General features: G+C 69.9%; 53 protein-coding genes and 1 riboswitch (1 of these 54 cut by a window edge). Of the genes, 34 read left to right on the top strand and 19 right to left on the bottom strand.

All coding sequences use genetic code 11. The features are described from left to right. Nucleotides 1-142: 142 nt before the first annotated feature. Entirely contained in the window at nucleotides 143-634 is a 492-nt protein-coding gene (locus HOV77_RS18470; protein WP_290863659.1) for a GNAT family N-acetyltransferase, read from the top strand. Between the two features lie 6 nt (nucleotides 635-640). On the opposite strand, the gene HOV77_RS18475 is transcribed toward HOV77_RS18470, so the two are convergent. Beyond that, nucleotides 641-1,084 (bottom strand): VOC family protein, encoded by a 444-nt coding sequence (locus HOV77_RS18475; RefSeq protein ID WP_290863660.1) that lies wholly within the window; start codon nucleotides 1,082-1,084, stop codon nucleotides 641-643. Nucleotides 1,085-1,142: 58 nt separating this feature from the next. Here HOV77_RS18475 and HOV77_RS18480 point away from each other — a divergent pair, with 58 nt between their 5' ends. Genes HOV77_RS18480 through HOV77_RS18500 form a run of 5 tightly spaced genes read left to right on the top strand, consistent with a single transcriptional unit; the run spans nucleotide 1,143 to nucleotide 3,410 of the window. Then, nucleotides 1,143-1,703 carry an alpha/beta hydrolase gene (locus HOV77_RS18480; RefSeq protein ID WP_290863661.1) on the top strand — a complete coding sequence of 187 codons (561 nt, stop codon included), beginning with the start codon at nucleotides 1,143-1,145 and terminating at the stop codon, nucleotides 1,701-1,703. A gap of 43 nt (nucleotides 1,704-1,746) precedes the next feature. Next, nucleotides 1,747-2,277: a YcxB family protein gene (locus tag HOV77_RS18485; protein ID WP_290863662.1), complete on the top strand. Its 531-nt coding sequence runs from the start codon at nucleotides 1,747-1,749 to the stop codon at nucleotides 2,275-2,277. Between the two features lie 34 nt (nucleotides 2,278-2,311). Next, on the top strand, nucleotides 2,312-2,473 hold the full coding sequence (gene rpmG / locus HOV77_RS18490; protein ID WP_253750676.1) for a 50S ribosomal protein L33: 162 nt from the start codon (nucleotides 2,312-2,314) through the stop codon (nucleotides 2,471-2,473). A gap of 23 nt (nucleotides 2,474-2,496) precedes the next feature. After that, nucleotides 2,497-3,000: a GNAT family N-acetyltransferase gene (locus tag HOV77_RS18495; protein ID WP_290863663.1), complete on the top strand. Its 504-nt coding sequence runs from the start codon at nucleotides 2,497-2,499 to the stop codon at nucleotides 2,998-3,000. Next, on the top strand, nucleotides 2,997-3,410 hold the full coding sequence (locus tag HOV77_RS18500) for a DUF2809 domain-containing protein (RefSeq protein ID WP_290863664.1): 414 nt from the start codon (nucleotides 2,997-2,999) through the stop codon (nucleotides 3,408-3,410). Before HOV77_RS18495 ends, HOV77_RS18500 begins: the two co-directional genes overlap by 4 nt. On the opposite strand, the gene HOV77_RS18505 is transcribed toward HOV77_RS18500, so the two are convergent. Next, nucleotides 3,349-4,359: a hydroxyacid dehydrogenase gene (locus HOV77_RS18505; protein WP_290863665.1), complete on the bottom strand. Its 1,011-nt coding sequence runs from the start codon at nucleotides 4,357-4,359 to the stop codon at nucleotides 3,349-3,351. The two genes, HOV77_RS18500 and HOV77_RS18505, sit on opposite strands and share 62 nt — an antisense overlap. Before the next feature lie 173 nt (nucleotides 4,360-4,532). Between HOV77_RS18505 and HOV77_RS18510 the strand changes: the two genes are divergently transcribed. From HOV77_RS18510 to HOV77_RS18525, 4 genes are all read left to right on the top strand, one after another. Continuing rightward, nucleotides 4,533-5,525, top strand: coding sequence for an ABC transporter permease subunit (locus HOV77_RS18510; protein ID WP_290863666.1), 993 nt, complete (start codon nucleotides 4,533-4,535; stop codon nucleotides 5,523-5,525). Next, nucleotides 5,522-6,430 carry a carbohydrate ABC transporter permease gene (locus tag HOV77_RS18515; protein ID WP_290863667.1) on the top strand — a complete coding sequence of 303 codons (909 nt, stop codon included), beginning with the start codon at nucleotides 5,522-5,524 and terminating at the stop codon, nucleotides 6,428-6,430. The genes HOV77_RS18510 and HOV77_RS18515 overlap by 4 nt, the downstream gene beginning before the upstream one ends. Nucleotides 6,431-6,479: 49 nt before the next feature. After that, nucleotides 6,480-8,147: an extracellular solute-binding protein gene (locus HOV77_RS18520; RefSeq protein ID WP_290863668.1), complete on the top strand. Its 1,668-nt coding sequence runs from the start codon at nucleotides 6,480-6,482 to the stop codon at nucleotides 8,145-8,147. 66 nt (nucleotides 8,148-8,213) lie between these two features. Next, complete coding sequence (locus HOV77_RS18525) at nucleotides 8,214-9,404, top strand: alpha-L-fucosidase (RefSeq protein WP_290863669.1); 1,191 nt, start codon at nucleotides 8,214-8,216, stop codon at nucleotides 9,402-9,404. Nucleotides 9,405-9,453: 49 nt separating this feature from the next. Here HOV77_RS18525 and HOV77_RS18530 read toward each other — a convergent pair whose 3' ends face one another. Then, the gene (locus HOV77_RS18530) at nucleotides 9,454-10,500 is read right to left on the bottom strand and encodes a LacI family DNA-binding transcriptional regulator (protein ID WP_290863670.1); all 1,047 of its coding nucleotides are present in this window, start codon (nucleotides 10,498-10,500) and stop codon (nucleotides 9,454-9,456) included. Nucleotides 10,501-10,596: 96 nt separating this feature from the next. On the opposite strand from HOV77_RS18530, the gene HOV77_RS18535 reads away from it, so the two are divergent. The 14 genes from HOV77_RS18535 to HOV77_RS18600 all read left to right on the top strand — a co-directional run bounded on the left by HOV77_RS18535 (nucleotide 10,597) and on the right by HOV77_RS18600 (nucleotide 24,795). Then, nucleotides 10,597-12,369 (top strand): DUF2264 domain-containing protein, encoded by a 1,773-nt coding sequence (locus HOV77_RS18535; RefSeq protein ID WP_290863671.1) that lies wholly within the window; start codon nucleotides 10,597-10,599, stop codon nucleotides 12,367-12,369. A 274-nt stretch (nucleotides 12,370-12,643) separates the two neighbouring features. Beyond that, nucleotides 12,644-14,620, top strand: coding sequence for a carbohydrate binding domain-containing protein (locus HOV77_RS18540; protein ID WP_290863672.1), 1,977 nt, complete (start codon nucleotides 12,644-12,646; stop codon nucleotides 14,618-14,620). Between the two features lie 113 nt (nucleotides 14,621-14,733). After that, nucleotides 14,734-15,336 carry a CDP-alcohol phosphatidyltransferase family protein gene (locus HOV77_RS18545; RefSeq protein ID WP_290863673.1) on the top strand — a complete coding sequence of 201 codons (603 nt, stop codon included), beginning with the start codon at nucleotides 14,734-14,736 and terminating at the stop codon, nucleotides 15,334-15,336. Continuing rightward, nucleotides 15,333-16,244, top strand: coding sequence for a DUF881 domain-containing protein (locus HOV77_RS18550; protein WP_290863674.1), 912 nt, complete (start codon nucleotides 15,333-15,335; stop codon nucleotides 16,242-16,244). Before HOV77_RS18545 ends, HOV77_RS18550 begins: the two co-directional genes overlap by 4 nt. Beyond that, on the top strand, nucleotides 16,241-16,573 hold the full coding sequence (locus HOV77_RS18555; protein ID WP_290863675.1) for a small basic family protein: 333 nt from the start codon (nucleotides 16,241-16,243) through the stop codon (nucleotides 16,571-16,573). The genes HOV77_RS18550 and HOV77_RS18555 overlap by 4 nt, the downstream gene beginning before the upstream one ends. An 8-nt stretch (nucleotides 16,574-16,581) precedes the next feature. Further along, on the top strand, nucleotides 16,582-17,583 hold the full coding sequence (locus HOV77_RS18560) for a DUF881 domain-containing protein (RefSeq protein ID WP_290863676.1): 1,002 nt from the start codon (nucleotides 16,582-16,584) through the stop codon (nucleotides 17,581-17,583). A gap of 42 nt (nucleotides 17,584-17,625) precedes the next feature. Then, a complete protein-coding gene (gene gcvH, locus HOV77_RS18565) occupies nucleotides 17,626-18,003 on the top strand; it encodes a glycine cleavage system protein GcvH (RefSeq protein WP_290863753.1) in 378 nt (125 codons plus the stop codon). A gap of 168 nt (nucleotides 18,004-18,171) precedes the next feature. Continuing rightward, nucleotides 18,172-18,612: an FHA domain-containing protein gene (locus HOV77_RS18570; protein ID WP_253750632.1), complete on the top strand. Its 441-nt coding sequence runs from the start codon at nucleotides 18,172-18,174 to the stop codon at nucleotides 18,610-18,612. A 77-nt stretch (nucleotides 18,613-18,689) separates the two neighbouring features. Next, nucleotides 18,690-19,409, top strand: coding sequence for a MerR family transcriptional regulator (locus HOV77_RS18575; RefSeq protein ID WP_290863754.1), 720 nt, complete (start codon nucleotides 18,690-18,692; stop codon nucleotides 19,407-19,409). 108 nt (nucleotides 19,410-19,517) lie between these two features. Next, on the top strand, nucleotides 19,518-19,985 hold the full coding sequence (locus HOV77_RS18580; RefSeq protein ID WP_290863677.1) for a bifunctional nuclease family protein: 468 nt from the start codon (nucleotides 19,518-19,520) through the stop codon (nucleotides 19,983-19,985). Nucleotides 19,986-20,184: 199 nt separating this feature from the next. Next, a complete protein-coding gene (locus HOV77_RS18585) occupies nucleotides 20,185-20,760 on the top strand; it encodes a MerR family transcriptional regulator (protein WP_290863678.1) in 576 nt (191 codons plus the stop codon). A 319-nt stretch (nucleotides 20,761-21,079) separates the two neighbouring features. Continuing rightward, nucleotides 21,080-22,681, top strand: coding sequence for a peptide-N4-asparagine amidase (locus HOV77_RS18590; RefSeq protein ID WP_290863679.1), 1,602 nt, complete (start codon nucleotides 21,080-21,082; stop codon nucleotides 22,679-22,681). Nucleotides 22,682-22,773: 92 nt separating this feature from the next. After that, nucleotides 22,774-24,075: a mannosyltransferase family protein gene (locus HOV77_RS18595; RefSeq protein WP_290863680.1), complete on the top strand. Its 1,302-nt coding sequence runs from the start codon at nucleotides 22,774-22,776 to the stop codon at nucleotides 24,073-24,075. A gap of 57 nt (nucleotides 24,076-24,132) precedes the next feature. Beyond that, a complete protein-coding gene (locus tag HOV77_RS18600; RefSeq protein WP_290863755.1) occupies nucleotides 24,133-24,795 on the top strand; it encodes an ElyC/SanA/YdcF family protein in 663 nt (220 codons plus the stop codon). Between the two features lie 107 nt (nucleotides 24,796-24,902). Here HOV77_RS18600 and mgrA read toward each other — a convergent pair whose 3' ends face one another. Next, complete coding sequence (mgrA, locus tag HOV77_RS18605) at nucleotides 24,903-25,901, bottom strand: L-glyceraldehyde 3-phosphate reductase (RefSeq protein ID WP_290863681.1); 999 nt, start codon at nucleotides 25,899-25,901, stop codon at nucleotides 24,903-24,905. Nucleotides 25,902-25,977: 76 nt separating this feature from the next. On the opposite strand from mgrA, the gene HOV77_RS18610 reads away from it, so the two are divergent. Together HOV77_RS18610 and gcvP are read left to right on the top strand one after the other, a co-directional pair. Continuing rightward, nucleotides 25,978-26,496, top strand: coding sequence for a YcxB family protein (locus HOV77_RS18610; protein WP_290863682.1), 519 nt, complete (start codon nucleotides 25,978-25,980; stop codon nucleotides 26,494-26,496). 70 nt (nucleotides 26,497-26,566) lie between these two features. Then, a riboswitch (glycine riboswitch) is annotated at nucleotides 26,567-26,674 on the top strand. Nucleotides 26,675-26,749: 75 nt separating this feature from the next. Further along, nucleotides 26,750-29,551: an aminomethyl-transferring glycine dehydrogenase gene (gcvP, locus tag HOV77_RS18615; RefSeq protein ID WP_290863683.1), complete on the top strand. Its 2,802-nt coding sequence runs from the start codon at nucleotides 26,750-26,752 to the stop codon at nucleotides 29,549-29,551. Nucleotides 29,552-29,745: 194 nt separating this feature from the next. On the opposite strand, the gene HOV77_RS18620 is transcribed toward gcvP, so the two are convergent. Beyond that, on the bottom strand, nucleotides 29,746-29,943 hold the full coding sequence (locus tag HOV77_RS18620; RefSeq protein WP_290863684.1) for a DUF5999 family protein: 198 nt from the start codon (nucleotides 29,941-29,943) through the stop codon (nucleotides 29,746-29,748). A 213-nt stretch (nucleotides 29,944-30,156) separates the two neighbouring features. Here HOV77_RS18620 and HOV77_RS18625 point away from each other — a divergent pair, with 213 nt between their 5' ends. Then, nucleotides 30,157-31,371, top strand: coding sequence for a chorismate-binding protein (locus HOV77_RS18625; protein WP_290863685.1), 1,215 nt, complete (start codon nucleotides 30,157-30,159; stop codon nucleotides 31,369-31,371). Nucleotides 31,372-31,434: 63 nt separating this feature from the next. Here HOV77_RS18625 and HOV77_RS18630 read toward each other — a convergent pair whose 3' ends face one another. From HOV77_RS18630 to HOV77_RS18650, 5 genes are all read right to left on the bottom strand, one after another. Continuing rightward, on the bottom strand, nucleotides 31,435-33,216 hold the full coding sequence (locus HOV77_RS18630) for a substrate-binding and VWA domain-containing protein (protein ID WP_290863686.1): 1,782 nt from the start codon (nucleotides 33,214-33,216) through the stop codon (nucleotides 31,435-31,437). 150 nt (nucleotides 33,217-33,366) lie between these two features. Then, complete coding sequence (locus HOV77_RS18635; RefSeq protein WP_290863687.1) at nucleotides 33,367-34,533, bottom strand: type III PLP-dependent enzyme; 1,167 nt, start codon at nucleotides 34,531-34,533, stop codon at nucleotides 33,367-33,369. Then, entirely contained in the window at nucleotides 34,520-35,935 is a 1,416-nt protein-coding gene (locus tag HOV77_RS18640) for an IucA/IucC family protein (RefSeq protein WP_290863688.1), read from the bottom strand. Before HOV77_RS18640 ends, HOV77_RS18635 begins: the two co-directional genes overlap by 14 nt. After that, complete coding sequence (locus HOV77_RS18645; protein ID WP_290863689.1) at nucleotides 35,935-37,518, bottom strand: IucA/IucC family protein; 1,584 nt, start codon at nucleotides 37,516-37,518, stop codon at nucleotides 35,935-35,937. The genes HOV77_RS18640 and HOV77_RS18645 overlap by 1 nt, the downstream gene beginning before the upstream one ends. A 267-nt stretch (nucleotides 37,519-37,785) precedes the next feature. Continuing rightward, on the bottom strand, nucleotides 37,786-38,523 hold the full coding sequence (locus tag HOV77_RS18650; RefSeq protein WP_290863756.1) for a TSUP family transporter: 738 nt from the start codon (nucleotides 38,521-38,523) through the stop codon (nucleotides 37,786-37,788). 112 nt (nucleotides 38,524-38,635) lie between these two features. On the opposite strand from HOV77_RS18650, the gene HOV77_RS18655 reads away from it, so the two are divergent. After that, nucleotides 38,636-39,418: a hypothetical protein gene (locus HOV77_RS18655; RefSeq protein WP_290863690.1), complete on the top strand. Its 783-nt coding sequence runs from the start codon at nucleotides 38,636-38,638 to the stop codon at nucleotides 39,416-39,418. A 164-nt stretch (nucleotides 39,419-39,582) separates the two neighbouring features. Here HOV77_RS18655 and HOV77_RS18660 read toward each other — a convergent pair whose 3' ends face one another. The 5 genes from HOV77_RS18660 to HOV77_RS18680 all read right to left on the bottom strand — a co-directional run bounded on the left by HOV77_RS18660 (nucleotide 39,583) and on the right by HOV77_RS18680 (nucleotide 44,354). Continuing rightward, a complete protein-coding gene (locus HOV77_RS18660; RefSeq protein WP_290863691.1) occupies nucleotides 39,583-40,779 on the bottom strand; it encodes a sporulation protein in 1,197 nt (398 codons plus the stop codon). A gap of 62 nt (nucleotides 40,780-40,841) precedes the next feature. Next, the gene (locus tag HOV77_RS18665; RefSeq protein WP_290863692.1) at nucleotides 40,842-41,369 is read right to left on the bottom strand and encodes a DUF6886 family protein; all 528 of its coding nucleotides are present in this window, start codon (nucleotides 41,367-41,369) and stop codon (nucleotides 40,842-40,844) included. 28 nt (nucleotides 41,370-41,397) lie between these two features. Continuing rightward, nucleotides 41,398-42,204, bottom strand: coding sequence for a methyltransferase domain-containing protein (locus HOV77_RS18670; protein WP_290863693.1), 807 nt, complete (start codon nucleotides 42,202-42,204; stop codon nucleotides 41,398-41,400). Nucleotides 42,205-42,213: 9 nt separating this feature from the next. Next, the gene (locus tag HOV77_RS18675; protein ID WP_290863757.1) at nucleotides 42,214-42,840 is read right to left on the bottom strand and encodes a thymidine kinase; all 627 of its coding nucleotides are present in this window, start codon (nucleotides 42,838-42,840) and stop codon (nucleotides 42,214-42,216) included. 140 nt (nucleotides 42,841-42,980) lie between these two features. Then, nucleotides 42,981-44,354, bottom strand: coding sequence for an MFS transporter (locus HOV77_RS18680; RefSeq protein WP_290863758.1), 1,374 nt, complete (start codon nucleotides 44,352-44,354; stop codon nucleotides 42,981-42,983). Nucleotides 44,355-44,686: 332 nt separating this feature from the next. Here HOV77_RS18680 and HOV77_RS18685 point away from each other — a divergent pair, with 332 nt between their 5' ends. Then, entirely contained in the window at nucleotides 44,687-44,923 is a 237-nt protein-coding gene (locus tag HOV77_RS18685) for a hypothetical protein (RefSeq protein ID WP_290863694.1), read from the top strand. Here the strand turns inward: HOV77_RS18685 and HOV77_RS18690 are convergent. Next, on the bottom strand, nucleotides 44,849-45,718 hold the full coding sequence (locus HOV77_RS18690; RefSeq protein WP_290863695.1) for a lysophospholipid acyltransferase family protein: 870 nt from the start codon (nucleotides 45,716-45,718) through the stop codon (nucleotides 44,849-44,851). The genes HOV77_RS18685 and HOV77_RS18690 overlap by 75 nt on opposite strands. 531 nt (nucleotides 45,719-46,249) lie before the next feature. Between HOV77_RS18690 and HOV77_RS18695 the strand changes: the two genes are divergently transcribed. The 3 genes from HOV77_RS18695 to HOV77_RS18705 all read left to right on the top strand — a co-directional run bounded on the left by HOV77_RS18695 (nucleotide 46,250) and on the right by HOV77_RS18705 (nucleotide 49,826). Next, nucleotides 46,250-47,680, top strand: coding sequence for a cytochrome ubiquinol oxidase subunit I (locus HOV77_RS18695; RefSeq protein ID WP_290863696.1), 1,431 nt, complete (start codon nucleotides 46,250-46,252; stop codon nucleotides 47,678-47,680). A 25-nt stretch (nucleotides 47,681-47,705) separates the two neighbouring features. After that, complete coding sequence (cydB, locus tag HOV77_RS18700; RefSeq protein WP_290863697.1) at nucleotides 47,706-48,773, top strand: cytochrome d ubiquinol oxidase subunit II; 1,068 nt, start codon at nucleotides 47,706-47,708, stop codon at nucleotides 48,771-48,773. A gap of 150 nt (nucleotides 48,774-48,923) precedes the next feature. Further along, nucleotides 48,924-49,826, top strand: coding sequence for a homogentisate phytyltransferase (locus HOV77_RS18705; protein ID WP_290863698.1), 903 nt, complete (start codon nucleotides 48,924-48,926; stop codon nucleotides 49,824-49,826). Nucleotides 49,827-49,833: 7 nt separating this feature from the next. Here the strand turns inward: HOV77_RS18705 and HOV77_RS18710 are convergent, their stop codons facing one another. Together HOV77_RS18710 and HOV77_RS18715 are read right to left on the bottom strand one after the other, a co-directional pair. Beyond that, a complete protein-coding gene (locus HOV77_RS18710; protein WP_290863699.1) occupies nucleotides 49,834-50,550 on the bottom strand; it encodes a hypothetical protein in 717 nt (238 codons plus the stop codon). Nucleotides 50,551-50,753: 203 nt separating this feature from the next. Next, nucleotides 50,754-52,583, bottom strand: a complete 1,830-nt coding sequence (locus tag HOV77_RS18715; RefSeq protein ID WP_290863700.1) for a beta-galactosidase family protein — start codon at nucleotides 52,581-52,583, stop codon at nucleotides 50,754-50,756. 103 nt (nucleotides 52,584-52,686) lie between these two features. Here HOV77_RS18715 and HOV77_RS18720 point away from each other — a divergent pair, with 103 nt between their 5' ends. Next, nucleotides 52,687-53,403 carry a hypothetical protein gene (locus HOV77_RS18720; RefSeq protein ID WP_290863701.1) on the top strand — a complete coding sequence of 239 codons (717 nt, stop codon included), beginning with the start codon at nucleotides 52,687-52,689 and terminating at the stop codon, nucleotides 53,401-53,403. Nucleotides 53,404-53,470: 67 nt separating this feature from the next. On the opposite strand, the gene HOV77_RS18725 is transcribed toward HOV77_RS18720, so the two are convergent. After that, nucleotides 53,471-54,412, bottom strand: a complete 942-nt coding sequence (locus HOV77_RS18725) for a BadF/BadG/BcrA/BcrD ATPase family protein (protein ID WP_290863702.1) — start codon at nucleotides 54,410-54,412, stop codon at nucleotides 53,471-53,473. A gap of 177 nt (nucleotides 54,413-54,589) precedes the next feature. Between HOV77_RS18725 and ngcE the strand changes: the two genes are divergently transcribed. Continuing rightward, nucleotides 54,590-55,909: the 5' portion of an N-acetylglucosamine/diacetylchitobiose ABC transporter substrate-binding protein gene (gene ngcE, locus HOV77_RS18730; RefSeq protein WP_290863703.1), read on the top strand. The gene runs 108 nt beyond the window's last position; 1,320 of the gene's 1,428 nt are visible here — the first part of the coding sequence; its start codon is at nucleotides 54,590-54,592; its stop codon lies beyond the right edge, outside the window.

Here is a 55,909-nt window from a genome sequence, read left to right on the forward strand (position 1 = left end):
CGCGGCGCACCGCCCCGCGGCGCACAGCCCGCGCCGCGCCGGGTTAGCCGCGCTGGTGGTACGCCACGCACCTCACGGCGGCGGGGAAAGGTGCGTGGCGTACCACCGGTGCGGAAGGAGCCGCCGGGGCTATCGTTCGGGCGTGGACGTCGTCGTGATTCCCCGGAACGAAGAGCACGTGGCAGCCTGCGTCGAGGCGCTCCGGGAGGTCCACGAGGCGGACGCGTACCCGATCCGGTGGCCCGCCGATCCGGTCGCCTGGCTCAGCCCGGCCGATGCACTGGAGATCCGGGTCGCAGTCCATAATGGACGCGTAGTCGGCCACGCCGTCCTACGCGGGACCAACCCACCCGCGGCGGTACAAGCCCAGATGAAGGGCGAGCCGGCGATGCTGAGCCGCCTGTTCACCACCCCGTCCGTACGCGGAACGGGCGTAGCGCGGCGGCTGGTCGACGAGGTCACAGCGTGGTCCGCTGAGCGTGCGTACCACTTGTTTCTCGACGTCGCGGACAACGCGCCGGGCGCACGGCGTTTCTACGAGCGGCTCGGCTGGCAGCACGTGCTCACGGAGCGCGCCGACTGGCTGGACGCGGACGGCCGGCCGGCGTTGGTCCACTACTACGTCGCGGGCTGAACGGAGTCAGGCGACGCAGAACTCGTTGCCTTCCGGGTCGGCCATCGTGACTCCATAGTGGCCCACGGTGTCTCCGTCGTGTCGATAAAGGACAGTCGCGCCGAGGTCGACGAGCTGCGCCACCTTGGCGTCCACGCGGGGACGACGCTCCGTCACGGGCACCGAACGGCCGCCGCCGACCATCACGTCGAGATGCAGGCGGTTCTTGATGGTCTTCTTCTCGGGGACGATCTGGAACCAGATCGACGGCCCGTTTCCGGCCGGGTCTTCGATCCGATCGACGCAGGGGCCGTCGCCCAGCTCCTCGGCCGGCACTCCGACGCTCAGGTAGTAGTCCCGCCAGGTGGCGTGCCCAGGTGGCGGGTCCTGCGGGCGGTAGTCCAAGGCGGCCGCCCAGAACGGCACCAGGTTGTCCGGTTCGGCACAGTCGATGGTGAGCTGAAATCCCATGACCAAGATCCTGCCAAGGGGGACCGACAATTCTCCCGCAACGGCGTACGTTGGCGCGATGGATCGAATCGCTGTTGTGTTTCCCGGCGGACAATTCGGCCCGTACACGGCGTTGCTGACCTTCGCGGCGGAGGCCGCCGAGCTGCGCGGTGCACGGATCCTTCCGCATATGTGGACCCGGCCTGACGAGCCGCCGACGCTGGCCCTCGACGAGCGGATGGCCTGGGTGACCGGCGAGGCGAATCCCGTGCTCGACCGGATCGCCACTGAGTCGCCCGGCGCAACGCCGCTGGTCATCGCCAAGTCGCTCGGGACCTGCGTCATCAGGGAGGCCGCCGAACGAGGGCTGCCCGGAGTCTGGCTGACGCCCTTGTTCAATCAACCCGAGGTCGTCGCCGAGTTCCGCCGGGCCAAGGCACCGATGTTGCTGATCGGTGGCACCGCCGACCACAGCTGGAACGGTGAGCTCGCGCGCGAGCTGAGCCCGCATGTGCTCGAGATCCCCGACGCCGATCACGGCCTGTTCGTGCCGGGTCGGTTGGCGGCGTCGGCCGAGGTGCTGGGACGGGTCGCCACTGCGGTGGAGGACTTCCTCGACACCGTGATCTGGCCGTCCTAGCCGCATGATCGGGGAACGTGACACGACCAGTACGCTCAGCCCCGTGACCCCGACCGAGACACGCATCCGCGTGGAGTTCACCGTGCCGCCGAACCGCGCCGAGCAGCGGCGTGCGTACAAAATCGTCCATCGTGTTTTGTTCCGGATCTTCTTCTGGTTCGCGATCGGTCTGGCGGCCCTGGCTTTCGCGGATGTCGTGCTCGCTGTCACGTTGCTGCACCGGATTCCGATCGTCGACCTGGCGCTCTTGCTCGTGCTGGCACTCTGGGCCGTGACGTTTCCGCGGCGCTGCGGATCGCGGAGGCTGCGGGCCGCGCCGCGCTATTTCGCCAACCCCGTGACCTTCGAGATCAGCGAGGTCGAGGCGGGCGAGACGTCCGCGGTCGGCCATCTCTCGGTCCGGTGGGCGGCCGTCACGTCCGTCGTGGAGACGTCCGAATTCTGGGTCTTGTACGCCGACCGCACTGCCCGTCTTGTGTTACCCCGTCGGCACCTCACCGCCACCGACGAGGCGACCGTGCGGGAGTTCATGGTCGGGCGCGGGCTGGTGCCGGAACAAACCTCCGAGGCGTGACGTTGTCAGGGGTCGAACGAGCTAGGAGAGTGACATGGCAGTCGACACCCGCCCGATCGTGAAGCTGCGCTCCACGGCCGGAACCGGATATACGTACGTCACGCGGAAGAACCGCCGCAACGACCCCGATCGCCTGGTCGTCCGCAAGTACGACCCGATCGCCAAGCAGCACGTCGAGTTCCGCGAGGAGCGCTGAACCCGTCCGGCTAGGCTGGCCGGATGATCGAGATCAAGACCGGCCGTCTGCTGCTGCGCAGCTGGCGTGACGCCGACCTCGACCCGTGGGCCGAGATGAACGCAGACCCCGAGGTCCGCGCGCATCTCGGCCCTTTGCTGTCGCGGGAGCAGGCCGCGGCCTCGATTCGCTACTTCCAGGAGGGCATCGACCGCGACGGGTTCGGCTTCTGGGCCGTGGAGGTCCTGGAGACCGGCGAGTTCGTCGGGATGTGTGGTCTGGACGCGGTCGACGAAGAGGCGCCGGTCGACGGGGTCGAGATCGGCTGGCGGCTCGCCCGCTCGGCCTGGGGTCACGGGTACGCCACCGAGGCCGCACGGGCGGTGCTGGACTACGGCTTCGACCGGCTCGGCCTTGCCGAAATCCTGTCGATCACCGCCGTCGGCAATGTGCGTTCGCAGGCCGTCATGCGGCGGCTGGGCATGTCTGCGTACACGGAGTTCGACGACGACGGCGTCCGGCAGGTCGTGTTCCGGAAGTCCCCGTGACGCGTACGCGGGCGGCCGTCGCCGGCGTCGTGGTGTTGCTGCTTGGGCTCGGCGTACGCGCCTTCACCGCCGGTGCGTTCGCCAAGTACGCCGGAGTGGCGCTGTACGCGGTCCTCGTCTACTTCCTCGTGTTGGTCGTCGCCCCTCGGGTACGCCCACTGACGGCCGCCGTCGTCGCGCTCGGCTTCTGCTGGGCGGTCGAGTTCTTCCAGCTCACGCCGATCCCGGCCGAGCTGTCGGACCGGAGCACGGTCGCGCGGCTGGTGCTGGGCAGCACCTTCAACGCCCCTGACCTCCTCTGGTACGCCGTCGGCATCGGGCTCGCCGCCCTCCTCCACCGGAGCGTGGTCAGGCGAGGCGGGGGAGGTCTTCGAGGCGTACCTCGCCAAGGAGGGGCTGCCCGCTCGTGAACCGCTCGACCTCGGCCGTCGCGTACGCGCCGAAGCGGCGTACCTCGCTGCCCTGAACTCCGCCGAGATGCGGCGTGATCAGCACGTTCGGCAGCTCGAACAGCGGATGGCCGGCCGGAAGCGGTTCGGGGTCGGTGACGTCGAGGATGGCGTCGAGCCGGCCCGCGCGGCATTCGGCTAGCAGTGCCCCGGTGTCGATGAGCGCGCCCCGGGCGGTGTTGACCACCAATGCGCCGTCCCGCAGGAGTTTCAGCCGGTCGGCGTTGATCAGATGACGCGTCTCCGGCAGCGCCGGGGCGTGGATCGTCAGCACGTCGCTGCGGCGGCACATGTCGTCGAGGTCGGTGAGCTGCGCGCCCAGTTCGGCGGCGTCGGCCTTGTCGAGGTACGGATCGGAGACCAGCACCGCGTGCCCGGCGGTCACGAGCCGCCGGATGACGCGGCGGCCGATGCGGGACGCCCCGACGACGCCGACCGTACGCCCGTCGGCCCCGACGCGCTCACCGAACGCGGGCACTCCGCCGCCCGCGGCGTACCGGCGGGCCAGCGGGATCACCCGCTTGAGGCCGAGCGCGATCGCGGCAGCGGTGAAGTCGGCGACCGGATCGGCGTTGGCGTCGGCGGCCGACGAGACGAGGATGCCGCGCCGCCACACTTCTTCGGTGACGTGGTGCCGGATCGACCCGGCCGCGTGGACGACCGCCCGCAGCCGGGGCAGCCGGTCGAGGGACTGCTCGTCCAGCCGGAACGCGTCCCAGGACGTGATCAGCACCGTCACCTCGCCGAGCCGGTCGTCGTCCGGGCCGAGCACCGCCGGGCCGTCGCCGGGTTCAGCCGCAGACACCAGGTCCAGCCGGTCGGCCAGCCGCGTGAGCAGGTCGGGGGTGAACGCCGCCGGGAGCACGTCGGGGCGCATCGAGAAGGCGCCGACCGGGCGGGGGAGAGTCATCGTGAGCTGCTCCTTGCGCATTCGACAGAAACCGCTTTCTGTACGAGCGGCACTGTAATGGCCGTGGTCACACCAGGTCAATGGCGGCTAAGCGCGAACCGAAGATGCGATCTCTTGACGTCGGGCTAGTAACCGGTTTATGTTCTCGGTCACTTGCCGAGGAGGGAGGGGCCATGACGGCCAGCACGATCGCCCGGAATACCGCGGCGGCCGGTGGTGACGGCGCAGGTAAGAAGCCGCCACGGGTGCCGCGCGATCGTACGTCACTATGGCGCAAACTGGTACGTGACCGGTTACTGTGGCTGTGCCTCCTGCCCGGTCTGGCGTACTTCCTGATCTTCCACCTGGGCGCCGCGTTCGGGATGGTCATCGCCTTCACCGACTACTGGCCGGGCATCTCGGTCGCCCAGTCGAACCTCGTCGGCGTCGAGACCTTCCAGAAGATGTTCGGCGACCCCGACTTCTGGCACGCGGTCGTGAACACCGTGGAGATCTCGCTGCTTCAGCTGGTCTTCTACTTCCCGGTGCCGCTGGGCCTGGCGCTGCTGCTGCACAGCCTGACGAGCACCACCATCAAGCGACTTGTGCAGAACGTGGTCTACCTGCCGCACTTCATCTCGTGGGTCATCGTCGTGGCGCTGTTCCAGCAGATCCTGGGCGGCGCGGGCGTGGTCAACGGGTTCCTCGCCGACCACGGTCTGCACACGGTCGACATCATCGGCAATCCCGACGCCTTCAAGCCATTGCTCATCGCCCAGGTCATCTGGAAGGACTCGGGCTGGGGCACGATTATCTTCCTGGCGGCGCTGGCCCAGGTCGACGACACCCTCTACGAGGCGTCCGCGATGGACGGGGCCGGACCCTGGCGGCGCTTCTGGCATGTGACGCTGCCCGGCATCCGGTCGGTCATCGTGCTGCTGCTCGTCCTGCGGCTCGGCGAGGTGCTCTCCGTCGGGTTCGAACAGCTCCTTCTGCAACGGGACGCGGTCGGGCCAGGTGCCGGCGAGATCATCGACACCTACGTCTTCTACAAGAGCCTCGGCGGCGGAGGCGACTTCCCGCTGGCCGCCGCGGCCGGCATCTTCAAGGGCGTCATCGGCGCGATCCTCGTGTACGCCGCCAACAAGGTCGCCCACCGCCTCGGCGAGCAGGGGGTCTACCGATGAGCAGCGCTGCGCTGGGCAAGCGGGCGGGCCGGCCCGCCTGGCAGGAGCCGGCCAAGCCGGTGACGAAGGCGGCCAAGGGCGTCGCCCTGGCGTTCATCTGCCTGCTCGTCCTGGTGCCCTTCCTCGTGGTCATCTCGACCAGCCTGGCCAGCCCGGACGAGGTCGTCGCCAACGGCGGCTGGGTGCTGTGGCCGGAGCATCCGACGCTGGACGCGTACCGGGACATCTTCCGGGGCGGTCAGGTCACCAAGGCCATCGGCGTCAGCATCGGCGTGACTCTGGTGGGCACCCTCGCCAGTCTCGTCGCCACCACCCTGCTGGCGTACGCGTTGAGCCGCCCGCAGCTGGTCGGCGGGCGGAAGATCCTGCTCGGCATCCTGTTCACCTTCCTCTTCCCGCCCGGCATGATCCCGGCGTACCTCGTGGTGAAGCAGCTCGGCCTGCTGGACAACTACGCGGCCCTGATCGCGCCCGTGATGATCAATGTGTTCAACCTGGTGATCGTCCGGGGCTTCATCCAGGGCCTGCCGGAAGAGCTGTTCGAGGCCGCCCGGCTCGACGGCGCCGGCGAATGGCAGGTGCTCTGGCGCGTCGTGCTGCCGCTGTCCAAGGCAGTGCTGGCCGTCATCGGCCTGTTCTACGCGGTGAGCTACTGGAACGCCTGGTTCCACGCCTCGATCTATATGTCGGACTCGAAGTTCCCGATCCAGCAGGTGCTGCGGATGTACGTGATCCAGGGCGCTCAGCTGGCCGACCCGTCGGCCGCCGACGCGGCCGCCGTCTCCGCACCCCAGACGGTCCGGATGGCCGTCGTGATCATCGCGGTCATCCCGATCATCCTCGTCTACCCGTTAGTGCAGCGCTTCTTCGTCCGCGGCGTGCTGACCGGGGCCATCAAGAGCTGATCCTCCTCCCCACCCGCTCATTCTCACTGTCGAGAAAGGATCCACCTTCATGTCTTCAGAGCTCTCCCGCCGCTCTGTGTTCCGGGCGATCGGCCTGGGCGCCACGGCCGTCGCGGTGCCCTCGCTGATCAGCGCCTGCGGTGACGGCAGTGGCGGTGGCGGCGTCGGCAACGCCGGCACCGAGCAGGCGGCGTGGCCGACCTATACGGCCGCCAAGGTGCCCGCGCCCGATCTGCCGGGCGACGGCAACGACGTGCAGAACGGCTACACGAAGTACCCGTCCCAGGTCGGCACGGCGACCAACGGCAAGCCCGGCGACGGCAGCGTGGTGAAGGCGGTCGTCATCACCTACGGCACCCCGCCCGGTCCCAAGGAGACCAACAAGTTCCTGCAGGCGGTCAACGAGGCGCTCGGCATCGACCTGCAGCTGACCGTCGTCCCGGACGCCGACTACCAGGCGAAGATGGCGACTCTGATGGCCGGGGACGACCTGCCCGACATCATGAACATCGGCGGCGGCTACATCCTGCCACGCGAGGCGGACTTCGTCGCCAGCAAGTGCGCCGACCTGTCGGAGTATCTGTCCGGTGACGCCGTCAAGGCGTACCCGAACCTGGCGAACATCCCCACCCGGGCCTGGAAGGACATGGGCCGGGTCAAGGGCCGGATCATGGGCGTACCGGTCGAGCGGCCCGCGCCGGGCAACATCTTCTTCGCCAACCGGGAGATGTGGAAGGGCGTCGGCGTCGACGACAAGGCGTTCAGCGCCGGCGGCTGGACCAGCACCGACCTGCTGACCGCCGCCAAGGCGCTCACCAAGGACAAGAAGTACGCCCTCGGCGCGAGCAAGAGCGGCAACTTCGGCCTGGGCGTGCACGCTCCCGCCTGGGGCGCGCCGAACCTGTGGAAGAACGACGGCGGCACCTTCTCGTCGTACTTCACGACGCCGGAGTTCAAGCAGGCCGTGGCGTTCATGCGGGACCTGTTCGCGGCGGGCGTGTACTACCCGGACGCGCTGACCGTGTCGCAGGTGGACGCGAAGACCCACTTCGCCGGGCAGATCACCGGCAGCCTCACCGACGGCTTCGGTGCGTACTCGCAGATGGTCACCTCGGCCAAGGGCGCTTACACCGTCGCCCCGGCACTCCCGTACGCCGGTGGCAGCGCGGGCGGCAAGATCTTCGCCGCCCGGAGCGTCTTCGGGTACACCGTGCTGAAGAAGGCCGCCCCCGAGCGCATCAAGCTCCTCCTGCGGGTGCTCGACTTCCTCGCCGCCCCGTTCGGCACCAAGGAGTACGAGCTGGTCCACTACGGCGTCGAGGGCACGCACTTCACCCGGGACGCCGCGGGCAACCCGGTGCAGACCGACCTCTGGAAGGGCGGGGAGAACAAGACCAACCTGCCCATCACCTACCTCTGCGACGCGCCGCAGGTGCTCTTCTACCCCGGGGTCTCGCCCGAGGCGATCGCCCTGATGCACTCATTCGAGCAGAAGACCGCCCCGAACCTGGTGCGGAACCCGGCGTACGGCCTGGTCTCGGACACCGCCAGCAAGAGCGAGGCGGCGATCCGCAAGACGATCACCGACGTGCTGAATTCGGTGGTCATGGGCCGGGCGTCGCTCGACGACTGGGATGCGGCCGTCAAGCGGTACAAGGCCGACGGCGGCGACAAGATCGGCGAGGAGTACGGCAAGGAATACGCGGCCTCGAAGTAAATAAGGACGCGGTAATCGGGCGGCGCTGGAACATTCCAGCGCCGCCCTCATCGTGAGGAGGATCGGATGCGGCCGACTCCGCAGCAGCTCGCCTGGCAAGAGGCGGGATTCGGGCTGTTCTTCCACTTCGGGATCAACACTTTTCACGGGGTGGAATGGGGCGACGGAACCGCCGATCCGGCGACCTTCGCGCCGGACGATCTCGACGTTGGACAGTGGATCGCCGTGGCCAAGCAGGCGGGCGCGCGGTACGTGGTGCTCACCGCCAAACATCACGACGGCTTCTGCCTCTGGCCGACCGCCACCACGGCGTACTCGGTGAAGAACGCGACCTGGCGCGACGGCCGGGGTGACGTGGTCGCGGAGCTGGCCGACGCGTGCCGGAACGCGGGCCTGGGGTTGGGGCTCTACCTGTCGCCGTGGGACCGCAATGCGGCGTGCTACAGCGACCCGAGCGCCTATGACGACTTCTATGTAGCGCAACTGACCGAGCTGTGCACGAATTACGGGCCGCTGTTCGAGATCTGGTTCGACGGCGCGGGATCCGAGGGCCGCAGTTACGACTGGACGCGGATCATGGCCGTGATCCGCGAGCACCAGCCCGACGCGATGGTCTTCAACCTGGGCGAGCCGACCATCCGCTGGGTCGGCAATGAGGACGGCCTCGCCACCGAGCCCGTCCGCTATTCGGTGTCCACAACCGACGTCTCAATGTTCACCACTGCGGTGTCCACGTTGGATGGCGAACGCTATCTGCCGCCGGAATGCGACGTCCCGATCCGCGCCGACTGGTTCTGGCAGCCGTCATCGCGACTCAAGACGCGCGACGAGCTGCTGGAGATCTTCTACCGGTCGATGGGTCTCGGTGCCGGGCTGCTGCTCAACCTCGCGCCGATGCCGACCGGCCGGCTCGATCCGGCCGACGTCGAGCGGCTGCTCGAGGTCACCGGCGAGCTGCGGCGCCGCTTCGCCCGCCCGGTCCCCGCCACGCTGTCCGCGATTCCCGGCGGCGTCCGAGCGACGTTCTCCGGGCCCGTGCGCCTCGACCACCTCGAACTGCGCGAGGAGCTGCAAGCCGGTCAATTCATCGACGGGTACGCCGTGGTGGCGGACGGGATCGAGATCGCCCGTGGCTCATCGGTCGGGATTCGCCGGTGGCATGCCGTTTCGCCGGTCGTCGCCACCTCGCTGGACATCCTGGTCGCCTCGGGCTCCCTCGCGGCGGTCACCGCTTTCCAAGCTGCAGATCACGGATAACCATGCTTACCGGGCCGGTTTTGGCCTGCGTAACCGTGATCCGCAGGGATCAGGCGAGGGGGGCGGTGGCGACCGAGTCGCGGACGACGATGTGCGTACCGAGCATGACGTGCTGGCGGCCGGAACCGTTGCTCTGCAACGCCATCTTGACCGCCGTGCGGCCGAGTTCCTCGTGCGGCAGGTGCACGGTCGTCAGCGGCGGGTTGAGGTCGCCGGCCAGCGGGACGTCGTCGAAGCCGATGATGCTGACGTCCTCCGGTACGCGCTTGCCGCGGTCGCGCAGGGCGGCGATCGCCCCGGCGGCTGTGTTGTCGTTGCCCGCGAAGACGCCGGTGAACTCGATACCCCGGTCGAGCAGCTCGGCGGTCCGTTCGTAGCCGCCGTCGCGGCCCATGTCGCCGTGGCTGATCAACGCGGGGTCGACCGGGATCTTGTACGCCGTCAGCGCGTTGCGGTAACCCACCACGCGCTGGTCGCTGGTGGTGAAGCCGTCCGGCCCGGCGAGCATGACGATGCGCCGGTGACCGGCCGAGAGCAGGTGCGACGTTGCGGCGTACGCCCCGCCGACGTTGTCGTACTCGACGCTGATCGCGGGGATGTCCGGGCCCAGCGACGGACGGGCGCAGGTCACCAGCTTCGATCCCGCGTCGGCCAGGCCGATCGCGTACCGCTTCATCCGCTCGCGGTACTCCTCGTTCTCCACGACGCCACCGACGAGGATGACTGCGTCGGCGTGCTGCTCCCGCATCAGCTTGATGATCTCCAGCTCGCGGTCGGCGTCGCCGTGCGTCGTGCAGACCAGGCACAGCCGCCCGTGCTCGGCCGCCTCCGCTTCCACGCCGGCCGCGATGTGCGCGTAGAACGGCGTGACCGTCTCCTTCATCAGGATCGCCACGACCTTGGAGGTTGCGCCGGACAGCGCGCGCGCGTGCGCGTTGACCACGTAGTCGAGGTCGCGGACGGCCCGCTGGATGCGGGCGCGGGTCGCGGTGGAGACGGGGTAGTCGCCGGAGAGCGCCCGGGAGACCGTCGCGACCGAGACGCCGGCCGCGCGGGCCACGTCGCGGATGGTGGGGCGCTTGGACGGCTGGCTCACGGGTCTCCGATCTGGTCCGCCGGGGGCGGCGCGCTTGCGATCTTGGATTGGGAAAACTGTTGTGGAAGCGGTTACTGCGATCGTATTCTGCCAGCCATGCCCTCGTTGCACCAGATCCACGGCGCTGTTTCTGCCCATCGAGAAGGCTGGTTGTCGGCCCTGCTCGCGGTCGTCTCACCCGCCACGCGTACCGCCGCGCTCGGCCCCGACCGGCAACCGGTCCACGCCACCAACCACGACTCCGGCGCGACCTGGTTCGAGCTGGTCGCGCGCCCGCTCTGGGGACTCGCGGCGGCGGCCGCCGGCGGTCTTCGGGCCGACGCCCAATGGCACGAGCTGCGCGGCTCGCTGACCGCCGCCGTCGACCCCGCTCATCCCTGGTACATCGGCCCGCCGCCGGACCTGGATCAGCGCATCGTCGAGTCCGCCGCGGTCGGGTACGCCCTCGCCGTCGCACCCCACGAACTGTGGGACCCGCTGACCGGACCGCAACGGGATCATCTCCGGGACTGGCTGTCGGCGGCGGCGAACGCGACCCCGGTCGACAACAACTGGCACTTCTTCCCGGTGCTGGCCGCCACCGGGTTGCGGTCGGTCGGCGTACAAGTGGATGAAGCGCGAGTGACCGCGCACCTGGACCGGCTGGAGGAGTTCGCGCTCACCGAGGGCTGGTACGCCGACGGGCCGGGACTGCCCGGACGGACCGCGCCCCGGGACTACTACGTGCCGTTCGGCTTCCACTTCTACGGCTTGCTGCTGGCCTCCCTGGGGGCGGTCGACCCGGCGCGGGCCGAGCGGTTCCGCTCGCGGGCGGTCGAATTCGCGCAGCAGTTCCAGCACTGGTTCGCCGACGACGGCGCGGCGTTGCCGTTCGGACGCAGCCTCGGCTACCGCTTCGCGCAGGGGTCGTTCTGGTCGGTGCTGGCCGCCGCCGACGTGCCCGCGCTGCCGTGGGATCGCGTACGCGGACTGGCCGGGCGCCACCTCGACTGGTGGTGGCAGCAGCCGGCCGCCGCCGAGGACGGCGGACTGACCGTCGGGTACGCCTACCCCAACACCGGCGTCGTCGAGCAGTACCTCGCCGGGGGATCGCCGTACTGGGGCACCAAGTTCTTCTCCGCTCTCGCGGCCGCGGCCGACCATCCCTTCTGGACTGCTGAACCTGCGGCCCCTGCGCGCGCCTCGGTTTCGGTGCAGGCTGCGCCGACCATGGTGCTGGCTGCGCCGACCATGGTGCTGGCGAAGGACGCCGCTGGGGATGTCGTCGCACTCAACGGCCAGCACGCGCCGCTGTGGAACGCGCGTGGGGGAGCGGCCAAGTACGCGAAGTTCGCGTACTCGACGCTGGCGGGCACCAGCGTTCCGACGGGAGGCGCCGACCTGGAGAACTCCGCGTTCGACTCGGCGCTCGGGTTGTCCGACGACGGTGTGCATTGGCGTACGCGGTCCACCGGGGAGTCCTCACTGGACGGTGCCACCATCGTGATCCGGTGGGAACCGTACGCCGACGTGACGGTCGAGTCCCGGCTGTGGTTCGACGAGGGTGTCCAGATCCGGGAACACCGCATCGTCACCGGCCGGCCGCTGTACGTCGCCGAGGGCGGGTTCTGCGTACCGGTCTCGTCGGCTCCTTCGTCCTCGGCCTCGTCCGGAGCCTTGGCTGGGGCCGGGTCCGCGGCTGCCTCCGGCGGCGGGATCGACAGCTCGATCTCGTCGGACGATCCCGGCCGGGTGGGGGAGATCGTGCACCCGATGCCCGGGTCGCACCTCTACTTCCCGCGTACGGCGTTGCCGACGCTGCGGTCGGAGCTCGCTCCGGGTACGCACGTGCTGCGCTGCCGGGTGCGGGTGTCTCGCGTTTCGTCCTGAGTTCCCTGCGCGGTGGGGTGCCCCGCTCGCGTTATCCGGGGTAACGCTGCTATTTCGGCGCGGATAGCCGCGTTATCCCGGGATATCGCGCGGCAGCGGTGCGCCGATCGCACGCGGCCGCGGTGCCGCTCGCGCGCGGCTGCGGTGCCGATCCCGGTGCCGATCGCGCGCGGTGCCTCAAACACACAGCGGCCGCCCCGCATAGTTTCCGGTAACGAAGGAAACGGTTGTTACCGTATTGACCGAGCACGCCGCGGCGTGAGAAATATCTCTCATGAAACCGATTACCGTCCCCCTGTATCTCGGTGTCATCACCCTCCTCACCACGGCGGCCACGATGTCGGCGGTGACCGTCGCAGCAGTCCCGGCCCAGGCAGCGGCCGCGGCGTATCACGTGAACTGCGCGGCGAGCGCCCCCGGCGACGGCTCGGCGGCCAGCCCGTGGAACACGGTGGCCGCCGCGAATGCGCACGCGTACAGCCCAGGCGATCGGATCTACTTCGCCCGGGGAACCACTTGCGTCGGCCAGTTCAAGCCGACGGGCTCCGGCACGGCGGGCGCGCCGATCGTCGCGGCGGCGGAGGGGACCGGCGCCCGGCCGGTCATCGCCGGACAAGGCACGGTGTACGCCGCGGTGCATCTCTACAACGTGGAGTACTGGGAGGTCCACGACCTCGAGGTGACCAACGACAACGCGACGGCGGCCGAGCGTAACGGCCTGCTCGTCGAGCTGGAGAACTTCGGCGTCGGCCACCATTATCTGATCGACGACGTGTACGTGCATCACGTCGCGGGCGACCAGGCGGCCGCCAAGCGCTCCAACGGCATCCAGTTGCGTGTGACCGGTACGGCGACGCCGACGCGGTTCGACGACGCAGTGGTGCAGAACTCCGAGGTCAACCACGTCGACCGGGAAGGACTGACCACGGCGTCGGAGCAGAACTGCCGCACGATCTACGGCTGCACCGGTACGCAGAACTGGCTCGCCAGCACCGGGGTGGTGTTCCGCAACAATGTCGTGCATGACACCGGCGGCGACGGCATCGTGATGCGCGTCGCGGACCACGCGGTGGTCGAGGGCAACGAGGTGTACGACATCGCGCTGCGCAACACCGGGAACAACGCCGGACTGTGGACGATCAACTCCGACTACACGCTGATCCAGCACAACGAGGTCTACCGGGTGAACCGGTACGCCGGGACCAACGACGGGATGGCGTTCGACTCCGACTTCGGCAACCGGGGAGTCGTCTTCCAGTACAACTTCAGCCACGACAACGAGGGCGGCTTCATGCTGTTCTGCGGGGCCTGCGGCGGCAGCGCGAACACGGCCGGGACGATCGTGCGGCACAACATCTCCGTCAACGACGGCTCCCGTCTCCTGTACGCGGTCGGCGAGCAGGCGGCGCAGATCTACAACAACACCTTCTACCTGCCGTCGGGCTCGACGACGAGCGTCATCGAGGACACCAGCGGCACGACGACGGTGCGCTGGCAGAACAACGTCTTCTACAACCTCGGCAGTGGTGCGTACGCCGGCTCCGGGTATGTCGCGGCCGACCACACCTGGCGGGCCAACGTCTTCTACGGCAGTCATCCGGCGAGTGAGCCGGCCGACCCGTACAAGTCGACGGCGAATCCGTTGCTGGCGAACCCGGGTGGTTCGACTCCGGCGGACTACCAGCTGACCGCTGGTTCTCCGGCGTTGCGGTTCGGTCAGGTCACCACCGGCGCGGGCGGGCAGGACTACTTCGGGAACTCCGCGCCGCTGGCGTGCCGTCCGGACGCCGGAGCGCATCAGCGGTCCACCTTCACCGACTCCGGTTGCCTCGGCACGACGAAGACGGCCAACGGCGGGTTCGAGACCGGGACGTTGTCGGGCTGGCCCACTGCGACGTCCGGGCGTACTTGGGCGGATTCGTCGAGCGTCCACTCCGGGGCGTACGCCGGAAAGCTAGGTCCCTACGCCGCCTCGCTGGAGCAGACGGTGACGCTGTCGCCGAACACCACCTATGTCCTGTCCGGCTGGGGCCGGGTGGACAAGGCCGACACGCAGCTCGTCGTGGGCGTGAAGAACTACGGAGGTGCCGAGATTCGCGTGCCGGCGTTCGCCACAGGTGAATGGCGGGCCGGTTCGGTCACCTTCACCACCGGGACGTCGAACACCTCCGCCGTCGTCTTCTGTTACGCCCGCAGCGGCACCGGCTACGGCTGGTGCGACGACGTACGCGTGATCGCCCAGCCGAGCTGACCGGCGGCAATCGGGGGCAAACCGCCCGGACCGGCACGCCCCGGAGTGGGACTGCGATGATCCACTCCGGGGCGGATATAGTGGCTCGGCGGCGGACGGGCTAGGGGGGCGAGATGACGCAGGCGGATCCCCGGTCGAGGATCCTGACCATCCCCAACGCGATCAGCTTTCTGCGGCTGCTCGGCGTTCCGTTGTTCCTTTACCTCTTCCTGGGCCCGCACGCGTGGGGCTGGGCGGTGGCGGTCCTCGCGATCGGCGGGACGACCGACTGGATCGACGGTTACCTGGCCCGGCGGCTCGGGCAGGTGAGCCGCCTCGGCGAGCTCATGGACCCGGTCGCCGACCGGCTCTACATCCTCGCCACGATCGTCGCGCTGACGGTCGAAGACGTGGTGCCGTGGGCGTTCACCATCGCACTGCTGGCCCGGGAGGCCGTGCTGAGCGTGGTGGTCCTGATCCTGCGCCGCTACGGCGTGCCGCCGCTGCCGGTCCATTACGTCGGCAAGACGGCGACTTTCATCCTGCTCTTCGCCTTCCCGGTGCTGCTGCTCGCGGCCACCACCGACGGCGCGGTCTCGTCGGTCTCGCACGCGGCCGGGTGGGCGCTGGCCTGGTGGGGGCTCGTCCTCTACTGGGTCGCCGGCGGCCTTTACATCCTGCAGGCTCGATCGGTGATACGCGCAAAGCAGCCGGCTGCGGCCGGAGGCTCAGCATGACCACCGGCTCGGCGTCCGGTCCGGCGTCTGCGCCGGACGCCGGCGAGCAGGCAGCCCAAGCGCGCCGCCGTTACAGCACGGATCTGCTGGACTCCCTGTTCCGGGAATCCGTCGACGCCAGCCGGGTCGCCTATGAGGCGTCGAAGCGGCGGGGACCGGCTGCGAAGTTGGCATACAAGGTGCTGGGTGCCGTGACCGCGCTGGCCCTCGGCTTCCTCCTCGCCGTGGCGTACCAGAAGGTCGTCGAAGAACAACCCCAGCGCCAGACGGCGCGCGACGGCCTGATCGCCGACATCCACACGCGGCAGGACCGCATCGACGCGCTGACCGGACGCGAGGAGCTGTTGCGCGGCCAGGTGAACAGCCTGCAGGCGGCCTTGCTCAACGACAGCACGCTGCAACGGCTGCGGACCTACGAGGCGGCGACCGGGCTGCGGCGGGTGACCGGCGATGGCGTCACGATCACGCTGGGCGACGGCCAGGCGAAGGCCGACCCGGTGACCGGGCAGACCGACAAGACCGCCCGCGTCCTGTTCGTGGACCTGCGCAACGTGGTGAACGAGCTGTTCACCGACGGGGCGGAGGCGATCGCGATCAACGGCCAGCGGCTGACCTCGACCTCGACCATCCGCTCGGCGGGCGAGGCGATCCTGGTGGACTTCAAGCCGCTGGTCGGGCCCTACAAGATCACCGCCATCGGGCCGGGCTCGATGGCCACTAAGTTCTCCGAGTCGGCCACCGCCGACCTGTTCCGCAAGCTCGTGGACAGCAAGGGGATGTCGTTCTCGGTCAAGCGCACCGACGACCTGACCCTGCCGGCCGCGGCGAATCCGCAGCTGCGCTACGCCAAGCCAGTCGTCTCCGCGTCGCCCTCGGCGACCGCCTCGCCATCGGGAGGTGGCAAGTGATCCCCGTCCTCGCCTTGATCGTCGGGGTCGTCCTCGGCGTCATCCTGGACCCGACCGTCCCGGCGGCGGTCGAACCTTATCTGCCCATCGCGGTGGTGGCCGCCCTCGACGCGGTGTTCGGCGGCGTACGGGCGAAGCTGGACGGCATCTTCGACGACAAGCAGTTCGTCGTCTCGTTCATCTCCAACGTCCTGGTCGCCGGGCTCATCGTGTGGCTGGGCGACCAGCTCGGCGTCGGCGGTCAGCTCTCCACCGGCGTGGTGGTCGTCCTGGGCGTACGGATCTTCGGCAACGTCGCGGCGATCCGGCGGCATCTGTTCCGGGCGTAGGAGGCGGCATGACGAACCCTCAGGACAACCAGCCCGGGCCGGAGCAGCCGGACGAGGCCGATTCCGCGCGTACGGACGCGGACGCTCCGGCGTCCTCCGGCGATGTCCGGGGCGGCTTTCGCGGCGACTTCGACGCGGAGCAGACCATCCGGCTCGACCGGCCCACCGACGACGATGACGATGAAGACATCGACGCGGATTCGGCTGACGCCACGGCTTCGTCCACGGGCGTTGCTGCTGAGGACGACGCACCCGAGGACCAGGCCGAGGCCGAGCCGACGGTCGGGCCGGCCCCGGCAGCGGAGTCAGGTGCGAAGAAGCCCGCAGTGAAGGTGTCGGCCGCGACGATCGTCATCGCCGTGCTCGTCGGGCTGCTCGGCTTCGCCCTCATCGTGCAGGTACGCGGAACCTCGGAGGACTCGACGCTGGCGTCGGCCCGAACCGACGACCTCGTCCGGATCCTGTCCGATCTGGACTCCAACGAGAACCGCGTACGCCAGGAGATCGCCGACCTGGAGCAGCTGAAACGCGAGCTGACCGCCGGTAGTGAGAGTGCCGACGCCGCTCGCACGGCGGCCGAGCAGCGCGCCGACGAGCTGGGCATCCTGGCGGGAACGCTGCCCGCCGAGGGAACCGGGCTCACCGTACGCTTCTCCGGCCAGATCCGGGCCTCCCGGATTCTGGACGCCGTCGAGGAACTCCGGAACGCCGGGGCCGAGGCGATGCAGATCAGCAGCGGCGGCGGGCAGGCCGTACGCATCATCGTCTCGACGTACTTTCAGGACGCGGACGGTGGCCTGAACGTGGGCGGGACGAAGCTGACCGGCCCGTACACGATCACCGTCATCGGCGACCCCGCGACGATGAAGACCGCGCTCAACATTCCGGGCGGGGTGGTGGCGACGGTCAGTAGCGACGGCGGTAACGTGATCGTCGAAGATCCGGGCAAGGTCACCGTGTCCGCGCTCGCCGCGGAACCGGACCTGCAGTACGCGCAGCCCGCCTCCTGACCGGGGGCGGACCGGCGGTAGACGATGGAAGAGGAGCAGCCGTTGATTCCCGAGAATCTGCGCTACACCGCGGAGCACGAGTGGGTGGCCGTGGGCGCCGATCCGGTGCGGGTGGGCATCACCGACTTCGCGCAGGACGCGCTCGGCGACATCGTCTACGTTCAGCTGCCCGAGCCCGGCACGACCGTCGCCGCGGGAGACGCGTTCGGCGAGGTCGAGTCGACCAAGAGCGTCTCCGAGATCTACGCCCCGGTCAGCGGGGTCGTGGTCGCCCGCAACGAGGCACTGGGCGACTCGCCCGACCTGATCAACACCGACCCGTACGGCGAGGGCTGGCTGGTCGAGCTGGAGCCGAGCGACCCGGCGGCGCTCACCTCCCTGCTCGACGCGGACGGCTACCGCAAGCTCACCGAGAGCTGAACTGCCCGCGCGTCCGGTTGACCCTTTCTTCCCTGGCTGGCTACGCTCGCACAACCGATCGCCCGAGGGCCGAGGCCCGCGGGCGTAGCCGCCATCGCACCGTAAGACCCGCTGTACTCCCAGATCGTGTACAGCCAGTTACTGACGACGAAATCGTGAGGTGGTCCGATGACCCGCCCCGGCGACGAGTTCCCCCCGCTCGATGTCACGTCGACCCTGCACCTCGGCTCGCTGGACGAGGTGCTCGAGGGTCCCGACTCCGACGTCGTGCCCGGCCGGGTCTCCGGGCAGCTGCCGGCCGGGATGGCCTTGCTCGTGGTGCGGCGCGGTCCGAACGCGGGCGCTCGGTTCCTGCTCGACCATGACGTGACCACCAGTGGACGGCACCCCGACAGCGACATCTTCCTCGACGACGTGACCGTCTCGCGGCGGCACGCCGAGTTCCACCGCGAGGGTTCCACCTTCACCGTCCGGGACGTGGGCAGCCTCAACGGCACCTACGTCAACCGGGAGCGGGTCGAGTCGGCCACCCTCAACAACGGTGACGAGGTCCAGATCGGCAAGTTCCGGCTGGTCTACATCGCGGGGCCCCGCCCCGAGGAGTCGTGACGCTGTCCGAACGGGCCGCGTCGCCCGGCGACCGGGCGGGCGCGGCGGAGGGCCGCGCCCGCGCCGACGCGCAGCCGCTGTTCAGCATCGGTGAGGTGCTGGCCGAGCTGCGGGCCGAGTTTCCGGACACGACCATCTCCAAGCTGCGTTTCCTGGAGAGCGAAGGGCTGGTCGAGCCGCAGCGCACGCCGTCGGGCTACCGGAAGTACTCGCGGGCCGACGTCCAGCGCCTGCGCTTCGTCCTGACCGCCCAGCGGGATCAGTATCTTCCGCTGCGGGTGATCCGGGAGCAGCTGGCCGAGGGCGGCGACGACCTCGTCGAGGCGTCCGCGCGGCCGAACCTGGTCGCCCTCGGCCCCGACGACGCGCCCCCGATGCCCGCAGCGCCGCCGGTCGTGGTGGCGTCGCAGCCCCGGGAGACCGTCTCGGTGCGGCTGACCGCCGCCGAGTTGGGCGACCGCGCCGGGCTGACGACCGGCCAGCTGCGCGATCTCGAACAGCACGGGCTGATCACGCCGGACGCCGGTGGCCGTTACGACGCCGACGCGCTGGCGATCGCCGAAGTCGCCGCGGCGTTCGCGGAGCACGGCGTACAAGCGCGTCATCTGCGGGCCTGGCGTGCGGCCGCAGACCGCGAGGTAGGCCTGATCGCCGCCCTGGTCGCGCCGTTGTTGCGGCATCCGGATCCGAGTGCGCAGGCGCGCGCGGCCGAGTCGGTACGCGAGCTGACAGTGCTGTCGCAGCGCCTCCACGCCGCACTGGTACGCGTGGGCCTGCGCACCACGCCCGGCCAGTGAGATGCGTGTACGGTGGGTGTGAGGTGAACGAGGCGGTGCTGCCCGCCGGTCCGGTCGAGCCCGGTTCGAGTGGTGCGGCGGGCCTGCGCCGGAGAGAGGGAGGCGACGGTGCGTGAGCTGAGCGTGGTCGGGGTTCGGGTCGAGCTGCCCACCAACCAGCCGATCGTGCTGCTGCGCGAGGTCGATGGCGACCGGTACCTGCCGATCTGGATCGGTGCGGTGGAGGCGACCGCCATCGCCTACGAGCAGCAGGGCGTCAAACCCCAGCGTCCGCTGACCCACGACCTCATGCGAGACGTCCTGCAGGCGCTGTCGGCGCCGCTCTCGGCGGTCGAGATCACCGACCTGCGCGACAGCATCTACTTCGCGGATCTGCTCTTCTCCGACGGCGCGGTCCGGGTGTCCGGCCGCCCCAGCGACGCCATCGCGCTCGCCCTGCGGGTCGGCGCGCCGATCCGGTGCGCCGAGTCGGTCCTGGACGAGGCGGGGATCATCATCCCCGACGAGCAGGAGGACGAGGTCGAGAAGTTCCGGGAGTTCCTCGAGCAGGTCACCCCGGAGGACTTCGCCAGCTAGCCGGCGATCCGGCCGCACGGCACGCCGTCGCGGATACCTCTTTCGCGGCGTGTCCGCGTGTTGCCTCCACCCTGCACCCGGCCCTGCGCTATAGGGTGACAGATGTCGGATCTGGCACCGGCGCTCTCCACCGCGAGCCTCTGCGCGAGCGGGCGCTGAGCTGCGTGCTTACCGGCGCCGCGGAGGTGGAGGTATTCCCATGGAGCCTTACAGCGCAGACCAGGCGACACTGGCGGAGGCGATCCTGCCGGAGCCGACGGTCGGCTACCGAGGGGTGACGGCGTGCCACGCCGTGGGGATCAGCTACCGGCAGATCGACTACTGGGCGCGTACCGGGCTCGTCTCGCCGAGCATCCGTGACGCTTCGGGTTCCGGCACCCAGCGGCTGTACTCCTTCCGGGACCTCGTAGTCCTCAAAGTCGTCAAACGACTACTCGACGCCGGGGTTTCGCTCCAGAACATCCGCAAGGCGATCGAGACGCTCCGCTCGCACGGCGTCGAGGACCTCGCGGGCATAACCCTGATCTCCGACGGCACGACGGTGTACGAGTGCCGCTCGGCCGAAGAGGTCGTCGACCTGCTGCAAGGCGGTCAAGGAGTGTTCGGCATCGCGATCGGCGGCGCATTCAAGGAGATCCAGGGCTCGCTGTCGATGCTGCCGGGGGAGCGGGCCGTTCCCGAGGAGGAGACCGGCGAACCCGCCCCGGTCATCGAGGCCCCGTTCGGCGTCACGGACGAACTGGCCGCTCGGCGGGCCCGCCGTCGGGCTTCCTGACTTCGCTCGCTCTGCGCGCTGCTTGTTCGCGCTGCTTGTTCGCGCTGCTTGTTCGCGCTGCTTGTTCGCGCTGCTTGTTCGCGCTGCTTGTTCGCGCTGCTTGTTCGCGCGATCCCGGGATAACGTGCCTTCGGCGGCGCGCAAAGCCGCAACTTCCCGGGATAAGTCGCAGCCTCGCGTAGCCAGCCGCGCCTACGCGGCCGGGGCGTCGTGAATACGTGCGGAATACATCCGGGCGGGGCCGCCGACAATGCTGATCTTGCGCTGATCCCGACTCTCCAGTGAGATAGAGCCATCTATCGAAACTGGGGAGGTTCCCATGCTCCGACTTCGACGCCTGCTGACCGCGGGCCTCGTGGTGGGCCTGGTGCTCGCGCCGATGCCGGCCGCCGCGGACACACCGCCGGCCGAGTTCGGCACCGACTGGCACGATCCGCTCACCGCCGACCCGCCGATCGCCACGCCGCCGACGAAGTCGTGCCGCGTACAGATCATCGACGCGCACTTCCAGGACTTCACGCCGTACGAGGGGAACTTCGCGCCGCCCGCTGACTGCGCCGGCCCGTGGGCGAAGGTAGTGCTCAGCTTGGACGGGCAGGTCGCCGGCCGGCAGTTCGACCGGCTCGGGTACCTGAACATCGGCGGGGTCACCGTCTTCAAGACGTCCACTCCGGAACCGTCGCCGGCCGGGATCGCCTGGCACGTCGAGAAGGACGTCACGGGGTACGCGTCGCTGTTCGGGCGGGCGCAACCGGTCGAGTCGCTCATCGGCAACGTCGTCAACGACACCTACACCGGGGTGCTGCACGTCCAGGCGTACCTGACGTTCTACACCGCCGACGCGCGGCATCCAGCGCCGAGCGACGGCGCGGACGACGTGTTCGGGCTGGCGAACGTGCATGCTGACGGGACCGCACGGGTCGGCGGGCTGACCGTCGCGCCGAACACCGAGCGTCTGGTCGCCGAGGTCTACGCGACCGGTTCCGGTGGCGGCTGCGAAGAGTTCTGGTACCTCACCGCGCCGCCCGAGTCGGGCTACTCCTGCCCGGCCGACCACGGCCCGTATCGCGAGGTCCAGATCAGCGTCGACGGCGTCCTGGCGGGCATCGCCGCGCCCTACCCGCACATTTACACCGGCGGCTGGTCCAACCCGTTCCTCTGGTACGTCGTGCCCGCGCCGCGCGCCTTCGACATCCAGCCGATCCGCTACGACCTCAGCCCGTTCGCGGGCCTGCTCACCGACGGGCGCGAGCACACCGTGTCGGTCACCGTCACCGGGGTGCCGGCCGGGCAGTCCGGCTGGGACGTCCCGGTCACCCTCCTCGGGTGGCGTGACCACGGATCGGCGCAGGTCACCGGGTCGCTCACGCGGTCCGTCGCGTCGCCGCTCACCAACACCAGCGTGTACGCCGACGGCAGCGAGTCGGATTCGGTGACGACGAACGGAGCGCACCGGTTGACCGTCAGCGGCTACGTGAACACCTCGCACGGGAAGGTCACGACGACGGTCGCCCGCGACGTGTCGAACACCTCGACACACCGCTGGGGTCCGGAGGAGAACCCGGACGCGTTGACGGCCGAGTGGACCGACCGGGAGGTCGTGACGGTCGTCGGGCCGCGTACGCACGACGTGCGCCTCGCCGACCGCCGGTACGCCGTCGACGGCGCGATCACGGTGGACGACGCGAACCGGCTCACCACCACGATCTCCCTGACCGACGCGGCCACGCTCCTGTCCGACGGCACGCCGACGCAGCTGGAGAACGCGTACTCCGGGACGGCGAGCTGGACGCTCGGCGTACCGCGGGAGGAGCGGCACGCCACCGCGACGACCACCCAGCACTGCACGGTCGCCGGCCCAGGCCAGCACTACGACCGTACGGTGACCGCCGTGAACGGAACGTTGACCTTAGGCGGTTAATCGTCGGGCATGCATGGGTGCCCGCGCTGACCGCCGTGAACGGAACGTTGACCTTAGGCCGGTAATCGTCGGGCATGCATTATCGTCTCCGCATGCCCGACGAAACGCTGGCGCTGGAGGGCGCTTCGCCCGCCGTCCGTTCGGCGATCCCGGCCCAGGTCACCGAGGACGCCGCGCCCTCCGGCACCGCCGACGGCGAGCATGCCGCTCCGCCGCTGGGCGAGCCGTCCGCGCGGGAGCGCTGGCGGCAGTCGTTCATCGTGGGCTTCTGGACCTGGTTGTCCGGTCTGGCGCTGTACGCCTTGGCCACCTTCGCGGCGTGGGTGCCGTTCGAGGGGGTGGCGGCGAAGGCCGGCGACCCGCCAGACACCGTGTCGTCGGCGCTGGACGCCTGGAACCGGTGGGACACCACCTGGTACTTGATCATCGCGGACACCGGGTACCACTGGGACACCCGGGCGACCGCCTTCTGGCCGCTCTATCCGCTCGCCGTACGCGCGGCGAACGCGGTCCTGCCGGGCGGCTCGTTCGGCGCCGGGCTGGCTGTGTCGATGGTGTGCTGCCTGGCCGCGCTCGTCCTGATGCATCGGCTGACCGCCGACGCGCTGGACGAGCAGCACGCCCGGCGGGCGGCCTTCTACCTGCTCGCCTTCCCGACCGGGTTCTACCTCGTGGCCGCGTACAACGAGTCGATGTTCATCGCGCTCGCGATCGGCTCGCTCTACTGCATGCGCCGGGGCCACTGGTGGATCGCCGGCGCGCTCGCCGGGCTCGCCGGTGCGACCCGGATGGTCGGTGTGCTGCTGGGTGCTGCCTTCGTCTACGAATACCTGCGGCAATGCGGTTGGTCGGTACGCCGTGTCCGGGCGGACGTGTTGTCGATCCTGCTCGTCCCGGCCGGGCTGGCGGCGTACATGTTCTACCTGTATCGCAGCTTCGGCAGCGCCACGCACTTCCTGGATTCGCAGAAGGCCTGGTTCCACGACGGCTACCAGGCTCCGTGGACCACGATCGGCCAGGTCGCGAAGATGATCCACGACTGGACGCCGATGTTCTCCGGGGACAACTTCCGCAATGTGGCCAACTTGGGGACCGCGTTGCTGATGATCGCGCTGCTGACTTTGGCACTCATCGGACCCTGGAAACTCGGGCCCGGCGACCGCTACCTGGTGATCTTCGCGGCGATCACCCTGATGCTGCCGCTGATCAGCCCGATCCACTCGCACTACCCGCTGAGTTCGCTCTGGCGCTACAGCTTGGAGTGCACGGCCGCGTTCCTCGTGCTGGCGAGGATGGGCCGCAATTCCACCTTCGACCGGTTCTTCACCATGGGTGCTGTCGGCCTGCAAGGTGTCATGATCATCGTGTTCCTGCAGAACAACTTCGTCGCCTGAGTCATTGCCGACCCGGCAACCATCTGGCGGGCGTACGCCATCCTGAAGGGTGTGAAGATCCCTTGGCGGTTGGTACGCCGCACTCTGCTGATCGCCGGCGTGGCCGGTGTCGTGACGGTGGCGGCCAGCCAGCTCTGGATTCGCGGGGCCAGCCGCGGTCACGTGTACGCCGAAAGCGACGTCCCGGCCCGGCCGGTGGCGTTGGTGCTGGGCGCCCAGGTCGATCCGGACGGGAGTCCGTCGGGCTTCCTCGTCGCCCGGCTCGCGGAAGCCAAACGCCTCTACGACGCCGGCAAGGTGGCGGCCATCCTGGTCTCCGGTGACCACGGCGAATGGCGGTACGACGAGCCGGGCCACATGCAGCAGTGGCTCCTGGCGAACGGAGTCCCCGCGGACAAGGTCGTGGCCGACTACGCGGGCTTCGATACCTACGACTCGTGCCAGCGGGCCGTACGCGTCTTCGGCGTCGACGCCGCGATCGTGGTGACCCAGAGCTTCCACATCCAGCGGGCGGTCACCCTGTGCCGGGAGGCCGGCATGGACGCCGTCGGCGTCGGCGACGACAGCGCCCGGCAGTGGCGGCTGCAATGGGATCGGGCGACCGTGCGGGAGCAGGGTGCATACGTCAAGGCGGTGCTGGACGTGGTGAGCCGGCGGGACCCGGTCTACCTCGGCCCGCACGAGACCGGGGTGGAGCGGGCCGTCGCCGCCTCCCGCTGACCCGAGCCCGCTGCTCGGGCCCGCGCTGGACGCTGGATCAGGGTTCCGGGTCGAATCTTGAGGCAAATTCGACCGCGAACCCTGATCCAGCGAGGAAAGCCGCGAACTCAGAGTAGTTTGTCGATCTCCGCGAGTTCGGCGTCGGTGAACTCCAGGTTGTCGAGCGCGGCGATGTTCGCCTCGAGCTGGGCGACGCTGGACGCCCCGATGATCAGGCTCGTCATCCGGGGGTCGCGCAGCGCCCAGGCCAGGGCGAGCTGAGCCAGCGACTGGCCCCGCTGCCGGGCCAGCTCGTTGAGCGCGCTGACCTGTGCGAGCCGCTCCGGCGTCAGGTCGCTCTCGTTGAGGAAGACACTGGTCGCCACCCGCGAGTCCGCCGGTACGCCGTTCAGGTACCGGTCGGTCAGCAGACCCTGCGCCAGTGGGGAGAACGCGATGCAGCCCGCGCCCACCTGCTCCAAGGTGTCCAGGAGCCCGTCGTCTTCGATCCAGCGGTTGATCATCGAGTAGGACGGCTGGTGGATCAGGAGCGGCGTACCGAGGTCGCGGAGGATCGCGGCGGCCTGAGCGGTCTGCTCCGACGTGTACGACGAGATCCCGGCGTACAGGGCCTTGCCCGCGCGGACGGCCGCGTCCAGCGCCGTCATCGTCTCCTCCAGCGGCGTGTCCGGGTCGAACCGGTGGCTGTAGAAGATGTCGACGTAATCGAGTCCCATGCGGCGCAGCGACTGGTCGAGTGAGGCGGTCAGATACTTGCGCGACCCCCATTCGCCGTACGGCCCGGGCCACATCAGATAACCGGCCTTCGTGGAGATGATCAACTCGTCCCGGTACGCCGCCAGATCGCTCGCCAGCAGCCGCCCGAACGTCTCCTCGGCGGTCCCGGGCGGCGGACCGTAGTTGTTCGCCAAGTCGAAGTGCGTGACGCCCAGGTCGAAGGCGCGCAGGACGATGTCCCGCTCGACCTCGTAGGACCGCTGGGCGCCGAAGTTGTGCCAGAGGCCGAGCGAGATCGCGGGCAACCGGAGGCCACTGCGCCCGGACCGGCGGTAGGTCATGGTGTCGTAACGGTCGGAAGCGGCGGAATAGCCGGCTGGGTAAGTCACGATCTTCACCCTAGACCTCGGCCCCGCGGGCCGCCCGGGCCAGCGAAGAGAACGCCTTCGGGTTTAAGGTTCGCCGGTGCATGTCGAGTTCATGACGCAGTCTGACCCGGTCGAGGAACTACGGCTGGTCCGCCGGGAGCTGCAACCGGTGTGGAACCGCCTGGTGTCGAGCGTGGTCCTGGGCGCAATGATCGGCTTGGTCGTCGGCGGGGTGGCCGCCTGGCGCGACATGGCCGGGCTTGGCTGGGCCTGGCTGGTCATCGCGCCGGTGGTCCTCCTTGCCGTTCGGGTGCCGGGCGTCTTCCGACTCGAGGGTGCCACGCGCGTCATCGCGAAACGCCGGGCGAGCGAGCAGTTCCGCGCCTTCGCCCTGACGGACCAGGAGATTCGAATCACGACGGCGCTCGGTGAACATGCCTACCAATGGCCGGCGATCATTCGGGTCGTAATGCCGCCGGGCTACTACGGGCTCATGAGGGACGACGATGCGCTGGCCTGGATCCGCCGGGCGGCGCTCACCCCCGACCAGGACGCTGAGATCGCGGCTTTCCTGGCCGGTCGCGGCCTGCTCGTGCCGACGGCACCGGCCGCCTGACCACCGGCTCGCCGGGAGACATGCGTAACAGCACCGTCATCGGGGCACTGGTACCGTGGCGGGTAGCTGGTACGCCCGCGCGGGAGAGTCCGCGTACCCCGGCACAGACCGGGCAGAACGGCGCCGAAGGGGCAATTCCTCCCCGGAACCTCTCAGGCACCCGGACCGCGCGGGTCGGCGACGCTGGAGCGCAGGGTGGCGACAGCGGGGGAGGACGACATCGTCCCCGCCTCCCTTGGAGCAGCAGAAACCCATGACGAGCCCATTCTCGTTCTCCGCGCGGCATATCGGCCCCACCTCGGACGACGCTCGCCGCATGTTGGAGTCGGTCGGCTACAGCAGCCTCGACGAGCTGATGGACGCGGCCATTCCGGAAGCCATCCGCTGGCACGAGCAGCTGGACCTCCCAGCCGCCGCCACCGAGGCCGAGGTGCTCGGCGAGCTGCGTGAGCTCGCGTCCCGCAACCAGGTTCTGACCTCGATGATCGGGCTCGGCTACTACGGCACGCACACCCCCGGCGTCATCAAGCGCAATGTCCTGGAGAACCCGGCGTGGTACACCGCGTACACGCCGTATCAGCCGGAGATCAGCCAGGGGCGGCTCGAGGCCCTGCTCAACTTCCAGACCGTGGTCACCGACCTCACCGGGCTCGCGACCGCGAACGCGTCGATGCTCGACGAGGCCACGGCGGCCGCCGAGGCGATGACGCTCGCGCGCCGCTCGTCCAAGTCCAAGTCCAACGTGTACGCCGTGGACGCCGACAGCCTTCCGCAGAGCGTCGACGTCATCCGTACGCGGGCCGAGCCGCTCGGCATCGAGGTGCGCGTCGTCGACCTCGAGCAGGAGCTCGACTTCGAGTACTTCGGTCTGCACCTGCAGTATCCGGGAGCCTCGGGAGCCGTGCGGGATCACGCCGCCCTGATCGAAGCCGCCCACGCCCAGGGCGCGCTCGTCACCGTCGCGGCCGATCTGCTGGCCCTCGTCCTGTTGCGCGAACCGGGGGCGATCGGGGCCGACATCGCTTGCGGCACCGCGCAGCGGTTCGGCGTACCCATGGGATTCGGAGGACCGCACGCCGGATATCTGGCGGTGCGCGCGGGCCTGGAGCGGTCGCTGCCCGGGCGGCTTGTCGGCGTCTCGCGCGACGCGGACGGCAACCGGGCCTACCGGCTGGCGTTGCAGACCCGCGAGCAGCACATCCGCCGGGAGAAGGCGACCAGCAACATCTGCACCGCGCAGGTCCTGCTCGCCGTCATGGCGAGCATGTACGCCGTCTACCACGGCCCGAACGGGTTGCGGGCGATCGCCCAGCACGCGCACGACAGCGCGACCCTGCTGGCGGCCGGACTGCGCGACGGCGGCGTGCAGCTCGCCACGGAGCAGTTCTTCGACACGGTGACCGCAGTCGTGCCGGGCCGAGCCGCCGAGGTCGTCGCGGCCGCCGCCGAGCAGGGCGTGAACCTGTGGGCGTTCGACTCCGACCGGATCGCCATCGCCTGCGACGAGACCACCACCGCGGCCGACATCGCCGCCGTGTGGGCCGCGTTCGGCGTCGCGGGTGTCTCCGAAGTGGACGCCTCCGCGGTCGCGTTCGAGCGCACCAGTGACTTCCTGACCCACCCGGTCTTCCGTACGCACCACTCCGAGACGGCGATGCTGCGCTACCTGCGCCGGCTCGCCGATCTGGACTACGCGCTCGACCGGGGCATGATCCCGCTCGGCTCGTGCACGATGAAGCTCAACGCCACCACCGAGATGGAGGCCGTGACGTGGCCGGAGTTCGCGAACGTCCACCCGTTCGCGCCGGCCGCCCAGACTGCGGGTTACGCCGAGCTGATCGAGTCGCTGGAGAGCTGGCTCGCCGAGCTGACCGGGTACGACGCGGTGAGCGTCCAGCCGAACGCGGGGTCGCAGGGTGAGCTCGCCGGTCTGCTGGCGATCCGGGCGTACCACCGGTCGCGGGGCGACGACGACCGCGACGTCTGCCTGATCCCGTCGAGCGCGCACGGCACGAACGCGGCGAGCGCCGTGATGGCCGGGATGCGCGTCGTCGTGGTCGCGTGCGACGAGAACGGCAACGTGGACCTGGTCGATCTCGATCGCAAGCTCGCCGAGCACGCCGAGCGGCTGGCCGCCATCATGGTCACCTACCCGTCCACCCACGGCGTGTACGAGACGGGCATCGCCGAGCTGTGCGCGAAGGTGCACGAGGCGGGCGGTCAGGTGTACGTCGACGGCGCGAACCTCAACGCGCTCGTCGGATTCGCCAAGCCGGGCAAGTTCGGGGCGGACGTGTCGCACCTGAACCTGCACAAGACCTTCTGCATCCCGCACGGCGGTGGCGGGCCCGGCGTCGGGCCGGTCGCGGTGCGGGCGCACCTCGCCGAGTTCCTCCCCGGGCGCGGTGAGCGGTCCGTCGCGGCGATTTCGGCGGCCCCGCATGGTTCGGCCGGCATCCTGCCGATTCCGTGGGCGTACGTGCGGATGATGGGCCCGGACGGGCTGGCGTCGGCGACCGCCCACGCGGTGCTGGCGGCGAACTACGTCGCGGCCAAGCTGCGCGACCACTACCCGGTGCTTTACGCGGGCAACAAGGGTCTCGTGGCCCACGAGTGCATCCTCGACCTGCGGCCGCTGTCCAAGGCGACCGGCGTCTCCGTCGACGACGTCGCCAAGCGGCTGATCGATTACGGCTTCCACGCGCCGACGATGTCCTTCCCCGTGGCGGGGACGCTGATGGTCGAGCCGACCGAGAGCGAGGACCTGGGCGAGCTGGACCGGTTCGTGGAGGCGATGATCGCCATCCGGCGCGAGATCGACGCGGTCGCCGAGGGTGTCTGGCCGAAGGACGACAACCCCTTGGTCAACGCCCCGCATACGGCGGCGATGGTGAGCGGTGACGAGTGGGCGCACGCCTACCCGCGGTCGATGGCTGCCTACCCCGGTGGCATGGACCCGGTGGGCAAGTACTGGGCGCCGGTGCGCCGGATCGACGGTGCGTACGGCGACCGGAACCTGGTCTGCTCGTGCCCGCCGCCGGAGGCGTTCGCCTGATCGGCCCTGGACGTCGGTCCTGATCGGGCTCAGAACGTCGCGAGGCCCGGCCGTTCGCTCGGCCGGGCCACTGGTCTTCGGTGCTTGGCTGCGTCTTTGGTGCCGTCCCGGTGGGCCTTGTGCGTCCTTCCGGGACTTGTGCTGTTCGGCGGCCGACGGTCGTTGTCAGCCGGGGGAGTGAGCGGTGGTGCAGGTCACGCGAGCGCGTGCACTGCGGGGCCTCGCTGCGGTGCGATCATTCTCCCGTCCGGGAGCAGCTCGCCGGTGTCCTCGAAGATGATGACGCCGTTGCAGAGGAGGCTCCAGCCCTGCTCCGGAAAGCTGGCGACGACCCGGGCCGCGTCACGGTCGACGGCGTCGGCGCTCGGGCAGGGCGGTTGGTGCTGGCACATGGGGTGGTCTCCGCTGTGGTTGAGGGGTGATGCCTCGCCACTGTAGTGACGAATCACACGCCCCTGTGGAGTTGGTCACATGAACAGTCACGCACGCTACTACGCCGAACGATGCTATTTCGAGCAAGTAACGCCCCTCACACCCAGTAATCAACCCTTTGGATGATCCAAGTGAGGCCATTGCTACAAGAGTCCGTCGTACATTCGGTATCCATGCGGGGGCTGACACCTGCGACCGGCGCGCCGGTCGTACCGGCTCACTGCCGGGCTCACGCACGGCCGGTGGCCCGGCTCGAATGGCGTCCCGGCGACCCGCTTCCAGCCGGTAAGACCGCCGCTGACCTCGTGGAATCCTTCCTGTCTGAGCGCGGATTGCCGGTGGCCGACCTTGCGGCGGCAGGGTCGGGTGTCGATCTCCCGCACGGCCCCGGCGACATCTGCGGAGCCGCCCTCTACGTCTCGGCGGCGGCCGGCGCGACCCTCGTCGGCGTGTCCCCCGGACGGCCGACGCCGATCCCCGAAGTGCCCGAAATAGTCGCCATCGTGTACGCGCATTCGGAATATTCCATAACCCAGAGTAGTGATCTTGGCTTAGATTCGGCGGCAGAGTTCTCCCTCGGACCCTGGATACCCAGTTGGTCGGAGTCTGATCACGCCGAGGCGGTCGCCGCCGTCCGGGACGCCATCGCCGCCGGCGACGTGTATCAGGTCAACGTCGTCGGGCACGCTGCGGCGGCGTACGCAGGCGATCCGCTGCCCGCGCTGGAGCGGCTCGCCGGGCTGCGGGGGGCGCACTACGCCGGGCTCATCAGCGGCGACGGGTGGGCGATCGCCTGCGCGTCGCCGGAGACGCTGGTCCGCGTACGCGCCGGAATTGCGCAGACACGCCCGATCAAGGGGACCGCGAAGGCGACCGAGGAAGGCCGGGCGATGCTGCTCGCCTCGGCCAAGGAACGCGCCGAGCACGTCATGATCGTGGATCTGGAGCGCAACGACCTAGCGCAGGTGGCCCAGATCGGCAGCGTACGCGTCGAGGAGTTGTTCGCCCTGAAGCATTGGGGCGACCTGTGGCAGGCGGAGTCGACGGTGACGGCACGGCTGCGTCCCGGCGTCGGCCTGGCCGAACTGCTCCGGGCGGTATGCCCCGGCGGGTCGGTCACCGGTGCGCCGAAGCTCGCTGCGCTGGCCCAGATCGCCCGGCTCGAACCGGTCGGCCGCGGCGCGAGCATGGGCGCGCTCGGCTGGGTGGGCCGGGACGGACTCGATCTGGGGCTGACCATCCGTACGGTGGCTGCCACGCCGGCGCAGCTTCACCTGTGGGCCGGCGGCGGGATCACGTGGGGCAGCGATCCGGCCGCCGAAGTCGCCGAAGCCGCCGCCAAGGCCGCGCCCATCAAGGCTCTGCTCGGCGCTCAGCCCGCCCGTTGATCATGAACCTCGGGGCGCGACACGCCGGTCGGGTGGGACCTTAGGTTCATGATCAACGGGAGGCTAACGGACGCCGAAGATGGCCTTCTGCATGACGGGCGTGATGTCGTAGGAGCCTCGCGAGACCAGCGGCGCGGGGGCGTTCGGGGTGGAGGCCGACGAGATCTGCGAGAGGACCTTGCCGTTGGCGTCCTGCCCGAGCGCGATCGTCACGATGGTGACCGGCCGCTTCGGGTCGCCCTTCTTCAGCTTGTCGAGCAGCTGCGCCAGTTTGAGGTTCTTCTCCTGGTCGTCGTTGGCCCCGTCGGTCAGCAGCACCACCATGTTGGCGGCGTCGGGCACGTACTTCGCCTGCACCGCCGTGTAGGCGGCCAGCACGGCCTCGTACATGCCGGTGTTGCCGCCGGCCTTCAGCTCGCCGATGGCCGACTTCAGCTTCGATTCCCGGGTGCCGCCGTCCATCTCGTCGCTGAGCGGGCCGAGCGGCACGTTCTCGACGTAGGACTTGCTCCCCGACTTGTTCGACGAGAACGACCACAGGCCGGCGTTGCCCTTGCCCTGGAAGACCGATAGCGCCTGCTTGGCCGCCTCCTTGGTCAGGTCGAGTTTGGACTTGCCGAGGCCCGGCACCTCCGCGCCCATCGAGCCGGAGACGTCGAGGACGAACAAGGCGTTGGTGAGCCGGGTCAGCGCCGTCCAGGTGTTGATGGTGTCGTTGACCGCGTCGGTCAGCAGTACGCCGCGGGGCAGCGCGGTCAGCGTCGAGATCACGCCGTTGTCCTGCGTGAAGTCCGCGCCCGGCTTACGGTTGGCGTCCCGGTAACCGGCGTTCTGGAAGACCGCCCGGCCGTCGGTGCGGACGTAGCGGAGGAAGGCCCGGGCGACCGCCTGCTTCGGCTTCTGCACCCAGTCGGCGTTGTCGAGCACGAGGTAGGGGTTGTCCGCCTCGATGTTGCTCTTCGGGTAGATCGCGACGAGCGGCGAGTTGGGGTGGGCCTTGTTATGGGCCAGCACCTCCTGCTCCAGCGCCGGGAAGGCCGAGACGTAGGTCAGCCCGCCTTCGCCGCCCTGGCCGCCCTTGGAGTCGAACTCGTCCATGATCGCGCCGGTGTCGTCGGCCTTGACCTCGAGCACCGTCTTCAGCTTGAGCAGGCCCTGCCGCTCGGTGTCGGAGACGTCCTGGTCGTCGTCGCGGTCGATGATCGCCGAGAGGGCGAGCAGACCCGGCGTCGACTGGCCGGGGTCGGTCATCCCGAGCTTGAACTCGCCCCAGCTCTTGCCGTAGGCGTTCCAGCCCTTCACGGCCGCCTGGTCGAGGACGGAGGACCAGTCGACCTTGCCCGAGGGCCAGCCGAGCGCCTGGGCCATCGCCTTCGGCATCGCGAGCACGACCGGCGACCGGGCGACGCTCGGCTGCAGGTCGGGCAGGATGGCTTCGGCGTCGCCGGTCTGGGCGCTGCGGAACCACGCGCTCGACTCGGGCACCCAGACGTCGGGCTGCTGGCCCAGCTCGCTCGGCCACACGCCGGACAGGGCATTGGCGACCTTGTTCGAGTCGGCCGGGGTCACGGTCACCTTGCCGCAGTGGCCGTCCACGTTTGGGCTGGTGGCGGCCCAGGTCTTGCCGAGCTCCTCAAGCAGCGGCGCGGTCGACGGCGCCGCGACGATGGTCGCGGTCACATCGCCGGAGCAGCGGTCGGCCAGGAAGTTCTGGTAGCCGTACACGCCTCCTCCGGCGGCGACCGCCACCAGGACGGGCACGAGGATGAACAGCGCGGTGCGGCCGCTGCGGCGAGGAGTGCTGCGGCGGTGCGACCGGACGGCGGCGGAGCGACCGTTCGGCATGTCGGGTGCCTCCGAGGGGGTGGCGGGGCTCAAGCGGGGTTTAAGCGGGTCTCCGGGGTGGGACTGGGGTGAGACCCGGCACAGTCTAGGGGGTTACCAGAGGGTTGCGCTGTGCTGGGAGACCATCTTGTGATCACCGGTCACCCGCTGTCAGAGCACGATCACATCCGGATGCGGATGGCGGAGGAACTCGTGATGGGAGATGTCCCACCCGTACGCCCCGGTGTTCGCGAAGACGAGCAGGTCACCGACGCGCAGCCGGTCGACGCGTACGCCGCGGGCGAGCACGTCCCGGGGCGTGCACAGCTCCCCGACGGCGTCGACGGCGACCCCGCCGATCTCGGGGCGCTCCCACGGATGCGGCCAGTCGTCGACGCGTACGACGGTGAACGGGTGGCTGTAGCCCCACGCGGCGGGGAGCCGGAAGTGATGGGTGCCGCCGCGGAGCACTGCGAACCACCGCCCGTGGGTCTGCTTGAGGTCGAGCACCTCGGTGGCGTACCAGCCGGAGGGGGCGGCGAGGAAGCGGCCGGGTTCGAAGGCGAGTTCGACGCCGTCCGGCAGATCCAGCGCCGTCCAGTCCAGGGCCGCGAGATCGAAGGCACGATCCGGATCGTCGTAGGAGATGCCGAAGCCGCCGCCGACGTTCACATAGCGGAGCTCGATGCCCAGTTCGGCCGCCGTACGCCGGGACCAGGCGACCGCGTCGGTGGTGAACTCGGCGTACGCGGCGGCGTCGAGGGAGTTGCTGACGGCGTGCAGGTGAAATCCGCACACCGGTACGCCCAGGGAAGCGGCCAACGCGGCCACCGACGCCAGCTGCGTCTCGTCGATGCCGAACGGAGTCGGCGTACCGGTCATGGCATGGGAACCGGCCGGTCCGGCGATTGCCCGGTTGACTCGGAGCGCGACGCGCATCGCCGGGGGGAGTGGGCCGAGGGCGGCCAGCCGTCGCAATTCCAGCGCGCTTTCCACGTGCAGCGTCAGCTCGGTCGTCCGGGCGGCGTCGACGGCGGCCGCCAGTTCGGCCGGGGTCTTGGCCGGTCCGCCGAACGCGAGCCGGCGAGCCGACGCGGACAGAGCCAGCTGAAGTTCGCCGCCGGAAGCGACTTCCAAGCCGTCGGCGGCGGCCGCGAAGGCACCGGCTACCGCGGGATGCCCGTTCGCCTTCATCGCGTAGTACAGCGTCGCTCCCGGCGGCAGCGCAGCGCGTACCGCGGCGACCCGTTCCCGGGCGACGCCGGTGTCGTAGACGTACGCACACACGGGTCGCGCCGCCGCGGCGAGCGCCGAAACCACGCTGTCAGGCAGGCTCATGCAGCGGATTCTCCATCGGGACGTAGATGTCGCCGCGCGCCGGGTCGAGCCGCATCCGAACCAGCGCCTTGTGCGGCACGGTCGGCGCGGTCAGGAACGCGTGGTCGGCCTTGGCCGGGTCCGGCCGCGTGGAGCTGAGGTCGTCGTAGATTTCGTCGACCACGCGGCGGATGGCCGTCCACGCCCCGGGTGGATCGCCGAGGGCGTGCACCACCTCGGACAAGTGCGCCTGGAACGCCGTGTACGCCACCTTCGCGAGCAGCACGGTGTCGTCGTCGGTGCCGACCACCGAGCCTGGCCAGAGCTCGACGGCTACCCCGGCCTTCGCGAGCCGCCCACGGTGGAGCCGCAGCCCGGCCAGGTCGCGCAGGACCAACCGGGACGGCCGCCCGTCGACGAACGTCACGAGGCAGTTCTGCAGATGCGCCTCCAGGCCGACGCCGAACCGGGTGACCATCCCCAGCACCGGGGTCAGCAGCCGGCGGGCGTACTGCTCGGCGAAGGCCGTCGCGGTCAGTCCCGAGCGCGCGAGCAGCAACTTCGCGATCGACTCGCCGGTGATCGGGTCGAGCGCGGCCAACGCGATCGCGGGCACCGGATGTTCGCCGGACGCCATGGGCGGCAACGGCTCGCGCAGGATCGCCGACAGGTCGCGGCCCGAGCCCAGCGTCGACGCCGCCCCGGCCGGCTCGCGCAGCAACACCGCCCGGTCGTCGCACTCGGCCAGCAGCGGTGGCAGCACCGCCGACAGCGCGGGGCCGTTGCGCGTACTGGCGATCGAGATCGTCCGGCGGGTCGAGGTGATCTGCACGTCCAGCGACACCTTCAGGTAGCCGACCGGCGTCCACAGTGTCCGGACTGCGGCGGTCACGCTCGCGGGCAGGCTCGCGTCGAGCACCGGCAGCTGCGGGTATCGCTCGCGTACGACGCCCAGCTGCCACTCGTGCACCGGCTGGGCCCGATGACCGCGCGGTGCGGCCACCCCGAGCCGCTCACCCAGATCGTCTCCGACATGAGCATCAACTGGTACGCCGACGAAGCGAACGGTGGTGCCCGGGCTTTCCAGGTCGTGCGCCTCGGCGTCGGTACGCGTCCAGCCCAGCCGGGTCCGCCCGCACGGGTGCAGATTGTGACCCTCCGTGGCCAGCTGCTCCAGGCGTACCACTTGATCGTCGGAAGCCTGCTTCTCGACCAGCGTGAGCAGGTCCGGAGCGCCCGACGCGCGGGCCTGGTCGTCGGCCTCGGCCCGGCGGCGGTACGCGAGCGCCAGCTTGCCCACGGCGTCGTCGAGCTCGGCCCGCAGCGGCGCGGTCACCTGCTCGGGCTGCAGACCCTCCCGCCGGAGCGCGGCGACGAGCTTGCCCTCGACGGCCGCGGCCGCCCGGTCCTCGAAGTCCGTCATCACACTCCCGCCAGCGGATTGGCAGTGGTCGCCCAGATGTCGGCGACCGGATCGGCGGCCAGCCGCATGGCAGTAGTCGCCTTGATCGGCAGCGTGGTTCCCGCGAGCGCCAGCCGATCGCGCGGATCGGGCGCCTGCTCGGTGAGGTCGGCGGTCAGCCGCCAGAGCGTCCGGGGATCCGCGCCGTGCCGGTGCTCGAGGGTGTACGCGATCTGCGTGAGCACGACGGCGAACAGGGTCGCGAACGGCTTCGCCTGCAGTTCGCCGAGATCGTCGGTGAGCAGGCTGCCCCGCACGTCGGGCAGGTCCACCCCGGCCTGACGCAGCCGATCCGGATGCAGGTGGATGCCGCCGACGTCCCGGTAGCCCGCCTCGGCGGGCCTGCCGTACGCGAGCCGGAGCAGTAGATTCTGCCCGTGCGCCTCCAACCCCGCGCCCCGGGCCAGCAGCGTCAGGATCGGCGGGACGAGGGTCGTCGTCAGATCCCGCCAGAACGCCACCGGATGACCGCCGTAGCCGATCCGCAGGATCTGGTCGAGCACGGCCGGCTGCGGGACGGAGGCCAGCGGCGTCCAGACGTCACCGGCCTGCGGGGTCGGCGCGCGCCGGACGGCGTACGCGAGCATGGGATGCGGTACGCCGTCGACCAGCACCGCACCGGCCGCCACCTCGGGCAGGATGCGGATCGGCAGATCGGCCGCCAACCGGCTCAACAGGTCGCTCACCCGGGGTCCGTTGTGGACGGCGGCGGGGGAGACCTGGCGTACGGCGCTGGTCATCTGCACACCGAGGGCCGTCTTGTAGTGCCGCGTCGGGTCCTTCGCTGTGGCGAGCGTACGCAGGGACATCAGCGGCCGGGCGGTCACCCGGTCGACCGGCTTCCCCCCGATCCGTCGAAGGTCGTCGCCGTAGTGCGCCGCTTGCCACGGATGGAGCACCAATCGCGGGGGCGCGCCCGCTCCCGTGGTGAACCATCGGCTCGGCGGCACCGACCAGACCTCCAACTCCACCTGCCGCCGGTGCTCCGGGGCGTACGCGAGGACGTCGGCGGTCGACAGCCCCATCCGGGTGCGGCAGCACGGATGCAGCGGGTGCCCGTCGACGACCGACTGCTCCATCGCGACTAGACCGTTCGGGTCGCCTTGCAGCTCCGTCAGGTCCACCTCGGCGCTCGCCGCTCTCGCCAGGGCCAGGTTCGCGACGCTGTTGCTCAGCTCCCGCTGGAGGCCTTCGGTCGCCGGGTTCACCGCGTCGAGCAGCTCGGCCGGATCGGTGTACGCCTCCGTCGTCCCGTTCACCTGCACGCGGATGCGGAGGTCTTCGGTGGCTTCGGCGTACTGGTCGAGGGCGGGGCCGATCGCCATCCGCCCGTCGGACAGCGTCACCAGCGCGTCGCTGCCGACCGTCCGCACATGTGCCACACCGGGAATCGGCTCCCGCCGGACGGCCGTCCACAGTCGACGTAAGACGGCCGCTCGGGCCTTCGGCAGCTCCTCGTCGAACCGGTCCACCAGATCGGGCCGGCTGGCCTGTAGCGCTCGGCGGGTCTGCTCGGCATCCGGTTCGCCCTCGGAGTCAGTCACGATCACATTGTCATACACCTAGAGTCCTAGGATGCCGTACGCGGTGTGACTGTCCCACGGGTTACGTTTTACGGCGCCTTCGGCGCCTTTTACAGAAGGAGCGCCTTCGGCGCACCGACTACCAACCCCGCCCAGCCCGCCCTTTCCGCGCGATCATGAACTATCGGGCGTGATCAGCCGGTGTGTCGTGGCCGGGGGAGCCTGATCGTTCCCGCGAAGGCCTGATCAACTGCGCATGGCGTTCGATCGCCGTGGCGCAGGGGAGGGTCAGTGGAACTGGTCCCAGCCGAGTCGCGCGACGAGGGCGAGGACGACGACGAGCAGCACGATGCGGATGAACTTCGCGCCGCGCTTGAGGGCCAGCCGTGCGCCGAGCTGGGCTCCGGCGATGTTGCATACGGCGAGAATCGCGCCGAGAAGCCAGTCGACGTGGCCGAATACTCCGAAGACGGCGAGCGCGCCGAGGTTGGTGCCGGTGTTGAGGATCTTCGCCATGGCGCTGCCGTGGACGAAGTCGGCTCCGATGACGCTGGTGAAGGCGAGGACGAGGAAGGTGCCGGTGCCGGGCCCGATCGCGCCGTCGTAGAAGGCGATGGCTCCTCCGCCGAGGGCGATCATCGTGGCGATGCGTGCGGGGGTGCGTTTGGCGGGGTCGGCGGCGAGTCCGAGGCTGGGGCGGAAGGTGACGAAGAGGGCTACCGCGACGAGGACGGCGAGGATGACGGGCCGGTACGCGGTGGCGGGGACGCTGCCGGCGAGCAGGGCGCCGAGGCCGGAGCTGAGTACGGCGAAGGCGGCGGCGGGTCCGGCGACTTTCCAGTCGATGGTGGTGTGGCGGGCGTACGTGTAGGCGGCGGAGGAGGTGCCGGCGATCGCGGTGAGTTTGTTGGTGCCGAGGATGGTGGGCAGGGGCAGGCCGGAGGAGAGCAGCATGGCGGGGAGGACGATGAGGCCGCCTCCGCCGACGATGGCGTCGACGGCTCCGCCGGTGGCTGCGGCGATCATGAGTACGGGGAGTCCGGCGAGGTCCACGGGTGCGGATTGTGGCCGTTCGGGGTTGGGCCGGGCCAGTTCGTGTGATGAGTGGCACTGGCTTGGGGGCCTTACTGTGTCGGCCATGTCGATGCGTACGCCGGGGGAGCCCCGTCGGGCGGGGTTGCGGTGGTTGTGGCGCCTGGCGCCCGTGGCGGCGCTGTTTGCCACGATGGCGGTGGTGCTGTCGTTGCCGTTTGCCGCGGTCGCCCTGGTTATGCCGGCCGCGCTCGGCCTGTTGGTCGTTTCGCTCGTGGGAATGTTCGGCGGTGGCCACCGTCCGGCGTCATTCGTGGTGTCGGGACGGGAGTTCGTCGCTCCGGCGCGGTGGTGGGTGCCGGCGCTGGCGACGGGGTGGGTGGTTTTCGCGTCCGCGCAGGTGGGACGGATTCTGCGGCCGCGGCGTGGCGGTGCTTGGGCGGATCGGCTCTACCTCGAGGATGTCGTCTTTCTGGGCTTCCTCGCCGTGTGTTTGGTGCTTCTGGTGGTGTTGGCGTCGCGGCGGCGGTCGGTGGCCTTGAGGCCGGAGGGTGTTGTCCGGTGGGCGCCGACGGGCCGGGTGGTGATCCCGTGGGAGGCGGTGGGGCAGGGGCGCGGGGTTGTCGTGAACCATTATCTGGCGCGGTGGCTGCATCTGGCGGTCGTGCCGGGTGGTGCGCGGCGGCGGGGACTTGTGCCGTTCATCGATGAGCTGCCGCTGCAGGAGCTGGATGTGGATGGCCGGTTCTTGGCGGACGCGATCGAGTTCTACGTACGCCATCCGGAGCGGCGGGCGGCGATCGGGTCGGCGGAGGAGCATCGGCGGTTGTTCGCCGACCTGGCCGAGTGGTATGCCGCGAATCGTCCGGTTGCGCCGCCGGTGGGGTGATCAGCGGCGGGGGCCGTTGCCGCTCTTGCGGCGTAGTTCGGCGAAGTACATGCCGGCTGCTCCCACGGCGATGAAGAAGAGCGCGAAGCAGACGACGGCCTTGAACATGGCCGTCAGCCTAGCTCCGCGCTCTGCCGGGTGACCAGGGTGGGTCGTCGGTGGGGTCAGAAGTCCCCGCCGAAGTCGCCGCCTCCGAAGTCTCCGCCGTCGAATCCGCCGGAGTCGTAGCCGCCACCGTCGTAGCCGGCGTCTGCGTACCCGGAGTCGTAGCCCGTGTCGGTGTAGCCGCTGTCGGCTCCGGCGTCGGCTCCCGGGTCGCCGGAGTCGTAGTAGTTCTGGGTGACGTTCTCGGTGACGTCGACGTCGGGAGTCAGCATGTCGCCGATGACCATGCCGCCGAGGAAGCCGAGGGCCGCTCCGCCCGCGCCGGCGGCGAGCATGCCGCCCATGCCGGGGCCGCGTCGGTAGCCGCCGTCGTAGCCGCGGTCATAGCCTCGGTCGTAGCCGCCGCCCCGGTAACCCGGGTTGCCTTGGCCGGCTCCGGCGTATCCGGGGCCGCCCGGCCGGTAGCCGGGTTGCTGGTAGCCGGGTTGAGCGGGCTGCATGAACGCGCCTTGCGGGGCGGCCTGCTGGGGCAGGCGGGCGAGGGCTTCGCGGACCCAGCCGCCGATGATCTCGGTGATGTCGCCGCTCGCGTCGGTGTGGGCGAGGGTGTGGTGGGTGGCGGGGCTGCCCCAGCCGGCTTCGATCGCGATGTCGAGGGCGTGCGCGTTGGCGACGAAGTTCAGGCTGAGCTGGGGCAGGTGCGCGCCGGGCTGGCGGGCGTCGGCCGGGGCGTAGAAGGCTACGCGCTGGACGACCGGGGCGGGGAGGCCGACTTGCTGGCCGGGGCGCAGGTCGGCGCGGATGAACCGGCAGCCGAGGTTGCCGAGGGCGTCGAGCAGGTGGTTGTGGACCGGCAGCGGCGCGATGGTGAGCGGGTCGAGGTCGGTCTTGCCGGAGCCGCTGCGGACGTCGACCTGGGTGTGTACGCCGAGGGTGATGCCGGGCAGGGGCTGGCCGTAGATGGTCGTGATCGGGGTTTCCCACGGGGTCTGCGTGTTGAGCGGGATCGCGTGGGTGGCTCCGGCGGGCAGGGTGAAGCGCCCGGCGGCGATGATTCGGGCGACTTCGAAGGTCGCGCCGCCGGACTGGGCGACGAGGATGAGGGTGATGCCTTCGATCTCGGTGTCGGAGCCGCCGCCTTTGAGGTGGATCTGGCCCTGGAGGGGGCCGCCCGGGGTGGCGGTGGGGGTGGACAGCACGGTGTCGACGGTGGGTCCGCCGATGCCGAGGCTGCCCAGGAGTTTCTTGAAGACCATCTGCCCATGATGGCTGGTGGGCGCAAGTTTTGCCGGTGGGGCACGCGGTTTTCAGGGAAGTCTCAGGGGCGCGGGCGGGCGTTGCGCAGCCGGATGCCGCTGAAGCCGAGGGTGCTGGCGGTCACCTGGTCCCACCAGGGCCACAGGTCGGTGGTCAGGCGGAGGTCGATGGCGGCGTCGCGGTGGGCGGTGAGGAGGTCGCCGACGGGTTCGGCGGGTCCGAGGGGTTCGACGGTGGTGGTCGCCACGTGTGCGTGGCCGTCGTCGAGGGGGTGGAACGGTGCGGCCGGCAAGCGGTAGGCGTACAGGGTGGTGGTTTGGAGCGGGGGGAGCCAGTCGTATTCGATGACGTGGACTCGGGTGGTGGCGGGGCCGAGGAGGCGTACGGCGTCGGCGGGGTCGGTTTCGGGGGTGGTCCAGGCCATGGCGCGGGGGCATTGGCGGGGGAACCAGTAGGACGGGCTGTGGTGGGCGTCGACGGCCCACACGTATGCGGTGGTCTCGTGGGCGGTGGGGGCGACGTGCGGGTGGAAGACGGTGAGCGTCGGGTCTTCGGAGAAGTGCAGCAGTTCGCCGAGTCCGGGGCGCATCCCGGTGACGGTACGCGCCCCGGTCTGCTCAGGCGACGGGTTTCACGGCGACGACGTGGAACAGGCGTGCGGTGAGTTTGTAGGGCAGCCGGTCGGCGAGGGCGATCTCGAGGCGTTCGAGTTCGGCGTAGAAGCTCGCGTCGTATTTGCGTTCGTCGTCGGCCATGTAGTCGCAGACGCTGCGGATGCCGTAGTGGCCGTCGACGCGGGCGCCGAGTTTGGACAGGACGGCGATGACTTCGTCGGCGGTGCGGGGGGTCATGGGGGCCCCGAAGGTGCGGGTCATGCGTACCGGGGAGTTGAGGGCTTCGAGGGCGGCGGACGGGTCTTGTTCGCGGACGGCGACGCGGAGGGGTTCGCTGTGGGCGTTGTTGGCGATGACCGACAGGACGCCGCCGGGGCGTAGCACGTCGAGGCAGGTACGCAGGGTGGCTTCGACGTCGGTGACGTAGGGCAGCAGGTTGTGGCAGAGCACGAGGTCGTGTTCGAGGCCGGCGAGCAGTTCGGGCAGCCGGGCGACGTCGGATTCGACGATGGTCATGCGGTCGGCGACGCCGGCTTTGCGGGCGATCTCGGCGGCGGCGGCGAGCATCTGCGCGGAGTAGTCGACGAGCGTCACTTTGTGACCGGCGGTGGCGAGGCGGACGGCTTCGACTCCGTTGCCGCCGGCGACGTCGAGGACGTGCCCGGGTGCGCCGCCGGGGAGGGCTTCGTCGAGGTGGCGGCCGAGGTTGTTCGCGGCGATGGCGTACCGCAGTCTTCCCCAGGGAGCGTCCTGCCATTGCCGCCAGGCCGATATGGCTTCGTCGAAGGTACCGCTGCTTACTCGTCCCATAGGGTGACGCTACTCAGCCGAGCCGTCGTGCGCCAGAGCGGTGTCCGTGGTGCCCAGTTCACCGGTGCGGTAATGGCGGCGGCACAGGACTTGGTACCGCACATCGGCTTCGGTTGTGCCGGTGTCGCCGATGACGACCTGTTCGCCTTCGCGGGCCACCGCGCCGCTGACGACCCGGGCGTTGAGCAGGCCGGGCCGGCCGCACCAGCAGAGGACTTCGACTTGGAGGCGGTGGACGCTGTCGGCGAGCTCGAACAGCCGCCGGGCGGCCGGGAACAGTTGCGAGCGGAAGTCGGTGGCCAGGCCGAAGGCGTACACGTCGACGTCGTAGGTGTCGACGAGGTCGGCGAGCTGCTCGATCTGCTGCTCGGTGTAGAAGCAGGCCTCGTCGCAGATGAGGTAGTCGACGGCGGCTCCGGCGGCCCAGCGTTGCCGGACGAGCAGGACGAGGTCGAGGTCGTCGGTCACCTCGACGGCGTCGTGGGACAGCCCGATGCGGGTGGTGACGCGGGGGCTCATCGACCGGTCGTTGCGGGTCAGGACGATGCCGCGGCGGCCCTGCCGGGAGTGGTTGTAGTCCATCTGCAGGGCCAGTGTGGACTTTCCGCAGTCCATGGGGCCCCAGAAGAACTTCAGCGAGGCCCCGTCGCGTAGTCGGCCGTCGCCCGCCGCATGGCAGGACGCCCCGTGTCCGGTGTGATCCACGGGCGGCAGCCTAGTAAACCCTGGCCGCCGTGTGCACGCCACCCGGGGTGCACACGGCGTACCACATGATGTTAGAGAAGCTTGGGCGGCGTGTTGCCGGCGGCGGCGATCGCGCGCCGCATGGGCACGGCGAGCAGAGCGGCGAAGCCGAAGATGAAGAAGGCGATGAGTGAGACGATCGCGAACCGGTAGCTGCCGGTCTGGTCGAAGGCGAAACCGAACAGCAGTGGACCGAGCCAGCTGGTGCCCTTGTCGGAGATCTCGTAGAGGCCGAAGTATTCGCCTTCGCGGCCCTTGGGGATGAGCTGGGAGAACAGCGACCGGGACAGGGCCTGGCTGCCGCCGAGGACCAGGCCGATCGCGGCGGCGAGCGCGACGAACGGCAGCACTTGGCCTTCGGGGAGGAAGTACGCGGCGATGACGATGACCGACCAGACGGCGAGGCTGCCGAGGACGGTCTTCCACGCGCCGACCTTCTTGGCGAGCCAGCCGAGCAGCAGCGCGCCGCCGAACGCCATGAACTGCACCATGAGGATGACGGGCATGGTGACGGTGATGTCGAAGCCGAGTTCCTCGGAGGCGTAGGTGCCGGCGAGGCCGATGACGGTCTGGATGCCGTCGTTGTAGACGAGGAACGCGATGAGGAAGAACAACGTCAGCGGGTACGCCTTGAGGCTGCGCAGGGTGTGCCACAGCTGGCGGAAGCCGTCGGCGAGGACGTTGCCGCGGCGCTCGCCGCCGGACGCGGGCCGGTCGCGCAGCCACAGCAGCGGCAGTGTGGTGAACACGGCCCACCACACTCCGGCGGAGACCAGCGACCAGCGGGCGACTTCGGCCTTGGCGTGGTCGTCGGTGCCGAACACGACGACGGCGACGACGTTGAGCAGGAACAGCAGTCCGCCGCCGAGGTAGCCGAACGCCCAGCCGCGGCTGGACACCGCGTCGCGGTCGTTCTCGTCGGCGAGCTGCGGCAGGAACGAGTTGTTGACCACGACGCTCGCGCCGAACGCGACGTTGGCGAGGAGGAACAGGGCCGCGCCGAGGGCGTACCGCTCGCCGGTGAGGAACACCAGCCCGATGGTGGCGAACGCGCCGATGTACGCGAACAGGCCCAGCAGGCGGCGTTTGCGGCTCGACCGGTCGGCCATCGCGCCCGCCACCGGCAGCACGAGCACCTGCAACGCCACCGACAGCGAGGTGGCGTACGGGAACAGCGACCCGGCCTTGAAGGTCAGGCCGAGCAGGTGCACGTTGCCGGCCGGGTCGGCGCCCGCCTTGGCGATCGCCGTCAGGTACGGCCCGAGGAAGGCGGTGACGACGGTCGTGGAGAACGCCGAGTTGGCCCAGTCGTAGAAGTACCAGCCGAGGCGCTCCCGCGGCGTGGACAAGGCGGCGGCCCCCGCTTGGGGCGGCGCTTCTGCGGTCATAGCGGCAGATGATGCCAGTACCGGGTGCCGGCCGCGATCATCCGGGTGGCCGGTGTCTGCGTTTCGCTTTTTCGCCCGTTTCTTTCGGCTGCCTCCCGGCTGTCGGACGGGCCGCGTCCGCCGACGGCGCTTTGTAGACGGCGGTCTTGCTGGCGGGTATCCGACGTTCTACCGAGGGTAGGCCTGCCGGTTGCCGGATGCCTCTAGTCAATCCGTACGTCGTCAGTGACAATGTCCGAACGATCGTCAATCTAATAGACAGGCTGATCGTCAAATTTAATAGGCAGGCCTCGAAGGGGAGGGACGCGCCGGCGGCACCGGTCCGCCCCGGCGGCGCGGAGGGTGGGGAGGTGTTCGCGTTGGCTGCCGAAGGTGGCTCCGACGACTGGGTGGTACGCCTGGCCCCGGATCAGGTGGCTCTGCTGGAGCGGCTCGCCGAAGGGCAGACCATCGCCGCGGCCGCGGCCGCCGAGTGGATGTCGCTGCGGACCGCCAACCGCCGCGTCGCCGAACTACGGACGCTGCTGGGACTGGCCAGCACCCGGGAGGTCGTCGCCGCGTACATCAAGCACCGCCGGCGTACGTGAGTCCGGGGTGAACGACCGGCGCGTCTCGCTGCGCCGGGTGGGATCGGCGTACGCGGGCCTCATCGGTTCGTCCGCGCGCAGCGGTTTCAGCTCGGCGTGCAACGCCGCGATGATGCGATCGGTGGCGCGCTGCACGTCGCCGCGTACGCCGGCGTCCAGATCGGACAGATCCACCGGGGTGCCGAAGTGGACCTTCACCGTCGGCCGTCTCGTGATGTCCCGCCACACGGCGCGGGCGAGGTTGGCCGGGATGTCGGCGTACGGGAGGACCTCGTGCGAGCCCCACTGGGCGACCGGCACGACGGTGACCCGGGTCGCCAGGGCCAGCCGGGCCATGCCGCTGCGGCCGCGCTCGGGCCACAGCCCCGGGTCGAGGGTGATCCGCCCCTCCGGATAGCCGGCCACGACACTGCCCTGGGCGAGCGCCGCGACGGCGTCGTCGACAGCGGCCGAGGCGAGCGCCTCGTCGGCCGACACGCGGGTGCGGTTGACCCGGATGTGCCCGCTGGCCTTCATCGCCGCGCCGGCGATCGGGGCGCGGAACAGCCCGCCGGTCGCCATGATCCGCGGCCGGATGCCGCGCTTGCGGGTGGCCGCCGACAAGGCGATCGGGTCGAACGTGCCGATGTGGTTCACCGCGAGGATCAGCGGCCCGTCACGCAGCCCCTCGGGCACGTCGCCGGTCACCTCGAGCCGGGCCAGCAGGCCGGTCACGATCCGGGCGAGCAGCTGCAGCACGCGCCAGATCAGAGGCGCGCGCCAACGGGGACCAGTCGGTGTCGGTGTCGTGCTCATCGCGGGACGATCGTGGCACACCTCCGGCTTGCGCGGTGTCACCGGGGCGTCTCGCCGTCCGCCTGCACGCTTTCCGCTCGCGCTTCGCCTCGCGCTTCGCCTCGCGCGCGGCCCGGAAAGGCGCGTGGACACGTCCGGAGATCACCTGGTGGTACGCCACAGACGTCTCCGCGGCCGGGAGAGGTCGATGGCGCACCACCGAGCGCGAGGTCCCCCGAGTCCGCGTCCGGGACAAGACAGCGGAACGACTGATGCCCGTTGAGTGAGGGAGATTGCAGCCGCGATAGCTTCAGGCTATCGACCCATGGCGGGCGGCTGTGGCCGCGGCCTGCGCAAACGCCATTTCCGGTGCGTACGGAGCAGCGAAAGAGCCCGGGAACCGGCCGCCAGCAGGGGATCGGGCCCGGCGGCCATCGAATCCGGTCATACCGGCCGAGCGGGCCTACTGCGGAGTTGGGTCACATTTGCCCGCCAAGCCCCCTGGGCCGGTCGTATGGTCACGGCAGGAGCAATCGGGTGGAGGGACGACGAATGGACGCGCTCGAGTGGGCCCGGTGGCAGTTCGGCATCACCACCGTCTACCACTTCCTGTTCGTGCCGATCACGATCGGGCTGGCATTCCTGGTGGCCGGTTTCCAGACCGCCTGGGTACGCGCAGAGAAACGCGGCGACCCGTACGCCGTGCGCTGGCTGAAGCTGACGAAGTTCTACGGCAAGCTGTTCTTGATCAACTTCGCGATGGGCGTCGTCACCGGCATCGTGCAGGAGTTCCAGTTCGGCATGAACTGGTCGGCGTACTCGCGGTTCGTCGGCGACATCTTCGGCGCGCCGCTGGCGATCGAGGCGCTGCTGGCGTTCTTCCTCGAGTCCACCTTCCTCGGACTGTGGATCTTCGGCTGGGACAAGCTGCCCCGCAAGATCCACCTCGCGTGCATCTGGATCGCCGCGTTCGGCACCGCGCTGTCGGCGTACTTCATCCTGGCCGCGAACTCGTTCATGCAGAACCCGGTCGGCTTCAAGCTCAACCCCGACACCGGGCGGGCCGAGCTGACCGACTTCGGCGCGGTCCTGACGAACAAGGTCACCCTGGTCACCTTCCCGCATACCCTCGCGGGCTGCTTCCTCACCGGCGGCGCGCTGGTCGCCGGGGTGGCGTTGTGGCACGTCATGCGCGACAAGCCGGGCACCGACGCCGACAAGAGGGCGTACCGCAGCGCTTTGAAGGTCGGCGGCTGGACGGCGCTGGTGGCGACCGCGGCCCTGTTCATCACGGGCGACACCCAGGGCAAGATCATGACCGAGGTGCAGCCGATGAAGATGGCGGCGGCCGAGGCCTTGTACGAGACGCAGCAGCCCGCGCCGTTCTCGCTGTTCACCATCGGGACGCTCGACGGCAGCGAGCCGATCTACTCGATCGAGATCCCGGGCCTGCTGTCGTTCCTCGGCACCGGCAGCTTCGACGGGCAGGTCCAGGGCATCAACGACCTGCAGGCCGAGTACGAGCAGAAGTACGGGCCGGGCAGCTACACGCCGATCATCCCGGTGACCTACTGGACGTTCCGCCTCATGATCACCTTCGGGGCGCTGGCCGGGCTGGTGGCGCTCTGGGCGCTGTGGGCGACCCGGCGGGGGCGTACGCCCAAGACGAAGTGGCTGCGCTGGGCCGGGCTCAGCCTGCCGCTGCTGCCGCTCGCCGCGAACTCGGTCGGCTGGATCTTCACCGAGATGGGCCGCCAGCCGTGGATCGTGTTCAGCCAGCTCAAGACCGCTCAGGGCGTGTCGCCGTCGGTCGGCACCAGTGAGGTGATCACGTCGCTGACCGTGTTCACCCTGCTCTACGGCGTACTCGCGGTCGTCGAGATCGGGCTGCTGCTGAAGTACGCCAAGGCCGGCGTACCGGACGTGACGCCGCCACCGGAGAAACCGGAGCAGACCGACCAGCCCCTCGCCTTCGCCTACTGAGCCGAAGCCATCGCGGAGAGAAGACATGGAACTGACCACCGTCTGGTTCATCCTCATCGCCATCCTGTGGACCGGCTACTTCGTCCTGGAAGGCTTCGACTTCGGCGTCGGCATGCTGCTGCCCGTCCTCGGGCGGGCGCACGGCGACAAGGCTCTGGCCGAACGCCGCCGCCGCGTGCTGATCAACACCATCGGCCCGATCTGGGACGGCAACGAGGTCTGGGTCATCACCGCCGGCGGCGCGACCTTCGCCGCGTTCCCCGAGTGGTACGCGACCATGTTCAGCGCGTTCTACCTGCCGCTGCTGCTCATCCTGGTGGCGCTGATCGTGCGCGGCGTCGCGTTCGAGTACCGGGGCACCCGCGACGATCCGAAGTGGCGCAGGCGTTGGGACGCGTGCATCGTGATCGGCTCCGCCGTCCCCGCCTTCCTGTGGGGCGTCGCCTTCGGCAACATCGTGCACGGGCTCAAGATCCGCCCCCAGCCGCTGCCCAACGGCCCGCTGGAGTACGTCGGCTCGTTCTGGGACCTGCTCAACCCGTACTCGGTGCTCGCCGGGGCGACCACGCTGCTGCTCTTCCTCACTCACGGCGCGATCTTCCTGACCCTCAAGACCAGCGGCGACGTCCGCGATCACGCCCGCTCGGTCGCGTCGAAGGTCGGCCTGCTGGCCGCGGTGCTCGCGGTGGCCTTCTTCGCGTTCACCTTCAGCTACCGGGCCACAGCCGCGTCGATCGTGCTGTCCGTGGCGGCCGTCGCGGCTTTCGCCGCCTCACTGCTGCTCATACGGGTACGCCGAGGGCAGCGACCGGGGACCCGTAAAGAGGGCTGGGCGTTCGCCGGGACGGCCGCGTGCATCGCGTTGACGGTGATTTCGCTGTTCGTGGCCCTGTGGCCGAACGTGTTCCCGTCGTCGCTGCTGCCGGAGTGGAGCCTGACCGCGCAGAACGCCTCGTCCACTCCGTACACGCTGAAGATCATGACCTGGGTGGCGGTCGTGTTCACCCCGCTGGTCCTGCTCTACCAGGGCTGGACCTACTGGGTGTTCCGCAAGCGGATCGGCGTCGAGCACATCCCCGACGGTGCGCACTGACCGGTCATTCTCCTACTCAGTCGCTTTGTCGCGCGGAACTCAGTCATCGCATCCCGGAAGACTCAGGTACCGCATCGGAGGGATGAAAATGTCGCACCACCGGCACGCCACCGGTGGTGCGACATCGTTGATCACGGCATAGTCGGCCGTATGAGGACCACCGCGACGGGTCTGCGCATCTTGTGGGCGTTCTCGCGCCCGCACACGATCATCGGCACCGTCCTGGCGGTCTGCGCGCTCTACGTGCTGGCCACCCACGCCGCCCAGCGGCAGGACCCCGCCTTGTGGGCGCTGGTGCTGGCGGCCAGCGTCGCCGTCAACGTCTACGTCGTCGGGCTGAACCAGCTCACCGACGTCGAGATCGACCGGATCAGCAAGCCCTACCTGCCCCTGGCCGCCGGTACGCTGCGCCGCGGCGTCGCGGTCGCGATCGTCGTCGTGTCCGGCGCCGGGGCGTTGCTGCTGGCCGGGCTGCAAGGCCGCTACCTGTTCACCGCGATCGCCGTCATCGCCGCGATCGGCACCGGCTACTCGGTGCCGCCGATGCGGCTCAAACGCTTCCCGCTGCCCGCCGCCGCCTGCATCATCGCCGCGCGGGCCGTCGTGGCCAACCTCGGCGTCTACCTCGCCTACTCGGCCGCCCTGACCGGCCGGGCGCAGCTGCCCGCGTACGTGCTGCTCATGGTGGGTTTCATGGCCGGATTCGCGGCCGTCATCGCGCTCATGAAGGACATCCCGGACGTCGAAGGCGACCGCCGTCATCAGGTCTCGACGCTGGTGCTCACCATCGGCCCGCGTCGCACCCTGCGCCTGTGCCAGGCGATCCTCACCGCCGGGTACGCCGCTGTCATCGCCGCCGGGCTGGCCGGCGTCCCGGACGTCAACGGCGTCGTGCTCGTCGCCACCCACGCCGTGGCGCTGGCCGTGATGTGGCTGACCGGCCTACGCGTGGACGGCGCCGACACCGACGCCGTCCGCCACTACTACATGCTGATCTGGAAGCTGTTCTACCTCGAGTTCGTGGCCTTCCCACTGGCCGTCCTGCTGGCCTGACCGGCGCTCACGCCCCGAGCTCGGCCAGCTTCGCCTCGATCTCGGCCAACTCGGCCCGCAGCTTCTCCGCGGCCGCCCGGGCGTTGTCCCGCTCGGACGACAGAATCTGCTCCACCGCCTCCTGCACCCCCGGCACGTCGAGCAGGCTCACCATCTTCAGCGCCTCGGCCGGCTTGATCACGTACGGCTTCGCCAGGGCCTTCGACCCCTGCATCGCACCGACCGTCCACTCGCCCTCGGTGTAGGCCAGCGTCACCACCAGACCCGGCGGGGTCTTCGCCTTCGCAGCACGCGCGGCGGGCTTACGGGGTGCCGGCGCGGCCGGCTCGGCGGGTTTGACATCGGACACTGCGGGCTCCTGACGTGCGGTCTTGTCGGTGCTGTTCTTGCCGGGCTCGATGAGGTCCTCGCCGATCGCGAGCGGACGCCGCCCGGCCGGCTCAGTCTGCTCCGGGGCCGGCGTCACCACGGCGTCGGCACGCCGGGCCGCCGCACCCTTCGGCGGCATCTGAAGATCGGCGGGGGAGAAGGGCAGGGCGTCGCCGCCGAACTTCACCACGATCCACTCGTCACCGGCGTCCGGATCCTCCAGGGCGACGACCTGGCCGATCTGGCCGGCGATCTGCCCGGCCGACTCGGTGAACATCACACGCGGCCGCTTGCCGCCGTCGAGCACCCCACGGATCTGCTCCAGATCCGTCTTGGTCAGTCCCTTCCCGGTCATCGTCGCTACTCCACTCCGTCCACTCTCCGAACACATGTTTGATAGCACTCTTCTACCAGAGGCTACCGACACTCCGGTGACCGACACCCCGCCGGGCTCCCCGCGACGGCGGGTTCACCGTCCATCGTCGATCAGTGTGCGGCGGAGTCGATCAGGGCGCCAGGGACGCGACACGCCGGTCAGGGGGGACCATAGGTTCATGATCAACGGGAGAGGGCGGGGGAGTCCAGGATGTCCAGGGTGGAGGTCGCGGACAGGGTGGGCGCGGACGGGGTGGCCCCGGGGAGAGTGGGGGTGGCGAGGGGTGGGGTGAGGTCGAGGACGACGAGTTCGTTGGGGCCGGGGCGCCAGAGGGGCGCGGGGGCGTACAGGGCCTGCTGCGGGCCGGCCGACCAGTAGCGGCCGAGCAGGAAACCGTTCAGCCACACGTAGCCTTTCACGCCGCCGGGGCGCAGCCAGGCGTCGGCGGGCTCGTCGACGGTGACGACGCCGCGGCGGAACGCCGGACCGTCCACAGTGTCGTTAGCGGCGTCCCAGGGCACGGCCGGCAGCGGGCCGTCGAGCGGCAGCGCCCGGGCGGTCCAGCCGTGCACGTACTGGCGTTCGTGCAGCACCCCGCCGGTCAGGCCCTTGCGTTCGCCGACGAGCGGGCCGTAGTTCGCCCGGCCCATCGACTCGACGAGCAGCTCCAGGCGCGCGCCTTCGGCGGGCACCGCGAACGACAGGTCCACCGGCCGGTCACGCTCTAGCACGCCGAGGACCACACCGTCGACCGCCACCTGTGCGCGGTCGGCCAGTCCGCGCACCACCAACGGGTACGCCGTCCGAGGGCCCGGGACGGTGGCGGTGTAGCGCACGATCCCGTGGACGATCCCGAGCTCCTCGAAGGTCGGCGGGTTCGCCGCGACCGTCTCCGGGAGTCCCACGCTGTCGATGACCTGCTCTAGGCGTACCCCTTGAAGAAGCGGGACCGAGGCTCGGGCCTGGACCGGCGTGGGCGCGGGCGGCTCGGGCAGCGGCCCGTCGGCCTCGTTGCGGTACGCGGACAGCACGTCGCGGAACGCCCAGAACTTCGGCGTCGCGCGGCCGGCCTCGTCGATCGGGGCGTCGTAGTCGTAGGAGGTGACGGTCGGCCGGTAGTCGCCGTCGAGACTGGGCGCGGCGAGATTCGCGCCCGCGGTCGTGCCGAAGTTCGTGCCGCCGTGCGCCATGTAGATGTTGACCGACGCGCCCGCCGCGAGCATCGCGCCGAGATCCTTCGCGGCGTCGGCCGGATCGCGCAGTACGCGGTCGTGACCCCAGTGGTCGAACCAGCCGCACCAGAACTCCATGCACATCGGCGGGTCCTGCGGGCGGTGCTCGGCCAGCTTGGCGAAGGCCTCGAGCGGGCGGCTGCCGAAGTTGACCGTCGCGAGCAGACTCGGGACGGAGCCGCCGGTCAGCATGTGGTCCTCGGGGCCGTCGGAGGTGAACAGCGGCACGTCGATCCCGCGCCCGAGCAGCCCGTCGGCGAGATGCCGCAGATAGGTCAGGTCGCTGCCGTAGGAGCCGTACTCGTTCTCGACCTGGACCATCAAGACGTTGCCGCCCCGCGAGATCTGCCGGGCTGCGACGTGCGGGATCAGCACGTCGAACCAGCGGTCCACCTCGGCCAGGTACTCCGGGTCGGCGCAGCGCAACCGGGTCGGCGGCAGCGTACCGGTCAGCCAGGCGGGCAGGCCGCCGTTGTCCCACTCGGCGCAGATGTACGGGCCGGGGCGGACGATCGCGTACAGGCCCTCGTCGCGGGCGGCGTCGAGGAAGCCGCCGAGATCGGTCAGCCCCGCGAAGTGGTGCTCGCCCCGCCGGGGCTCGTGCAGGTTCCACGGGACGTAGGTCTCCACCGTGTTCAGGCCCATCGCACGCAGCATGCACAGCCGGTGCCGCCACTGACCGGGGTGCACCCGGAAGTAGTGCAGCGCGCCGGACAGGACCCGGAAGGGGCGGCCGCCGAGCTGGAAACCGGCCGGCGTCACCTCGAACGTCTCGTGCATCGGGGCAGGCTAGCAGGTTCGGAAAGCGCTTACCATCGGGTCCGGCCGCGAGGCTGTAGCCGGACTGTAGGGATCGTGTAACCGAGCGTCCCACCATATCGGTATGCGGAAACTCATCAATGCGGCCGTCGTCGTCACCGCGATCACCGGCCTGCTGTTCGCTGCGCCCGGAGCGGCCTTCGCCGACGGCTCCGGCACCGTCAACACCGCCGGCAGCCCGCTGACCGTCCGGTCGGGCCCGGGCACCGGCTACACCGGGTGGCGCACCGTCGCCGACGGCGCGGCCGTCACCATCCTGTGCCAGCAGACCGGCACCACGGTGACCGGCACCTACGGCACCACGAACATCTGGGACATGCTGTCCAACGGGGGCTACGTCTCCGACGCGTACGTCTACACCGGCTCCGACGGCACGGTCGCCGACTCGTGCAATTACGTCGGCGCGCCCCCGCGCGCGAACGGCCGGTCCACCAACGGCGCCATCGACTGGGCGTTCGGCCGGTACCGGTCGACGTCCTACGAGAACCTTTGCCTTGCGTTCACCGCGCAGGCGTACGGGTGGGGCGGGTCGGGCTGGAACACCGCCGAGATCGGCGGCGACTGGATGGTCAGCCACGGCTACCTGAACACCAGCGGCATCCCGCCGCGTGGCGCGCTCGTCTGGTACCACAACTCCGCGGGCAGCGGTCACGTCGCGATCAGCCTCGGCGAGGGCAAGGTCGTCGGCACCTCGGTCAGCGGCGGCGTCGGCGTCGCCGGATACCTCGACCACGGCTCCTACCGCGGCTGGTCCGTGGCGTACTACCCGGCCGGCTGGTAGCCCGCCGTCAGACTGCGGGCGCCGGGCACCGCACTGCCCGGCGCCCGCTACTCGGCTCGGCTGCGTCTCACCGTGTCCGGGTGAGGTGGAGGGGGGCGTTCGGAGGGAGGCTGCCCGCCGCCGCTCCCTGAGCCAGGCGCAGCGCCCCGTCGACGGCGGTGCCGGCGGGCTTCAGCAGCGTCGCGCCGGCCGACACGAGGTCGTGGAACGCGCCCCACAGCGCCGGGCCGGCCTGGAACAGATTCCCGGTGTACGCGATCTCGGGCGGCGCGCCGGGCGGCAGCGCGGCGAGCGCGGACGTGGCCAGCTGCGTACCGGCGTCGGCGAGCAGATCGCCGGCGACCGGATCGCCCGCAGCCGCCGCGGCGGCGATCGCGGGCACGAATCCCGCCATCACCCCGGCTCGGTCGTCGCGCCCGGCGAGATCGCGGACCAGGGCGACGGGGTCGCCGTACTGCTCGATCAGGGCGGCGAGCAGCCGATCGGAACCGCCGGGACGGCCGTCGGCCGCGCGTAACGCCGCCTGCATTCCGGCCCGGCCGAGCCAGGAACCGCCGCCGGCGTCGCCGAGCAGGTAGCCCCAGCCGTCGACGCGCTGCCAGGCGCCCTGCCAATCCGAGCCCAGCGCCACCGCTCCGGTGCCTGCCGCGACGACGGCCCCACCACGCAGGCCCAGCGCTCCGGCGTACGAGGTCAGCATGTCGGAGCAGAGCACCACCGTGGCCGCTCCGGTAGCCTCGGCCAGCGCTTGCGGCAGGCGTACCCGTAGATCGTCACCGAGCAGCGCGAAGCCGGTGAGGCCGGCGGCGATCGCGCCCACCGGCCCGGCGCCGTCCGTGATCAGACCGCGGACCAGGGGCGTGAGCACGGCGATCGCGTTGCCCGCGTCGACGCCGCCGGAGCCGATACGGGTTGGTCGATCTGTGCTGGTCGTGGCAATAATGTCGCCGTCACGTGCGAGGGCCGCGCGGGCTCCGGTGCCGCCGACGTCGAGACCGATGGTGAGCACGCCGCGCACGATACACGGCGGTCCCGGGTCCGGACGGTCACGGTGATTTCTTAACGATCCAACAAAGGTGACGGTTAAACCTTGACAACGTCAGCGACGAACCGGCACAGTCTGACCACTCGCACCGCACACGAGGCACCACCCCTAGACCTCCCATCAACGAAGAGGGACAGCCGAATGTCTGCACAGGATCTGACCCGCCGCACGGTGCTCCGCGCCGGCGCCGGCGCGGTCGCGGCCGCCGGATCGGCGGGCCTGCTCTCGGGCTGCGCGCTCGGTGACGACGAACCCGAGACCAAGTCCGACAAGTACGAGGGCACCAAGAGCGACAAGAACCCGCTCGGTGTCAAAGAGGACGCCCCGCTCGAGGTCGTCATCTTCAACGGCGGCTTCGGCGAGGACTACGCCAAGGCGCACGAGGCGATGTACAAGGAGACCTACCCGAAGGCGGAGGTCAAGCACTCCGCCGTCGTGGAGATCAACAAGACCCTCCAGCCGCGGTTCGTCGACGGCACCCCGCCGGACTTCATCAACGACTCGGGCGCAGGCGCGATCCCGCTGGGCGACCTCGTCGCGCAGAACCAGCTCGCCGACCTGACCCCGCTGCTCGACGCGCCCAGCCTGGACGTGCCCGGCAAGAAGGTCCGCGAGACCCTGCTGCCCGGCGCGGTCGAGGCCGGCACCTTCGGCAGCGGCGTGTACGTCCTGAACTACGCCTACAGCGCGTACGGCATCTTCTACTCGCGGAAGCTGTTCGCGGACAAGGGCTGGGCGTACCCGAAGACCTGGGACGAGCACATCGCGCTGTGCAAGACCATCAAGGCGGCCGGCATCGCCCCCTGGACCTACGCCGGCAAGCACCCGCGCTACTTCAGCTGGGCGGTGCTGTCGACCGCGATCAAGCTCGGCGGCAACTCCGTCGCGCTGGCCATCGACAACCTCGAGCCCAACGCCTGGACCTCGGACGCCATGAAGACGGCGGCCGACGCCTGGTACCAGGTCGTCAAGGACAAGTACATCCTCGAGGGCAGCCCCGGCCTGGACCACAAGCAGTCGCAGGCCGAGTGGTGCAAGGGCAAGGCCGCCATGATCCCGAACGGGTCCTGGCTCGAGAGCGAGCAGAAGGACGTCACGCCGGCCGGCTTCAACATGTCGATCGCGCCGACGCCGAGCCTCAGCGCGGGCGACAAGCTGCCGTTCGAGGCGATCCGCGGCACCGCCGGTGAGCCGTACGTCGTGCCCGCCAAGGCCAAGAACGAGCGCGGCGGCATGGAGCTCATGCGGCACATGCTGTCGATGAAGGGCGCCAAGGACTTCACCGGCAAGGTGTCCAGCCTGACCATCGTGGCCGGCGCCGCCGACGGCGTCACCCTGCCGCCGGGCCTGTCCTCGGTCGTCGACGCGCTCAAGGCGTCCGGCTCCAACGGCTTCAACTGGGTGTACCCGGTGTACTACCGCAAGCTGGAGCGCAACCTGGTCGACGCCGCCTGCGGCGAC

Origin of the sequence: Hamadaea sp. (assembly GCF_013362815.1) — a bacterium.
Lineage (GTDB): Bacteria > Actinomycetota > Actinomycetes > Mycobacteriales > Micromonosporaceae > Hamadaea.

Excerpts from the sequence above, each read along its gene's own strand:
- HOV77_RS18475 (WP_290863660.1), bottom strand. The coding sequence starts at position 1,084 with ATGGGATTTCAGCTCACCATCGACTGTGCCGAACCGGACAACCTGGTG.
- HOV77_RS18480 (WP_290863661.1), top strand. The coding sequence starts at position 1,143 with ATGGATCGAATCGCTGTTGTGTTTCCCGGCGGACAATTCGGCCCGTAC.
- rpmG (WP_253750676.1), top strand. The coding sequence starts at position 2,312 with ATGGCAGTCGACACCCGCCCGATCGTGAAGCTGCGCTCCACGGCCGGA.
- HOV77_RS18495 (WP_290863663.1), top strand. The coding sequence starts at position 2,497 with ATGATCGAGATCAAGACCGGCCGTCTGCTGCTGCGCAGCTGGCGTGAC.
- HOV77_RS18505 (WP_290863665.1), bottom strand. The coding sequence starts at position 4,359 with ATGACTCTCCCCCGCCCGGTCGGCGCCTTCTCGATGCGCCCCGACGTG.
- HOV77_RS18510 (WP_290863666.1), top strand. The coding sequence starts at position 4,533 with ATGACGGCCAGCACGATCGCCCGGAATACCGCGGCGGCCGGTGGTGAC.
- HOV77_RS18515 (WP_290863667.1), top strand. The coding sequence starts at position 5,522 with ATGAGCAGCGCTGCGCTGGGCAAGCGGGCGGGCCGGCCCGCCTGGCAG.
- HOV77_RS18520 (WP_290863668.1), top strand. The coding sequence starts at position 6,480 with ATGTCTTCAGAGCTCTCCCGCCGCTCTGTGTTCCGGGCGATCGGCCTG.
- HOV77_RS18525 (WP_290863669.1), top strand. The coding sequence starts at position 8,214 with ATGCGGCCGACTCCGCAGCAGCTCGCCTGGCAAGAGGCGGGATTCGGG.
- HOV77_RS18535 (WP_290863671.1), top strand. The coding sequence starts at position 10,597 with ATGCCCTCGTTGCACCAGATCCACGGCGCTGTTTCTGCCCATCGAGAA.
- HOV77_RS18540 (WP_290863672.1), top strand. The coding sequence starts at position 12,644 with ATGAAACCGATTACCGTCCCCCTGTATCTCGGTGTCATCACCCTCCTC.
- HOV77_RS18545 (WP_290863673.1), top strand. The coding sequence starts at position 14,734 with ATGACGCAGGCGGATCCCCGGTCGAGGATCCTGACCATCCCCAACGCG.
- HOV77_RS18550 (WP_290863674.1), top strand. The coding sequence starts at position 15,333 with ATGACCACCGGCTCGGCGTCCGGTCCGGCGTCTGCGCCGGACGCCGGC.
- HOV77_RS18560 (WP_290863676.1), top strand. The coding sequence starts at position 16,582 with ATGACGAACCCTCAGGACAACCAGCCCGGGCCGGAGCAGCCGGACGAG.
- HOV77_RS18570 (WP_253750632.1), top strand. The coding sequence starts at position 18,172 with ATGACCCGCCCCGGCGACGAGTTCCCCCCGCTCGATGTCACGTCGACC.
- HOV77_RS18585 (WP_290863678.1), top strand. The coding sequence starts at position 20,185 with ATGGAGCCTTACAGCGCAGACCAGGCGACACTGGCGGAGGCGATCCTG.
- HOV77_RS18590 (WP_290863679.1), top strand. The coding sequence starts at position 21,080 with ATGCTCCGACTTCGACGCCTGCTGACCGCGGGCCTCGTGGTGGGCCTG.
- HOV77_RS18595 (WP_290863680.1), top strand. The coding sequence starts at position 22,774 with ATGCCCGACGAAACGCTGGCGCTGGAGGGCGCTTCGCCCGCCGTCCGT.
- gcvP (WP_290863683.1), top strand. The coding sequence starts at position 26,750 with ATGACGAGCCCATTCTCGTTCTCCGCGCGGCATATCGGCCCCACCTCG.
- HOV77_RS18620 (WP_290863684.1), bottom strand. The coding sequence starts at position 29,943 with ATGTGCCAGCACCAACCGCCCTGCCCGAGCGCCGACGCCGTCGACCGT.
- HOV77_RS18625 (WP_290863685.1), top strand. The coding sequence starts at position 30,157 with ATGCGGGGGCTGACACCTGCGACCGGCGCGCCGGTCGTACCGGCTCAC.
- HOV77_RS18630 (WP_290863686.1), bottom strand. The coding sequence starts at position 33,216 with ATGCCGAACGGTCGCTCCGCCGCCGTCCGGTCGCACCGCCGCAGCACT.
- HOV77_RS18635 (WP_290863687.1), bottom strand. The coding sequence starts at position 34,533 with ATGAGCCTGCCTGACAGCGTGGTTTCGGCGCTCGCCGCGGCGGCGCGA.
- HOV77_RS18640 (WP_290863688.1), bottom strand. The coding sequence starts at position 35,935 with ATGACGGACTTCGAGGACCGGGCGGCCGCGGCCGTCGAGGGCAAGCTC.
- HOV77_RS18650 (WP_290863756.1), bottom strand. The coding sequence starts at position 38,523 with ATGATCGCCGCAGCCACCGGCGGAGCCGTCGACGCCATCGTCGGCGGA.
- HOV77_RS18655 (WP_290863690.1), top strand. The coding sequence starts at position 38,636 with ATGTCGATGCGTACGCCGGGGGAGCCCCGTCGGGCGGGGTTGCGGTGG.
- HOV77_RS18660 (WP_290863691.1), bottom strand. The coding sequence starts at position 40,779 with ATGGTCTTCAAGAAACTCCTGGGCAGCCTCGGCATCGGCGGACCCACC.
- HOV77_RS18665 (WP_290863692.1), bottom strand. The coding sequence starts at position 41,369 with ATGCGCCCCGGACTCGGCGAACTGCTGCACTTCTCCGAAGACCCGACG.
- HOV77_RS18670 (WP_290863693.1), bottom strand. The coding sequence starts at position 42,204 with ATGGGACGAGTAAGCAGCGGTACCTTCGACGAAGCCATATCGGCCTGG.
- HOV77_RS18690 (WP_290863695.1), bottom strand. The coding sequence starts at position 45,718 with ATGAGCACGACACCGACACCGACTGGTCCCCGTTGGCGCGCGCCTCTG.
- HOV77_RS18695 (WP_290863696.1), top strand. The coding sequence starts at position 46,250 with ATGGACGCGCTCGAGTGGGCCCGGTGGCAGTTCGGCATCACCACCGTC.
- cydB (WP_290863697.1), top strand. The coding sequence starts at position 47,706 with ATGGAACTGACCACCGTCTGGTTCATCCTCATCGCCATCCTGTGGACC.
- HOV77_RS18705 (WP_290863698.1), top strand. The coding sequence starts at position 48,924 with ATGAGGACCACCGCGACGGGTCTGCGCATCTTGTGGGCGTTCTCGCGC.
- HOV77_RS18710 (WP_290863699.1), bottom strand. The coding sequence starts at position 50,550 with ATGACCGGGAAGGGACTGACCAAGACGGATCTGGAGCAGATCCGTGGG.
- HOV77_RS18715 (WP_290863700.1), bottom strand. The coding sequence starts at position 52,583 with ATGCACGAGACGTTCGAGGTGACGCCGGCCGGTTTCCAGCTCGGCGGC.
- HOV77_RS18720 (WP_290863701.1), top strand. The coding sequence starts at position 52,687 with ATGCGGAAACTCATCAATGCGGCCGTCGTCGTCACCGCGATCACCGGC.